Origin of the sequence: Pontixanthobacter aestiaquae, assembly GCF_009827455.1 — a bacterium.
Lineage (GTDB): Bacteria > Pseudomonadota > Alphaproteobacteria > Sphingomonadales > Sphingomonadaceae > Pontixanthobacter > Pontixanthobacter aestiaquae.
This window is the reverse complement of record NZ_WTYZ01000001.1, coordinates 629183-686853: the sequence shown is the minus strand read 5'-3', so window position 1 is coordinate 686853 and position 57671 is coordinate 629183. Positions and strand designations below refer to the sequence as shown.

The window sequence follows — 57671 nt, the reverse complement described above, 5'->3', positions numbered from 1 at the left end:
CAGCACCCAACCGAGCGTGTCCATTACGAAGGGGTCATCGGGTGTCAGCGCAATTGCGCGCCGCGCCAATTGTACCGCTTCGGATGTGTTGCCGGTGTTCAGTTCAGCGATGGCGCCATTGTTCAGCACCAATGCGTTCGCTTCCAAACCCTCCTTGCGCAAGCCGGCATAAATGTCTCGCGCCTGCGCCCATTCGCCTTGACCAATAGCCTTATCAGCCGCTGCCAGGCGCGCGCTTAAGTCGTCTGGCGGGGAAACCCGGCCAAGACGGGCGGCATAGGGGTCGCTACGCCCCAGCTTCTGCGAAAGGCGCGATGCTAGTGCGAGCATTTGCGGATTAGCGACCGCGCGGGATGCGGGAAGCTCGATCACCGACAGCGCTTTTTCCGTCTCGCCAACTGCGAGCAACGCTTGGGCCATCACGGTTGCGCCTTGGACGTGCCCGGGATTGTCACGCAGCAGCGGGCGCAGGAAAGCGATAGACTGTTCATGGCTGCCGCGAAGATGGGCGATTTCACCCATCAACAATTGCGCGGCAGGCACTTTGCGCAATGCGCCCTCGCCAGCCTGCATAATCTGGTGTGCTTTGTCCAAATCACCGCGCACGAAAGCCAGCTTTGCATCGAGGAACATGCCCATCGGGTGATTGGGCGCGGTTTCGCGGAGTGCTTTCAGCGTCTCCGCCGCTTCGTCCAGCTTGCCCAAATCGGCCTGCACCGCAGCCAGCGAAAGACGCGGGCCAAGGATCGAAGAATTGGCCGACACTGCCTGCGAATAATGTGCCTCCGCCGCTGCAAAATCTTCGCGCAGCAGATCGAGACGGCCCGCCAGCATTAGCGCATTCAAGTCTTTGCCATTGGCCTCCAGGGCGCGTGCAGACAGCGCGTTGGCCAGTTCGACCTTGCGCTCGGTGAGCGCCATTTCGCCGCGCAAAGCCAGCAGGCGAACATCATTGGGATGAGCAGCAACCGCATCGTCGGCCTGTGCAAAAGCCTGCTCAGACTGGCCCAGTGCCAGAAGCGCACCGATCCGCACCCATTGGCCAAGCGCAGTCGAGGCATCAGCCTTATCCGCCCACGCAAGCGCTTCATCGGGCTTGTCCTGCAGCAGCATCGCGCGCGACATCAGCGCCGCGCCGAAACCGCTTTCACGCATGGCGGCCGGAACTTGCTCCACCGCAGCTTGCGCCGCGATGCCGTCACCCAGCTCCAACATGATGTCGGCATAGCGAAGGCGTGTCTGATGATCGCCCGGCGTCTCTTCCAGGATCTCTAGCAAATGCACACGGGCAGCGCCCAGATCGCCTTCTGCAAGCGCAGCCTCCACTTCGCTCGCCGGATCGCCAGGCACCCAGCCGCATGACGCGCCACCAAGGGCAAGCGGCACAATTGCGAGCAACAAGAGTAGTTTGTTTTTCATGCCCGCATATTTAGCCGAATCTTCCTAAAGAACGGCTAACTACGTTCGGGCCGAACATGCGGCCGCCCCAATCGAGCGCCACAACAGGAAAGGGCTGATACAGCGAATGCCGCACCAGCCCTTTAGAAGACTATGTGTATACCGCGTTATGCTGCGGCAAGGCTCCGGCGGCGGCGACCGGCCCAAAGGCCAATCAGAGCCAGACCGAACAGAGCAGCACCGCCTGGTGCCGGAACCGGGGTACCCGGAGTCCGGGCCAGATCGAAATTGATATCCCAATGCGGGATTGACCAACCATGAGGGTTCAGAATGTTGAGCCATGCCGAACCGCCGAAATCACCGGTTTTATCATTTGTGCCCGCACCGATTTGTACAGTGGTGTTGCCGGCAAGCGGATCACGCGGATTGACGGTGTATTTCTTGCCGCCGATTGTGATCGTGCCCGAAGCGCTGGAATAAAAGTCCATGGTCGACGGGTTATAAGTGCCGCCACCGGCCTTGTAATCCTGGTTGCCAGTCAAAGCATCTTGGAAGCCCGAGAAGCTGAGATCGAGTTTAGCAACTTTGCCGGAGCCATTGATGGCTGTACCAGTGAAGGTCGCAGTTCCTGCATCGGTGTCTTGCGTGAACTTGGTACCGTCTTGGAAAGAGTAGCGGCGATCGCAACCGCTGCCGACCGAATTAGTCCAGAGGCCGTGCGAACAGCCGCTGTCGGTTGCATCGCTGACGTCGTAGTCGATTGTCGACGCCGAAGCGGCAACTGAAATCATTGCTACCGGTGCTGCCGCAGCAAGTGCGATATTGCGTGTCCAAGAAACCATAATTCTTACCCCATATTCCCCACCGGATAAATGCGGATTTTTCCGCCATATCCTGCAAATAGTGATGTCGAGGTTAAAGCAGGGACGATGCCAGAAATGCGTATCCCAGCATTTCTGCGGCTTATAAAGGTTAACACCAATTCGGAGTTTCGCCAGATGTCAGAAATCCCGACAGTTTTCTGCCTGATTTAATGTCACTCAGGTTCTACCAACGTACGCAGTTGGGTCTTTAGCAATCTCCCGAAATGGCAGACCGGTATCGAACAACCCCGCGGTGCGCGCGGGCTGCCTCCATCAGGATCGGTTCTTGGAGTTCTGCCGGGTCCATGGACGCGGCGAAAAGACTGTATGGTGATGCCGGTAAGCGCCCTGCAGCAGTCCCCCAATTATCTTTTGGAGCGATCCGCGTCCTCAGTTTTCATCGAGTTGGCTTTACAGGCGCGCGATCAGCGTATCGATCTTCGCTCGATCAGCGGGCGATAGGTTGGGTTTCAGACGCTCCATAAGGGCGACCGCATCTGCCTTGCGCCCAGTGCTCGCAAGAACCTGAGCCAAGTGCCAGCTAATCTCGGAATTGTCCGGATTGGCCTCATATGCCCTAGTCAATAGCTTGGCTGCGCGATCAGGTTGTTTACCATTAAGGAACAGGGTCCAACCAAGACTGTCCTGCACAAATGGATCATTCGGAGCAAGACGATAGGCCTTCTCAGCCATGGCCAGAGCTGCGGGAAGATTTTCCAGTTGGAGCTTGACCATGGCAGCATTGTTGAAAACCACCGGATTGTCCATCCCTGGGCGGTTGACCAATTTGGAATAGACCGCATCGGCGGCCCGCCAGTCTTGCCGGGCGAGAGCCTGGTTAGCCTTGTCCAATTCGCTTCTCAACGTACCATCGCTGCGCTGGACGGCAATTTCGAGGTCGCTATCGCTGGGATCGAGTTTTGCCAGAACCTGCTCGATATTGTTCATCTTTTCTGTTTCACCCAGCGCTTCATAGGTTCTGCCAAGAGCGCTTAGCGCTATGGGGTCGGTGGGATTATCGCGTATGTATCGCTCCAGCTTGGTCAGCGCAGTTTCATGCATGCCTCGTTCGGTGGCGATCAACCCTTCCAACCGCATCGCCAGAGGGAGCGACTGAACCCTCATCCTGCTGTTCTGCAAGATTTGATGCGCAAGATCGACATTGCCCTCGAACAATTCGAGCTCAGCCAGCGAAATCAACACCTTTGCATTACCCGGTAGAAGTTGGAGCGAACGCTCGTAGTTTTCGCGGGCCTTGTCCATTTCGCCGGACTGGCGGTAAGTATCGCCCAGCATCGCATAGGTGACCGAGTTGTCCGGTTGTAGTTCAACCGCCCTGGAGAACAGTTTCCTGGCCTCGCTTTCGTTGCCCCGGGCCAATGCAACCCGGCCCGCGAGCAGCATCACACGAACATTGTCGGGCTCGTTCGCGGACAATTGCCTGACCACCGAATGCGCCTGCGCGACCTTGCCGTCGGCCAGCAGTATATTGCCTTTGAGAAGCAGCAGTCTGATATCCTTGGGCGTTTGCCGCAACGCCGCATCAATAGTGTCCATGGCAGCTTCGACACGATCAAGCCCGACTTGGGCAAAGGCCCTTGCCCAAGCCATATTCGCCGAAAACGGCCCGCTGACTTCTTCCGTCAGCTCAAGCACCATCTTGTATTGCCCTTCGAGCAGCCTAGCTTCTGGGATAAGCGATTTCGCTTCGTTCCTTAGCTCGCTATCGTCGGCGATCTGCTCCAGAAAGCGCATCGCTCCGACACCGTCACCGATTTCCAAAAGCACCTTGGCCAGCAATATCCGAGCCGCGCCGTCGTCGGGATTGCCATCAAGATACTGTAGCAGGTGGATACGCGCCCGGCTGAACTCACCGCTTTCATATGCCTCGCGACCTTCGGCCAGGTAGTCAGTCTGCAATTCGCTGCAACCGGCCATGGGTGTCGCCGCGGCGAGACAGGCAATGACCAATACGGGTTTCAACATTATCCGTCGCATGAAAAATCCTTAATGATTCGCCCCTGATTTCTGCCGGAAGCAAGTGGTCAGGCAACGGATGTAAGCCCAAAAGGTAAAGGCTTGGATAAGCCCGCCTCCGGCGCGAAATGACCCGATATTCAGCCAGCCCTGCAACCCGCCGCCAAGCGCCGGAAGGTGACGGATTTTATTACAAATCACTTTGGAAAACAAGTTTGGTTAATATGTAAACCCTTATATTTCAAGGCGTTTTCAAAACTGGCACGATGATTGCTGTTACGTCGGCAGACACTCGGAACTATTTTTGGGCTCTAAGCCGTTTGATAACATGTTTTCGCTATCGGCAGAGTTGCAAGCAAAAGGACAATCTCGGATGAACAAGATCCTGACATCGGCTGCCATGATGGCAGCGCTGGCTATTTCGCAACCGGCCTCGGCGGCGATATATAAATACGAAACCTCGTTCGGCGACGGCCTCTTCGGCAGCGCCGTAGGCACGACCCATATTACCATTGACACGGTCGCTAGAACGGCGACTTTCAAAGGTAGCAATATCGATCTCACGATGACCGGGAACAGTCTCGCCAACTTCAATCCCAACCTGACGAGCAGTGGAAGAACCTACAAGGTTGATACCGCGACAGGTACATTCACTCGGAAGACACCGATTTTTCGCCAAGAACGCACATATACCGCGCAATGGTCGAGCAACCCCAAGCATACCCAGTTCAGCCTGGGAGAGGACAAGTCCTTCTTGTGGATTTACGGCGTTCGTAACGGACGGCTGTTCGATTTCGATACCAAAGGAAAGTGGACGCGCTACACCGGCTCAACGTCTGGTAGCTCCAGCAGCTCCAGCAGCTCGGGTGGCTCGCGTTGCGGTTACTATGGCAGCCGCTATATCTGCTGGCCGACGGGAAGCTCGGGCGGTAGCAGCACCAGCGGCGGCTCGACCACTAGCGGTGGTTCCTCGACGAGCGGCGGCAGCAGCACTAGCGGCGGAAGCACCAGCACTGGCGGCACCCCCGTCCCCGAACCTGGCATGCTCGGCCTATTCGGCCTTGGGCTTGCCGCTATCGGATTCGGGCGCTTAAACCGTCGCCGCCGCAAGGGCGAGTTCAAAGCCGCCTGATACGGGTGAAGACAAACCTGCAGTTAGGAAGGGGCGGCCTCGCGGGTCGTCCCCCATTCATTGCGCCGCCTTCAGCTTGGTAACTTCAATCGTCCGGCTCTTTCGCGCAGCTCAATCTTGAGCAATTTGCCGATATGGCTCCGCGGCATTTCATCGATAGCAAGCAGCGCGGAAAGGCGCTGAGTCTTCCCCAGCCGGGCATTCACAGCGCGGAGCACATCGTCGGGATCCACCCCGTCAAGTACGGCGAAGCCCACCGGCGTTTCGCCCCAGCGATTGCTCGGCACGCCGATTACCGCCGCCTCGACCACACCCGCTTCCCTGAGCAGCTCATTCTCAAGATCGATCGGATAGATGTTGAACCCGCCCGAGATGATCATGTCTTTCGCTCGGCCAACCAGCTCGACGAAACCATCTTCATCGACGCGGCCGATGTCGCCCATGCGCATCCACCACTCGCCGGTGTCGGGGTCGATCCATTGCGCTTCGGAGGTTTTGTCGGGCTGATTCTTATAGCCGCTCATCATCGCCGGACCTCGTCCAACCAGTTCGCCAGCCTCGCCGGGCGGCAGCAAACGGCCATCCTCACCCATCACTTTGACGTCGCTGCCTGGGGCCGGCGTGCCGACCGTATGTAGTTTGTCTGGATGCTCATGCGCATATAGCAGGCACACTACACCGCCTTCTGTCATTGAATATATCTCGATCAAAGCACCCGGCATCCGCTCGAGCACCTCCGCCTTCAGTTCGGCAGAAAACGGCGCGGAGGTGCAATATTTGATCTGCAAACTGGACAGATCGAAACGGTCAAAACTCGGCTCATCCATCAGGCGCTGGTACTGCACCGGCACCAGCATGGTTGTGGTGATCCGGTCACGTTGTGCAATTTCAAGCCAGCGCACGGTGTCGAACTTTTCCATTATTGTAACGGTCCCGCCAGCCAGCAACGCCGACAGAAACGCAACCATCGTGGTGTTTGAATAGAGCGGGGTCGACGTCAACGACCGCACTGTACGCTCACCGCCAAGATAGGACGCCGCCGTCGGCGCGAACTGGCGCCAGCGCATCGTGTGCGAATGGACGATGCCTTTGGGAATACCTGTGGTGCCACTGGAATAGATGATGTTGAAGGGCTCGTCTCCAGTGGGCTCGAAGGAAGCAGGCTTGGTGCCTTTGTCAGTCATCCAATCTTCGAGTTCTTCATCCAAAACTATCCGATTGAAGTCAGGCATAAAGCCATCTCCAAGCTCATTCAGCTTCGCGCGATCAATGAACAAGTGCCGCGCGCCCGAATCCTTTGCCATGCCGTCAAGCTGCAGCGGGCTCGCGCTAGTCGTCAGCGGCGCCGCGACCCCGCCGGCCAGCACAGCTGCCAGATAGACCAGCGCGTAATGGATCGTCGATGTACCTAGGATCGCAACTGATTGCCCCTGTTCCAACCCTGTGGCTTGCAACTGCGCCGCGATCCGGTCGACCCGGTCCATCATCTCTGCCCAAGACAGCTCGCCACCTCCATCGCGCAATGCCGGCTGATCGGGCTGCAATTCCGCCCACGCTTCCAGAATACTGCGATACGTCCCGAACGGTCCGGACAGTTGGGCGAGAATGTCGGTCTTGGTCATGCGCAGACCCTAAACGTGCGGACCCGCCGGTCAATCTTTGGGGCGCATCCAAGCGTAAAGGAAGTCCGGCACCGCATCTCCGTGCCGATTATCAAGCGCGACGAACCAACTATGCACCATGAACCGCCCCGCGCGCTGCTCATCTTCGCCGAGCGTATTATTGTGCCCAAATAGGCCGCTAATGGTATCCCTGATCGGTTTGTAAGCATTCTGAACTTTGCTTTTATCCCACTCAGCGTCGAGCATTTGACTCACTGCAAATTTCTTCAGGTCTTCGGCCTGGGTTTCGCCAATACTGTGATGCTTCAATAGCGCCTCGTACCCGCCGACTCCCTCGCCCCAGAGCTTTCCGTATGCGGCATCAATCGTCTCGCGAACGGGATCGGCATCATCACCCCATAGCCGCGCCAGACCGGGCATATCGCGGTAGGCTGTGTCGGTATCGTCAGCAGTGCGTATTCGAAGCGCAATAATCGAGGATCCGGCCAGTTCGGTTAGGAAATACAGTTCGGCAGAATCGACGCCGTCTTTCTCGACAGCATCGAGGATTGCAGTAACGGCATCCGGCGACAGCTTGATGTCTATGCGGCTCGACGCTGCGTTGCCTTCCGCCAAGGCCAGTGCCATTACGTCTGAACCGACAGTTGCCACATTGTTTCTAAACTCGCCACCACATGCCTGAGCGGGCTGAAAGCAAAGCGCTGCTAGAATAGCCAGCATTGTGAAGAGCTTAGTTTTCAATGACCGATCCTGACCAAGGGTTATATTGCGCGGATATCAATAAGGCTCTGATATAAAAGGCTCGAAGAAATCTCTTGTAAGGACGCGTCAGCACTCAATCACGTTGACGGCCAAGCCGCCTTGGCTTGTCTCTTTATATTTGGTCGACATATCGAGGCCGGTCTGGCGCATCGTTTCGATCACTTGATCCAGCGAGACGATCGACACTTCGTCGCGGTGTAAGGCGAGCCGCGCGGCATTGACCGCTTTCACCGCGCCGATGGCGTTACGCTCAATACACGGCACTTGCACCAGCCCGCCGACCGGGTCGCAGGTCAGGCCGAGATTGTGCTCCATTCCGATTTCCGCAGCGCTGGCGATTTGGGTCGGCGTTCCGCCCCAAAGAGCCGCCAGCCCGCCAGCCGCCATCGAGCAGGCTACGCCGACTTCGCCCTGACAGCCCATCTCGGCGCCCGAAATCGAGGCGCGCTGTTTATAGAGCAACCCAATCGCGCCCGCCGTGAGCAGGAACTTGCGGCGGCTTTCGGTGCAGGCATTGTCCGCGGCATCGAGACAATAGAACCGCATCACTGCGGGTAGTATTCCGGCAGCGCCATTGGTGGGAGCGGTAACGACCTTCCCGCCCGCTGCGTTCTCTTCATTGACAGCCATCGCGAAGCAATTGAGCCAGTCGAACAATTGCTCGCGCTCATTGGATTGCGGATTGGATTGGAGCTTGCCCCAAAGCTCGGGCGCGCGGCGGCGGACTTTGAGGCCGCCGGGTAGAATGCCCGTTTGAGTCAGTCCGCGATCAATGCAGCTATCCATCGCCTGCGCAATCCGGTCGAGGCCAGCCTCGGTTTTCGCACGCGGGCGCATCGCATCTTCATTACACAGGACCAATTCATGAACGCAGAGCTGTTCCACCGCACAAATATCGAGCAGCTCTGCCGCCGAAGTGAACCGGTGCGGCACCGGATTGCCCGCCTTCACACGGTCATCCTTAGCGGGCTTTTCAAGCTGCTGTCTGGTCGCAACAAAACCGCCTCCGGTGGAAAAGTAGCTGCGATCCGATAGCACCACGCCTTTATAGTCATAGGCTACAAGCCGCATTCCATTCGGGTGTAGTTCCGGAATGATATGGCCAGCCAGATCGACATCGGCCTTCGTATCAAACGCAATATCTCGCTCGTCGCCAAGCGACAGAATGCCCTCATTGTCGATCCGCTCCAGTTGCCGCTCTCCCTTGGCCGGATCGTAGGTCTCCGGCTTGTGACCCATCAGGCCGAGGATCGAGGCGCGGGGCGTACCGTGGCCAACTCCCGTAAGCGCTAGCGAACCCTGCAATTCGATGTGGATCTTAGAGACCCGATCAAATTTGCCGCTACGTTTCAACGCGCGGACGAACATGTTCGAAATCCGCATGGGACCAACCGTGTGCGAGCTGGACGGACCAATGCCGATCCGGAAGATGTCGAGTACCGAAAGCATAGCTGCGCCGATGCTCTCTACCTTCCGCTACGTCAAGTGGTTGCAGATGAAACCAATGCGCCAAATTTCAGCCTCACACGGCTCATTTGTGCCAATCTCGAGCGTATCGACGCCGCTCGCGGAGCCGCACAGGTGGATGGTGGATAAATCTGCGCGTTTTGCCCTGATCTGCTTGGGATACGCCTCTGCGCACCCTATATCTGATGTATGAGCGAAACACCCGACACACCAAAGAACCTGCCCCCTGAGAAAGTCGTCCAGCAGGGCGAATATGGGGCCGATTCAATCAAGGTCCTCAAAGGCCTAGACGCGGTCCGCAAACGCCCTGGCATGTATATCGGTGATACCGATGATGGCAGCGGCCTGCACCACATGGTGTTCGAAGTTTCGGATAACGCGATTGACGAGGCGCTGGCCGGGCACTGCGATCTGGTGTTGATCGAACTCAACCCTGATGGCTCGGTATCAGTCGAGGACAATGGCCGCGGCATACCGGTGGGGATGCATAAGGAAGAAGGCGTCTCGGCAGCAGAGGTCATCATGACCCAGCTTCACGCAGGCGGTAAGTTCGACAACACCAATGACGAGAACGCTTATAAAGTCTCGGGCGGATTGCACGGCGTTGGGGTGTCGGTGGTTAACGCCCTGTCCGAATGGCTGGAACTCACGATCTGGCGTGATGGCAAAGAGCACTGGATGCGTTTCGAGCATGGCGAAACGGTTGCGCCATTGATCGAGAAAGGTCCGGCGCCCGATGGCAAGAAGGGCACGCGCGTAACCTTCATGGCAAGCGAGGACACATTCAAGAACGTTACAACGTTTGATTTTGAGAAGCTGGAGCATCGCTATCGCGAGCTCGCCTTCCTTAACTCAGGGGTTCACATTCTGCTACGCGACAAGCGCGGCGAAGAAATGCTGGAACATGATCTGTTTTATGAAGGCGGGATCGGGGCCTTTGTAAATTATCTGGATCGGAACAAACAAGCGCTGATCCCTGACCCGATCGCGATTTCCGCCGAGAAAGACGGTATCGGTATCGAAGTCGCGCTGGAATGGAACGATTCTTATTATGAGAACGTGCTCTGCTTCACCAACAACATCCCGCAGCGCGATGGCGGCACGCACTTGGCTGCATTCCGCGCGGCGCTGACACGGACGCTGAACAATTACGCTTCGAGCTCAGGCCTGATGAAGAAAGAGAAGGTCAGCCTTTCGGGCGAGGATATGCGCGAAGGACTGACAGCTATTGTTTCGGTCAAATTGCCCGATCCGAAATTCTCTTCGCAAACGAAAGACAAGCTGGTCAGCTCCGAAGTTCGTCAGCCGCTCGAAAGCCTGATGGGCGACAAAATGACCGAGTGGCTGGAAGAGAATCCGGCCAATGCGAAAATCATCATTCAGAAGATCATTGATGCTGCGGCAGCGCGTGAAGCGGCGAAGAAAGCCCGCGAATTGACTCGCCGCAAAGGGGCGATGGACATTGCCTCACTGCCCGGCAAACTCGCCGATTGTCAGGAACGCGATCCGGAGAAATCAGAACTGTTCCTGGTGGAGGGTGACTCGGCTGGCGGAAGCGCCAAGCAAGGCCGCGACCGGCATTATCAGGCGATCCTGCCGCTCAAGGGCAAAATCCTGAATGTCGAACGCGCACGGTTTGACCGGATTATCTCATCGAAAGAAGTCGGCACGCTGATCCAGGCGATGGGCACTGGCATCCGCGATGAATTCAACATCGAGAAGCTGCGCTATCACAAAGTCGTTATCATGACCGATGCTGACGTCGATGGTGCGCATATCCGCACATTGCTGCTGACGTTTTTCCATCGGCAAATGCCCGAAATCATCAAAAACGGGCATTTGTTCATCGCGCAGCCGCCTTTGTTCAAAGTGAGCAAGGGCCGCAGCGAAGTCTATCTGAAAGACCAGCCCGCACTTGACCGCTATCTGATCGATGCGGGTCTGCAGGGCCGCTTGATGGAAACCAAAGGCGGCGCTCGGGGCGGCGCAGAATTGGCATCGCTCGTCGAGCACGCATTGCGAATCCGCAATCTGATGGCCTTTGTTCCGGCAAAGTACGACAGCGCTCTGATCGAAGCGATGGCACTGGGCGGCGCGCTTGATCCCGCTCTCAAAACTGCGGACCGCGACGCTGCGTTGACCAATGCCGCGCGGCGTTTGCAGCTGGGCGACAGCGAAGCGAAATGGAGCGCATATATCCGCGATGACGGGACTGTGATCTTCGAACGGCTGTGGCGCGGCGTGACCGATGTCCACGAGATCGAAGCAGCCTTCTTAACCAGCGCGGAAGCACGGCGTCTCCATGCAATCGCCATCGAACATGCCGAATTGTACGAGCAGCCATCGCGCTTGGTGAAAGGCAGTACCGAAGATGCACCGGACGGCGATGCTGACGAGGACGCAAGCGACGGACCTGCCATTGCCGATGATGGCTCCATCACGCGGCCCACCCAATTGCTCGATGCAGTTCTGGCAGCAGGCCGAAAAGGCTTGGCGATCGCGCGCTATAAAGGTCTGGGCGAAATGAATGCGGAACAGCTGTGGGAAACCACGCTTGATCCGGACAACCGCGCATTGCTGCAGGTCAAAGTCGAAGACGCCGACATCACTGACGAAATCTTCACGCGTTTGATGGGTGATGTGGTCGAGCCGCGCCGTGAATTTATTCAGGATAATGCGCTCAATGTCGCCAATCTGGATGTTTAGGACCGCAGGGTAATGGAGCCTGTCGTCCGCGGTTCTCAGGAGGAAAAGGTCGGCCATTTGCTGATCGCGGGCTTGCTGATCACCTTCCTGCCGCAGATACCGCTGGGCAATTATCTGATCTATCCATTCACGATTTTGACAACGTGGTTCCACGAAATGGGCCACGGCCTCACGGCAATGGCGCTGGGTGCCGATTTTCAGAGCCTTGAGATTTACCGCAATGGATCGGGCCTCGCGCAGTCACAATTTGACAGCACGCCATCGGCCGTCACCAGCGCATTGGTCGGCGCGGGCGGACCGCTGGGCCCATCCATATTCGGCTCGCTGCTGATCCTCGCTAGTGCGAAGCTGAAATATGTCCGCCCCGCCCTGATCGCCTTGGCTGCGCTGATCGGTCTATCGACTGTCATCTGGGTCGCCACAATGACCGGCTTTATCGTGCTGCCACTGGTGGCGCTTGCTTTGGTCGGTGTGGCGATGAGAGCAAGCGACCGGATCGCCTTATTCAGCATACAGTTCCTTGGCATTCTCGCTGCGCTCAGCATGTTCCGCGATTGGGATTATCTGTTTTCATATGCCGGGGTCGTCGCGGGGCGGCCCATGTTGTCCGACACCGGTGCGATATCGGAGGCATTGTGGTTACCTTATTGGTTCTGGGCTATCGTGATTATCGCGGTGTCAGGCCTGATGATCGGGGCGAGTTTGAAATACGCATTGGCGGAAGAACACAGCAATCGTTTCATCAGCCGTCGCTAAGTTCGACCAGCGCCGGCAAATAGCCGCAATCACGTAGGGGACCGAGAATGACCGCTAACAAACAACCGGCTGGTTTGGAAAAAGGCGGCTTCGTGCTGTTTCTGGCCCTCGTCACATTGGCTCTGCTGGTCGTGGTGCTACCCTTCGCGCGGCCACTGCTGTGGGCGACGCTGGCCGCGATTACGTTCCAGCCGCTCTACCAATGGCTGCTGCCAAAATGCTTCGGCAGTGACAACAAAGCCGCTGCTGCAACGCTATTGATTATAACCGTCGCGATCATCATTCCGGCGTTTTTCCTGGGTAGCATCGCAGTCGAGGAAATGGTTGCGGTTTTCGTCGCGTTTCGTGATGGTGAGATCGACGTTGCGGCGTGGTTCACACAAATCCACGATGCGCTACCGGCCGGGGTCCAGACTGCGCTCGATTCTGCAGGCTTCGGAAATTTGGAAGGCCTGCTCGGCAAAGCCCAGGATTTCGGCCGTGAAAGCACAGGCGCGATTGCCAGTCAGGCGCTGAGTATCGGGAGTAGCGCATTCGGCTTTGTGCTTGCCTTCGGTGTCGGCCTATATGCGGCCTTCTTCCTGCTGCGCGACGGCCGCGGCATCGGCCAAGCGATCGTCGCAGGACTGCCGATGGAGCGGAGCGTCGCCGACCGGCTGGCTGAAAAATTTCTCTCGATCGTACGCGCAACCATCAAAGGTTCAGTTGTCGTCAGCTTGGTGCAAGGTGCATTGGGTGCGATTACCTTTGTGCTTGTCGGAGTCCCGTCAGCGATGCTGTTTGGCCTATTGATGGCAATCTTTTCGTTACTTCCCGCGCTTGGCCCTGCAATAGTCTGGGGGCCGGTCGCAATTTGGCTGCTCGCGACCGGAGAGATTTGGCAAGGCATCGCCGTGATCGGATCAGGCGTGCTGGTTATCGGCATGGCAGACAATGTGTTACGGCCAATTCTGGTCGGGCGCGACACGGGCATTCCTGATTGGATAATCCTAGTGACAACTTTGGGCGGGATCGGACTTCTTGGCCTGTCCGGCATCGTGGTCGGTCCACTTGTGGCCGGTCTATTCCTGGCGGGCTGGACAATCGCCAAGGAACAGCGCGAAGCGGAGGCAGCCTAACCCCAACATGGCGTATGACGCAATCATTCTTGGCGCGGGTGCCGCCGGGTTGTTCTGCGCAGCGCAGGCGGGACAGCGCGGCAAACATGTGCTGGTTTTGGAGCGTGCGCCGACGCCCGGAAAGAAGATCCTGATCTCGGGAGGCGGGCGGTGCAATTTCACCAATATCGGTGCAGGTCCGGCAAATTACCTCTCCGCCAATCCGCATTTCGCAAAGTCAGCGCTCAGCCAATACACGGCGCGTGATTTCCTCGATCTGATCGAAAGCTACGACATCGCATGGCACGAGAAGACGCTGGGCCAATTGTTCTGCGACCAAAGCGCGCGCCAAATTGTCGCGATGCTGCTCGAGGAATGCGACAAGGCCCAAGAGGCCGGTGGATCAGTCGAAGTTCTGTGCGATCAGGATGTGACTGAAGTCGAGCATACCGATGGCTGCTATCTGGTGACCGCTAACGGCAAGCTACACGGCGCGCATTCGCTGGTGATCGCCACCGGAGGCCCATCGATACCGAAGATGGGCGCGACCGGCTTTGCCTATGATCTGGCGCGCCAGTTTGGCCTGAAAATTGTCGAACCGCGTCCCGCTCTGGTCCCGCTCACCTTGGGCGGCGAAGACGTGCTGTTTCGCGACATTTCCGGTGTATCGGCTGATGTTGAGGCGAAGTCGGACAAAACCACGTTTCGCGAAGCCGCATTGTTTACGCATCGCGGATTATCCGGGCCGTCGATCCTGCAAGTCTCATCCTATTGGCGAAACGGGGGGACAGTCGCGATCAACTTCCTGCCTGATCATTCGGATGGTTGGCTGCTCGGCGCCAAGCGCGACCATCCGCGCAGCAGCCTGAAAGCCATCCTGAAAGAGCATTTGTCCGACCGCTTGGCCACCATCCTGTCGGAAAAGCTGGGCGTGCAAACCGAACTCGGCAATGCTCCCGACAAAGCCTTGCGCGCTGCGGAAGCAAAGCTCGCGCGGTGGGATTTTACCCCTAATGGCAGCGAAGGGTTCGCTAAAGCCGAGGTCACCGCAGGCGGAATTGATACGAGCGAGCTTTCTTCCAAAACAATGGAGGCAAAGAATGTGCCCGGCCTCTACGTAATCGGCGAGGCGGTCGATGTCACCGGCTGGCTGGGCGGGTATAATTTCCAATGGGCATGGGCGAGCGCCCACGCAGCCGCGCGGGCGCTCTAGTCCGCTCCGCTTCCGTCACCTTTTTGGTTCGGTGCTGGCAGTGCCTCCAGAACAGCGCGCATGATCGCAAAACTATTCGGGTGTGCATCATCTTTATTGTAGTTGCGCGCCTGCACCACGATCACGGCATCGTACTCGCGATAGATCGAGATGATATTCCCGCCATTGCCCATCATCATCCAGCTGGGCTCCAGTCCGCGCGGAGATGTGACAGGACTGAACCACCACAGATAGCCGTAATAATTGTAGGGGCCCGTCTGACTATGCGGCTGGAGCATCTGCTTGATCCATTCGCCGCTGACAATTTGTTGACCTCGATATTTGCCTCCATCGAGCACCAATCGCCCGATTTTGAGCAAATCGTCGGCGCGCATCTGGATCTGCCCGCCCGATTGGACTTCGCCCGAGCGCGAACGTGTCCATTTCACATCATCGATCCCTAGCGGCCTGAACACCCGCTCTGCCATGAAATCGTCGAACCGCTGTCCGGACACTTCCTCGACCACTTGGCCGAGCAGGAATACGCCGGCAGTACAGTAGGAGAACCTGCCATAGCCCTTGTCATCTCGGGTATAATCGCCAGCGACTGGGATATTCATCGCAAAGTCGCGCCAAACTTTCGTGCGGTACATCCGCTCTTCATTGCCCGGCGATTTCAGCGTGCTGTCGCTGCAATCAAGCGATGACGACATGGTCAGCAAATCCCGGACAGTTATGTCATTGCGCGGATCATTTGCAGCGCTGCCAAGAAGCGGCCAGACGTTGGTATTGACCGGGAGCTTCCCCTCATCCACCAATATACCCACGGCCAGCGCAGTCAGCGATTTTCCCGCCGAACGGATATCGGTCAGTTGGTCATCGTTCTTCCGGTCAAAGCGCTGCGCATAGACGGTCTCCCCGTTTTGCTCGACCTGCACCGCAACGATCTTGCCCAGTGCCCTGTCGGCTATTTGCTGTTCCAGTTCGGGAAGGCTGATCGCTTGGGCAGCAGCTGTGATTGGTGCGACCAGACCCAGCAACAGACCACTCACTATCGCGCGCATCATATTCCACTCCCAATCATGCATCAGCCAATGCAGCTGATAATCTTAAGCCACGCTGACTGTACCGCGATCTTTGCTCTGTAACGAATGCGCGCTAAGACAGGGTCATGAACCGCTTAATCCTCAGCTCGCTCGCGGCCCTGTCTGTTTCTGCCTGTGCCACTGTCCCCGACGCGCCTGCTCAATTCGCGCAGACTGAACCGGTCACGATCAAGATCATCGGGCTAAACGATTTTCACGGCAATATCGAACCGATCCGCCGCCCTATCGGAGTGATGGACAATGCAGGTCAGACGCAGCGCGTCTACGCTGCCGGGGCGGCTTATCTTGCGACGGCTGTCGAGCAATATCGTTCGCAGTCGGAGTATAGTATCGTCATTGCAGCGGGTGATCTGATCGGCGGCAGTCCGCTGGTATCCTCGATCTTCCTCGATGAGCCCGCCATCGGCGCGATGAACCGCATCGGGCTGGACTTCAATGCGGTCGGCAATCACGAATTTGATCGCGGATGGAAAGAGCTGAAGCGCATCCAAGAAGGCGGCTGCGAACAGAACACCCTGCGCGAACCTTGCGCGGTCGAGAACCCCTATCCAGGCGCCGAATTCCGCTTCCTCGCCGCCAATGTTGTTATGCCCGATGGCGATACGCTGTTCCCGGGCTACGGGATCAAGCGCTTCGATGTCGGCGGACAGGACGTGGCAGTCGGCATTATCGGGCTGACGCTGAAAGACACCCCCACTTTGGTAACACCAAGCGGGGTCGAGGGGCTTACTTTCACCGACGAAGCCAATGCGATCAACGACCTGATCCCCGACTTGCAGAAAGCCGGAGCCGACGCAATTGTCGTGACCATCCACCAAGGGCTCTACACCGAAGTCGGATTTAACAACAAAAGCTGTGACGGAGTATCCGGACCGCTGCTTGACATTCTCGCGCAGCTTGATCCGAAGATCGATGTCGTCGTCTCAGGCCACACCCACAACGCCTATGTCTGCGATTACTCAGCGATTGATCCGAGCCGCGAGTTTCTGGTGACCAGTGCGGGTTATGGCGGATCCATGCTGACCGATATCACGCTGACCGTTGATCCGAATACCGGCGACGTGATGGTAAAAACCGCCGACAACATTGTGGTTCAAAGCGTGGGCACTGACCGCGAAGGCAATGTTGCGACACCAAGCCCCGACTATCAGCAATTCACCGCGAACCCCGAAATTGCCGCCTATGTCGCGCGCTATTCGGAAGCATCACGCGAAGCAGCGCAGCGACCGATCGGCAAAATCTCGGGAGAAGCGAAAGATCCCGGTCCGTCGACCGAAGAAACAGCATTGGGCAATCTGATCGCTGACGCGCAATTATTCGGCACTCTGGAGGCGGGCGCGCAGATCGCTTTCATGAACAATTCTGGGATCCGCACCGGGCTGACGCCAGCCGAGGACGGCACGATCACCTATGGTGAAGCCTATGCGGTCCAACCCTTCGGAAATACGCTGATCACCAAGAGTTTTACCGGCGCGCAATTGCTCGCCCTGCTCGAGCAGCAATTCGATGATGAGGGCTTCGTCCAAACCTTTTCGCCATCCAAAGGCTTTGCGATGACCTATGATATGCGGCGTCCCGTGGGGGCGCGCGTTGTGTCCGTCACGCTGGATGGCGAAGCGATTGATCCCGCTGCAACATATCGCGTCACCATGAACAGCTTTCTTGCCGCTGGCGGCGATAGCTTCACCATTTTCAATGATGGCGCCGATATTGTCACCGGCCCGGTCGATCTGGATGCGATTGAAGCCTATCTGCAGACAGCTGATGTAATGGAGCTACCCGCGCTTGGGCGCGTGACCGAGAACAAGTAGGCTGCCATCTCGTTCGCTTAGGCCAGCTTCAACCCGGCAACCCCGCGCGCGCTGCTTTCCTTGCCCGACAGGCCCGCAAACAACGTGTCGATGATCGCCCCGAGTTTTTCTTCGGTTAGACGCTCGTCGAGCATCATCATTACCTGCGGGGATGTATAGCAGATCACCATCTGGTTGATCAGCGACATCGCCTTGTCGATCTTGAGGTCAGCGAAGAACCCTTCAGCCTGAGCCTGCGCCACCAGAATGCTCATATAATGGTCGGCCAAATCGATGTAACCGCGCACTTGTTCCATCCGCGCGGTACCGAGTTCCACATACAGGGCGAAGGATGCCGGGTCCTTGCGGAAGCGGTCGCGCTCTCGGGCAAAACGGCGAGCGAAGAACTCGAAGAATTTGCGCTGGATCGGTAGATCGGAATCGAGCACCTCCTCCATGATCGCGATATCAGGCGCGTACCAATCTTCCAGAATAGCATCGAAAAGATCGGATTCTTCAGGGAACACTGCATCAATGCGAGAGCGCGACATCTGCGCTTCGGAGGCCAAAGTCGTTTTCCCAACCTCTGCACCACGCCGATCAATCAGCTGCATCGCCATTTGAACCAGACGCTTGCGCTCGCTTTGAAGATCGTTCTGCGTCATCGCGCCTTCCCTGATAGCTGCGTAAGCTGCAATCTATGTAGGATATCGGTGCCCGATCTTAAACCGCTTACCCTGCGGGACGCAAAAATTTTAGGCTTTGGCGTCCTGTATCAACTTTTTCGCCTGCGCCTCAAGCACCTTGTAACGCTCGAAATCCGGCAGTTTAGACCGCATAAAGGCCGCGATTTTAGCGAGGTCTTCGCCGTAATTACCCGTTGGCCAGAACGGATCGCTAAAACCAAGAACATTGCGCTCGTTGCACACCCAGGCCGCAACAATCGGGACTTTCGCGGCCATAGCGATGTTATAGAAACCGGATTTCCAGCTGCCGTCAGTCGTCCGCGATCCCTCGACAGCGATCACCAGCGCCAGTTCATCGCGCTTCGCATACTCCTCCGCGACTTGCTCGACCACATTCATCCGCTTGGTCCGGTCAATCGGGATGCCGCCCATATCGAACATGAAATTACGCATAATGCCTTTGAACAAAGTATGCTTGCCCATGAAATTGGGGCGGACGCCCTCCACCTCAGTCGCACCGGCAAAGAAAACGAAGTCCCAATTGGAGGTATGCGGAGCGCCAGCAATCACATATTTATCGAGATCTTTGGGTAAGCCGCCATCGATTTTCCAGCCCTTGAGATTGTAAATCCAGATGATGATCCGGCGCACAATGCGCGAAAGCAATGATGGTGCGCGATGGTGCGCGCGGGCCGTTGCGTCAGTCATAGTCTCTCCCTGTATGTGCTGACTAGCAGTTACGTTAGGGAAATCGAGAGGGATGCAGCGGTGCTTGTGGATTGCTAAAGAACAAAGCTCGGGAAATAGCTCTCCCCCATAATGACCGCGCTATAGCCAATCGAGACGCCTGCCCACATCGCCAGATACCATTGCCAACCCATTTTTCGCTCACGCGCTATCGCCACGAAGATTGCGATCAGGACGGTACAGACGAGAACGGGAAGCACCCATATAGGCATACCCAGATTGGCGCTGAGCCGCGCTTCGTCATTGGGGCTGGAGAACGAGACGACAGATGCAATCAGCCGCATCACCATCGCGTTGCCGATGACAATCGGGGCCAGCGCTCCAAGCCGTGCCCTTGCCCAATAGGCCAGAACAGCGATAAGAATGGTCACCGCCGGACCAGCCGCAGCGACCAAATTAGCCTCATAGATGGGCGAATATCCGACACCGTGAACCTCCGACACCCGATTGATCGTCATCACCACATTATATCCAAATGCCTTGGCCGTCAGCGCATGACCCAGCTCGTGTAGATATTGCATGGCGATGATGCAGAGGATGAGGGTGGCGGCGGTTTTGATGTGGCGCATCAATCCTCCCCAAGCTCGTCTTGGGGAGGGGGACCGGCCAGCGCAGCTGGGTGGTGGAGGGGTAAAAGCGATCTGGCGAATGTTACTAGAGCCTCAGCGGCAGCATCGGAATCATGCAACACTTCAGAAGCAGGAATTCGCAATGTCTTGATGCCTTGCTCAGCGAACCATGCATCGCGGTTGCTATCGCGATCCGGGTGATCGCCCATGTCATGCGCGATCCCGTCAACCTCAATAGCCAGCCGCGCATCGCTACAATAGAAATCAAGAATATACGCGCCAGACGCATGCTGTCGGCGAAACTTCAGCCCTTGAGGCCTTGTTCGCAATATCTTCCAGAGCAACACTTCGGGGAGTGACATCTTCTGGCGTAGCTTTCGCGCTTTGCCGACTGGTCCGGTTTTCGGGGGTGGCGCGATGTCTTTGAACATTGTGATCCTCCCCTCCACCATGCTTCGCATGGTCCCCCTCCCCGAGCAAGCTCGGGGAGGATTGATCACATCCTAAACACACCGAAGCTTGGACGATCTGCGAACGGTGCTTCTAGCGTCGCGGCAAAGGCCAGACCCAGCACATCGCGTGTCTGTGCCGGATCAATCACGCCGTCATCCCACAGCCGCGCGGTGGCGTAGTATGGGTTACCTTCGTCTTCATATTTCTGGCGGATCGGGGCTTTGAAGGCCTCGGCTTCTTCTTCGGTCCAGCTATCAGCATCGCGGTGGACGGTGGCGAGGACCGATGCGGCTTGCTCACCGCCCATCACGCTGATGCGCGCATTGGGCCAGGTGAACAGGAAACGCGGCGAGTAAGCGCGGCCGGCCATGCCGTAATTGCCCGCGCCGAAGCTGCCGCCGATTACCACCGTGATCTTGGGTACCTGCGCCGTGGCAACCGCTGTCACCAGCTTCGCGCCATGCTTGGCGATGCCTTCCGCCTCATATTTCCCGCCGACCATAAAGCCGGAGATATTCTGCAAGAACAGTAGTGGAATTCCGCGCTGGGCCGCCAGTTCGATAAAGTGCGCGCCCTTCTGCGCGCTTTCCGAAAACAGCACGCCATTGTTGGCGAGGATCGCCACCGGCATGCCCCAAATATGCGCGAAGCCGCACACCAGAGTGCTACCATAATGCGCCTTGAATTCGTGGAACTCGCTGCCGTCGACGATCCGCGCGATTACTTCCTTCACATCGTACGGCGCGCGCACATCGTCGGGGATGATCGAGTAGAGCTCTTCCGCATCGAACTTGGGTAGTCGCGGGTCTTTTAATTCAACCTTGGCGCCTTCATTTGGGCCAAGATGGCTGACAATATCGCGCACAATTGTCAACGCATGTTCGTCATTTTCCGCCAGATGATCGACCACGCCTGATTTCTTGGCGTGTAGATCGCCGCCGCCCAAATCTTCGGCGCTGATTTCTTCACCCGTTGCGGCTTTCACCAGCGGCGGTCCGGCGAGGAAGATCGTGCCTTGCTCACGCACAATTACCGTCTCGTCCGACATGGCGGGAACATAGGCCCCGCCAGCGGTGCAGCTGCCCATCACACAAGCAATCTGCGGAATACCGCGCGCCGACATATTGGCCTGGTTGAAGAAGATGCGGCCAAAGTGGTCGCGGTCCGGAAACACCTCTGCTTGATGCGGCAAATTCGCGCCGCCGCTATCGACTAGATAGACGCAGGGCAAATTGTTCTCCTGCGCAATTTCCTGCGCGCGAAGATGCTTCTTCACCGTCATCGGATAATACGTGCCGCCTTTCACGGTGGCGTCGTTGCAGACGATCATCGCCTGCCGACCCGACACGCGGCCGATCCCCGCGATCATACCCGCAGCGGCAATATCATCCTTGCCATACATGCCATTCGCCGCGAGCTGGCCAATCTCCAGAAACGGCGAACCGGGATCAAGCAGCCGCTCGACGCGGTCGCGCGGGAGCAGTTTGCCGCGCCCAACATGGCGCTCACGGCTACCTTCGGAGCCGCCGAGGGCGGTCTTCGCGACCTTCTCACGCAAATCATCCACCAACCCGCGATTATGCGCTGTATTGGCTTTCGCATCAGGGCTTTCGATATCCAGTTTCGATGTCAGAACGGGTGCGGTCATAGTTTTACTCCGTCATGCTGAACTGGTTTCAGCATCCATTCTTCAACACACGACTTCAGTTCGGTTAGGGCAGATAGATCCTGAAACAAGTTCAGGATGACGATTAGCAAACCGGATAGGCGCATCACCCCGCCGCCCCGATCAGTTCGCGCCCAATGAGCATGCGACGAATCTCGTTCGTGCCTGCTCCAATGTCGAGCAGTTTCGCATCGCGCAGATACCGCTCAACCGGCCAGTCTTTGGTATAGCCAGCGCCGCCCAAGGCCTGCACGGCTTCGGCTGCCACTTTGAAGGCGTTCTCCGACGCCAGCAAAATGCAACCAGCGGCATCGAAGCGCGTTGTCTGCTCGGCATCGCAGCTTTTGGCCACCGCATAGGTATAAGCCCTCGCCGATTGCAGCGCGACATACATATCGGCGACCTTGGCCTGCATCAGTTGGAACGATCCGATAGGCTTACCGAACTGCTTCCGCTCGCGCAGATACGGGATCACTGTATCCAAACACGCCTGCATAATGCCCAGCTGCAATCCGGCCAGAACCACGCGCTCGTAATCGAGCCCGCTCATCAACACACCGACCCCGCCATGGAGCGGGCCCATGACATTTTCTTCGGGCACTTCGCAATCGTCGAACACCAGTTCTGCCGTGGGGGAGCCGCGCATACCCATTTTGTCGATCTTCTGGCCGATGCTGAAACCGGGCATGTCTTTCTCGATCAGGAACGCGGTGATGCCGCGGCTGCCCTGCTCGGGCGCGGTCTTGGCATAGACCACCAACGTATCAGCGCAGGTCGCATTGGTGATCCAGAATTTTGTGCCGTTGAGGACATAGCCGCCTTGTACCGCATCTGCCTTCAGCTTCATCGACACGACGTCAGAACCTGCGCCGGCCTCGCTCATCGCAAGCGACCCGACATGCTCGCCTGAAATTAGCTTAGGCAAATATTTGGCCTTCTGCTCGGGATTGCCCCAGCGGCGGATCTGGTTGACGCACAGATTGGAATGCGCGCCGTAGGACAGGCCCACCGACGCGCTAGCGCGGCTGACTTCCTCAACCGCAATCACATGCTCCAGATAGCCGAGGCCGAGGCCGCCATCTTCCTCATCAACGGTCAGGCCGTGCAGGCCCAACTCGCCCATTTGCGGCCATAGTTCTTTGGGAAACCAGTCTTCGCGGTCCGCTTTCTCTGCGAGAGGCATGATCTGCTCATCGGCAAAGCGGGCGGTGGTATCGCGAATCATTTCCGCTGTTTCACCCAGTTGAAAGTCAAAATCGGGGGTCGCGCGCATAAAAACTCCTTGTTGTAAAAGCGCATAGCCGAGCGCAGCGAAGCCCGCAAACAGGATTAAATCGAATAGAATCAAGGGACGCTCCGCATGTTTTGTCGGTTACGCAAAGTCGTTGATATGGTTCACCTTTCCCCCTAGTGTTGCGCGGGACGCAATGAAGTTGGACACTCTAAAACCTTGGCCAGTTGGGGAGCCGCCGGAGCCTGCAATGTGCGGCGAGGACACTCGTTTGTCCGTGCTATCGGCATATGGGTTGGACGCACTGGAAGACGATCCGGAACTGGCAGAAATTACCAGCTATGTGGCAAAATTGTGCGATGCGCCTGTCGCGCTTGTCAGCCTAGTTGAAAAAGAGCGGCAGCGGTTTCTGGCCCGCGCGGGCTTGGAGGAGCGGGAGACGCCTCGCCCGACCTCGTTTTGCGCGCATGCCATGCTCGAACCCGAGCCGCTGGTTATACCCGATGCACTCAGCGATTCGCGTTTTGAAACCAACCCGCTTGTTACCGGCCATCCGCATATCCGCTTTTACGCCGGTGCGCCGCTGATTTCGCATGAAGGCGCGCCGCTCGGCTCGCTGTGCGTAATCGACACGAAGGCACGGCCAGATGGGCTTAGCGACATCCAGCGCGACGGTTTGCAGGTGCTTGCTTCATCGGTTATGCGCCGGTTGCGCCATCGCCGTGAAAATCTGGAGCAGCGCGCCGAGTTGCAAAAAAGCGAGCGGCGTCTGCGTACGCTGATTGACAGCCTCCCCGACATTGCATTTTCTATCCGCGCGGATGGATCGTTCGACTATGTGAACGCACAATTTGAGGAAATCGTTGGTGTAGAATCACCCAAGCAAGCCGAAGATTGGCGTCCCATCATTCATCCGGATGATCACGAGCCGCTTTTCACCGACTGGTACGACACTTTTGCCAGAGGGGAAGAGTTCGAAGGCGAATTCCGGCTGAAACAGCGTGACGGATCCTATCGCTGGAGCCTGACGCGGGTCATGCCTGTTGCCGGTGACAATGATGAAGGCCCGCGCTGGTTTGGCACGATCACTGATTTCGAAGAGGCCAAGCGGCAGGTAGAAGCGCGCGAATTGCTCGCCAAAGAACTGTCTCACCGGATCAAAAATATTTTCGCGGTCATCGGCGGGCTTGTTCGACTAAAGAGCCGCGAATATCCTGAGGCAAACGCATTTTCGGACGACATCAACGCGACGCTCGATACACTCAATCGCGCGCATTCCTATGTTACGCAGGACCGGTCCGACAAAGGCGACACGCTTCACGGCCTGATCGCAAAACTGCTTGCGCCGTATGGTGATACATCTGGCGGCCGCTTAAGCATGACGGGCAGCGATATGCCGGTCAGCAACCGTTCTACAACTGCATTGGCATTGGTCTTTCATGAGCTGGCGACAAACTCTGCCAAATATGGCGCCTTCTCCGTGGCTGCCGGGTCAGTCGAAATCAGCGTCAAGGAAGCTGATGGGCTGGTGGCAATCCGGTGGCAGGAAGTCGGCGGCCCTGCGCCCAAACAAAACCTTGGGACAGGCTTCGGGTCGCGTTTGGTCGAACGGACTGTCAATGGGCAATTGCGCGGTGAATTGAACCGAGCGTTTGAGGAAAGCGGACTGGTTGCGGCACTGACCGTACCGGTCGATGCGCTTTGACGTAGCAACCGCAGCGCCATAGGGTCGCTGGGTGACTGATGCTTCCTCGCCACCTGCACTGAGCTTTCGCGAGACGCGCAAGATTTTCGCTGATGTTGTGGCGGTAGATTCTATCTCGCTCGATATCGCCGATCACAGCTTTGTGGCTCTCGTTGGCCAATCGGGTTCGGGTAAATCGACTCTCCTCAAGACCATCAACCGGCTGGTTGAACCCGATAGCGGTTCGGTTCTGCTCGAGGGCGAAGATGTGCGCACCGCATTCGCCCCCGAACTGCGGCGGAAAATCGGCTATGTCTTCCAGGGCATCGGCCTGTTCCCCCATCTGAGCGTGGCGGAGAATATCGGCATTGGTCCGAGGATCGCAGGGGCTAAACTGCCATCAGGGCGGATAGCCGAGCTTCTCGAAGGCGTCGATCTCGATGAGAGTTATGCCAGCCGTATGCCGCATGAATTGTCAGGTGGTCAGCGGCAGCGAATCGGAGTGGCGCGCGCATTGGCGGCCGATCCACATGTGTTGCTGATGGACGAACCGTTCGGTGCGCTTGATCCAATAACGCGCGATGCGCTCGGCAACCGTGTCCGTGCTTTGCACGAGCGATTGGGCCTGACCACAGTCATGGTCACCCATGACATGGCCGAGGCACTGCTGCTCGCCGACCGGGTATTGGTCATGGATTCGGGGAATATAGTGGCGGACAATACACCGAAAGAATTACTCGCTGGCGAAGGCGGTGACATTGCGCAAGGACTCGTCTCGGTTCCGCGCGATCAGGCCAAAGCGCTTGCGGCATTGGCGTCATGAGCGAAATCCTCGAAGCCCTTCTCGGCCTGGGCGATAAGCTTGCGGCCCATGTATTGCTCGCCGCATCTGCCCTTGCGTTGGGCATTGCAGTCGCGCTGCCCTTGGCAGTCTGGGTCAGCCGTTCACCAAGGGTCGCCAAAGTCGTTCTGGGCTTTGCCAGCTTGGTACAAACCATTCCCGCATTGGCGCTACTGGCGCTGTTTTTCCCGATATTGCTAAGCCTGAGAGTGATCTTTGGCGAAGGCCTACCTACCCTCGGTTTCTTGCCCGCGTTGCTGGCTCTGGCGCTCTACGCATTGTTGCCAATCCTGCGCAATTCGGTGACGGCGCGCGAGCATATGGCGGCTGGCGTTCTTGAAGCTGCGGACGGCGTCGGGATGACCGGCTGGCAGAAATTGCGGCTGGTCGAAGCACCGCTGGCCGCACCCTACATTATGGCAGGCATCCGCACCGCAGCCGTGTGGACTATCGGCGCTGCGACGCTGTCGACGACCATCGGGCAGCCAAGCCTTGGCGATCCGATATTTGCCGGATTGCAGACCCAGAATTGGGCGCTGGTTCTGGCGGGCTGTATCGCTTCCGCCGGTCTTGCCATCGTCGCCGACACCTTGCTGGGCGCCGTCGAGCGCGGCTTCGCGGAACGCAATCGCTCGCTGGTTTGGGGCGGCGCCGCAATCGCTGTGATTGGTGTGGCATTGTCCGCCTATTCGCTGAGAGCGCAGGACAAAGATGCGATTGTGATCGGTGCCAAGAGTTTCTCCGAGCAATATATTCTAACCCAGCTGATCGGCGCACGATTGGAAGATGCCGGATATGATGTCCAATATCGCGACGGGCTAGGATCTGCCGTAGTCCACAATGCGGTAACCACCAGCCAGATTGACATTTCGATTGATTACACCGGCACCGTCTGGACCAATCAACTCAAGCGGGATGACAATCCCGGGCGCGAGGAAATCTATCAAACAATTGTCGATTGGGAGCGCGAGACCACGGGCACACTTGTGCTTGGTAAGCTCGGCTTTGAAAACGCTTATGCTCTGGCCATGCGACAGGACCGCGCCGCAGAGCTGGGCATCGGTACGATGGAGGATCTGGCCCGACTCTCTCCGCAACTCACGATCGGCGGCGATGTCGAATTTTTTGAGCGCCCCGAATGGATTGCTGTGCGCGATGCCTATGGTTTGAATTTCGCACGGACCCGCAATTTCACTACCACTTTTATGTATGACGCGTTGACCGGAGGCGAGGCGGATGTGATCTCGGCCTATACATCCGACGGACGCGTCGCGGCCGACAAACTGGTTATTATCGACGACAGCAAGGGCGCGTTTCCGTCTTACGATGCGCTGGTGATGATCTCCCCCGAGAGTGCCAAAGATGCGAAACTGGTGTCCACGCTGCAGCCACTAATCGGAGCTATTGATGTGGAGGCGATGCGCGAAGCAAATTTCGCGGTTGACCGTTTGGAGGACAAGAAAAGTCCGCGTGAGGCAGCTCAAAAGCTGGCGGAAACAATCGGCCTTTAGTCTTCAGCGAAGCCCGCTGCGTCGGGCCATTGCGGGCCAGCGAGCCCCATAACTTTGAACAGTTTGCCCATCTGGTCATCCGCGATCAGCCGATCACAAGCGGCGGCAATCTCCTCCGCATATTGCGGTGCGCGCGCAGCAAGGTTTTGCGCGCGGGTCTCAATGCCCAGCGCTCTCAACCAATCGCCCTGAGAAACCGTTCCCAAATGCCGCGCATCGCGGGACATCGCGACATTGGCTAGCGTGGCGAAATCGACATGCGCGGTTAGATCGGCCTCGCCCGGCATCGCAAACGGTTCGACTTTTTGATGCGAACGGACCGCTTGCAAAGTCGATCCAAGCTGCATTGCATCATGGCCATAATCAACGATTAGCGCCACGCCGCCTTGATCGACCAAGCGCCCGGCAATCTCATACATCACAGCCGCTGCACCGGGACAGGTTTCCAGAATGGACCCGTCGGGCGCATCGCGCATCTCCACGGGAACCGCCGAATCCATTGGTTGCGCGCCTGCGACAAACACGAGGTCATCGTCCTGCAAGCCGACTTTCCGTTCGCGCCAGCTACCCCCGCTGCGGACCAATTGGCGGATCGGCAGCGCATCCATAAATTCGTTCGCAACCAACAGCATCGGACCATCCTGCGGCACCGTCGAGAGATCATCGTGCCAGATCGCGCCAGGCACCGTCTTCAGCTGAATATCCTTCAGAGCCTGCGAGGTTTCGACGAAGTGAATGCGCGGTTCAAGCCCGTATTTCCGGGCAGCTCTCAGCGCGTCTTTTGCGAGCGTTCCGCGACCGGGACCGAGCTCGACATAGTGGATATACTCTTCGCGCCCGCTGCGAATCCACACATCGGCGAGCCACAGACCGATGAGCTCGCCGAACATTTGGCTAATCTCGGGCGCAGTAATAAAATCACCGCCTCCATTCTGGCCACGCCCGAGCGGGTCTTTATCGGCGTAATAGCGCGTGTTGCTCTCGCCCATAAAATGAGTGAGCGAAATCGGACCGGTATTGCGGATCAATCGGCGAAAACTGTCCGCTAAACTACCGCTCTGCTGAGGTGCTTGGGGATCCATCAGGCGTCCGAAGGATTAGGAGCCCCGCTGGCAAGAGGAGGTTGCCGCAGCGACCAGATGGTCACGGCCAAACCAAGCAGGATCAGCGGAATGGTCAGCCACTGGCCCATCGACAGGCCCGTATTCATCGCAAACTCGGTAAGATGCGCATCGGGTTGGCGAAAATACTCGGCGATGAAGCGGCCGCCTGCAATACCCATCGTAAACACGCCAACCAGCAGTCCGGGGCGATAGCGCGCCCGCGTTCTCCAGAACATAAAGAGCAGCAAGATCAGCAGGAGCAAGCCTTCCAGAACGGCCTCATAAAGCTGCGATGGATGGCGCGGCGGACCCGCAATCGTCACACCATTTATAACTTCGGGGAAGCTCATTGCCCAAGGAACGTCGGTTTCACGCCCCCACAACTCGCCATTCACGAAATTCGCCAAACGCCCGAGGAACATCCCCATCGGAACCGAGACCGAGACATAATCTGCCACACGCAGAAATTTGAGATTGCCCTGACGGCTGACGAAAAAGATCGCCAGCAACACGCCGAGCAGGCCCCCATGGAAGCTCATCCCGCCATCCCACAGGCGCAGCAGCTTCCAGCTTACAAACCCGTCTCCATCGAAGCTGGTGAAGAGCTCTGGCTGATAGAACATCGCATAACCCAGCCGACCACCCAGAATTACGCCGAGCGTGCCGTAAAAAAACAGGTCATCGGCATGCCGCTGCGCCATCGGCGCGCCGGGCTGTTTTATCATTTTGGACAAATGCCAATAGAAAAACAGAATACCGATCAGATAAGCGAGAGAATAATAGCGCAGCGTGAAGAAGCCGAGATCGATGCCTTCTTTCAGGCCCAGATCGGCCCATTGGATCGCGGGCGCAGTCGCCGATAAAACGGCGCTGGACGCTGCAGCTTCAGACAATAGTGACAGCAAGTGTCTTACCCCCTAAGTAACCCTCGAAGATCAGTTTCCGCGAGAGCAGGTTTCGCGCGGCTTCTGGCATAGGCAGAGTTTGAGGGGAACCCTGCGCTTCGCACAAATAAACACTTGTCGGATGCCGGCAATCAAAAGACGTGAATATCGGAGAGGATAACACCGCACATGCCTACAGAGCTCGACACTGCCCTCAATACTATCATGGATGCCTTGGCCGCTCCTGGCCAACCGTTCGAAACAGTGGATTACGAGGATTTCGGCGTAACCATGCCTGCGTTCAAGAACGCACCGCCCAGCCTGGCGCATTATTTCGCGCATTATTGCAACGAGCATAAAGACCTGACCTTCTTGGTCGACGGCGATATCCGGCTGACCTTTGGCGAAACCTATGCAGCGGCAGTCCATGTCGCAGCGGGTCTGGCACAGAATCACGGCATAAAGAAAGGCGACCGGATCGGTATCGCCGCGCGAAATTCCGCCAACTGGATCATCTCTTACATGGGCATCATTATGGCGGGCGGCTGCGCCACATTGCTCAACGGCTTCTCGACCGGATCTGAATTGGCCGACGCGATCAATCTCGCTGAATGCACGATCGTTCTGGCTGATGATGGCCGCGCACAACGGCTCGAAGGCAATGACCATTGCGCCAAAGTCGTTCTGATCGATCATGATGGCCCGCCATCGAAAGGCCTCGAATCGATCTGGGGAGAAGGTAATACCGCCATGGCTATGCTGGGCGAGCTTGGCCCGGATGATCTCGCGACTATCCTGTATACATCGGGCTCTACCGGCGCATCGAAAGGCGCATACTCCGACCATCGCGGCGTGATGGCTGGTACGATGAGCTATATCGGGCAAAGCGCAATGGCCAAAATCTTGCTGACCCAGCAAGGAAACGAGCCAACAGATCAGCCCTGCGCTTTGATCGCAGTGCCGCTGTTCCACGTGACCGGCGAAGTGCCGCTGTTCCTGCAAAGCTACGGCATTGCGCGCAAGCTGGTGATGATGCCGAAATGGGATGCACTGCATGCGCTGGAGCTGATGGAGGCGGAGAAAGTCAGCTATTTCGTCGGCGTTCCGCTAATGAGTTATGAAATCGCCACGCATCCTGACCGCGACAAGTATGATCTGACCGCATGTAAGAGCTTCGCCGCTGGCGGTGCTCCGCGTCCGACCGACCATGTCACCAAGATCAAAGAAGCATTTCCCGAAGGCTTCCCGCTGTTGGGCTACGGCCTGACCGAAACCAACGGCGTAGGCTGCGGCAACTTCAACGAAAACTACATGGCCAAGCCGGGCAGCACCGGCAAAGCCAGCCGACCGATTGTTGAAATTGCCATTCTGGATGATGATGGCAATCACATGGAGCAAGGCGCAATCGGCGAGGTTTGCTTCCGCACAGTCGCGAACTTTAAAGGCTATTGGCGCAATGAAAAGGCAACCAAAGCGGCCTTCACCGATGACGGATTCTTCCGCACAGGCGATCTCGGCTATCTCGATGAAGACGAATATCTGTTCATCGTAGACCGCAAGAAAGACATCATCATTCGCGGCGGCGAGAACATTACCTGTATCGAAGTCGAGGCCGGCATCTATGCGCATGAAGGCATCGCAGAATGTTCTGTGTTCGGTGTGCCGTGCGAGCGGATGGGAGAAGTTCCAGCGGCGGTCTATCACATGAAAGACGGCCACTCGATGACACCCGAACAAGTCCGCGAGTTCATGCTGGAAAAGCTCGCCCCGTTCAAAGTGCCGTTGCCTGAACATATCTGGCAATCGGACGAGCCGCTACCACGTCTCGGCACTCAGAAGATCGACAAGCGCACCGTCCGCACTATGTTTGCGAGTGACCTTCTCGATTAAACGGCAGGATAGCATTTGAACCAGGTAAAGATCCCCAAACAGCGCCAGATTATCGACCGCAGGGCGCTGGGCGGGGAGATTTCCACCCTCGTCAGAGAGAAGGGTAAGGACGCCCGGCTCGATGTCATCGCGCTGCTGCGCAGCGCACTGGATGACGGGCGAGAGGAACTGGCCAGACGGTTGAAGGAAAAACCAGCCGCGGGGCACGAATGCTCGGGCGGGCAGTCCTTTTTGATCGATCAGATTGTCCGGCTGCTGCACGATCATGTGACCACCGATGTCTATCCATCGGGTAACCGCTCGACCAGCGAACGCCTCGCGATCATGGCCGTCGGCGGTTATGGCCGCGCTGAAATGGCGCCGCATTCGGATGTCGATATCGCTTTTCTCACACCGTCGCGGCGAACGCCCTGGTGCGAGCAAGTGATCGAAGCGATGCTCTATTTCCTGTGGGATCTTGGCCTCAAAGTCGGACAATCGAGCCGCACGCTCGACGAAATGGTCAAGATGGCCAAGGAAGATTTGACCATCCGCACTGCCCTGCTCGAAGGCCGCTATGTGTGGGGCGATCGCAAGCTTTATGACGAAGCCAGCCGCCGCTTTTACAAGGAAGTGGTTCATGGCAGCGAGCGCGAATATGTCTCCGACAAGTTACGAGAGCGCGATGCCCGGCATAAGCGGATGGGGGACAGCCGCTATGTCGTGGAGCCCAATGTCAAGGACGGCAAGGGCGGCCTGCGCGATCTGCACACGCTCTATTGGATCGGCAAATATATCCACAAAGTCCGCAGTGCGGCCGACCTGATCGAAGTCGGCCTGCTGACCAAAGCAGAATACCGGTCCTTCCGCCGCGCAGAGGGCTTTATGTTGGCGGTACGGTGCCATTTGCACATGATAACCGGGCGAACGGAAGACCGTTTGACCTTCGATCTACAGCGCGAAGTCGCATCGCGGATGAACTTCACCGATCGCCCCGGCAAAAGCGCGGTCGAGCGGTTCATGCAGTTCTATTTTATTCAGGCCAAACGCGTCGGCAGCCTGACCGGAGTATTCCTTGCGCATATAGACGATCAATTCGCGCAGCGCCGCGCACGCAAAGGCTTCTTCGCGGGCTTCACCGCAAAATCCCGCACGCTCAAGGGGTACCGCGTTGCGGGCGGCAAGATCGCTGCGCCGACCAAAGACTGGTTTCAGCAAGATCCTGTTCGCCTGATCGAAGTCTTCCAGATTGCCGAGGAAGAAGGACTGGAAATCCATCCGGACACCATGAGGCAGGCGGATCGCGACTCCGGCTTGATCAAAGCGCCGATCCGCAAAGACCCGCGCGCCAATGCGCTATTCCTTGATTTGCTCGCGGGACGAAACGATCCGGAGATGGTGCTCCGCTGGATGAACGAGGCGGGCGTGTTCGGGAAATTTGTGCCCGATTTCGGCAAGGTCAATGCCCAGATGCAGTTCGACATGTATCACCACTACACGGTCGATGAGCATACGATCCGCGCTATTGGTCTGCTGAGCCGGATCGAAAAGGGTGAACTGACCGACGATCATCCCCGCTCTACCAAGCTGATCCACCGGATCAATTCGCGCCGTGCGATCTATGTCGCGGTGCTGCTGCACGATATTGCCAAAGGCCGCGGTGGCGATCACTCTATCCTTGGCGCCGAAGTTGCAATGAAACTGTGCCCGCGCTTTGGATTGGATGAGCAGGAAACGGCGCTGGTTGCGTGGCTGGTGCGCGCGCATTTGCTGATGAGCGCAACGGCGTTCAAGCGCGATTTGACCGATCCGAAAACTATCGAGGATTTTGTGGGCCAAGTGCAGAGTTTGGAACGTCTGCGCAATCTGATGATCCTGACTGCTGTCGATATCCGCGCGGTTGGCCCCGGCACGTGGAACAGCTGGAAAGGCCAACTCCTTGGTGAGCTCTATGACAGCGCGCAAGAGCGGCTGCGTTTGGGCCACGTCAAGCACGGCCGCCAAGACCGCGTCGCAGCGAAGAAAGAGCTGGTGCTTGAAGAACTCGGCAGCAAGAAATCGCTGCTGAGCGAGCAGGATGAGATGTTCACCGATTCTTACTGGATCGCTGAGCCGGAAGACGTCATTGCTCGCAATATTGTTCAATATTCGGTGGCGAGGGAGCGCGAAGAACAGCTTTCAATTCACTGCGAGTTTTATGAGGCACGTGGGGCCACTTTGGTCAGCGTCATCGCAGCTGATCACCCTGGCCTGTTCTACCGCATCGCGGGTGGTATCCATCTCGCCGGGGCCAACATTATCGATGCGCGCATTCATACTACGCGCAACGGCTGGGCAGTCGACAACTTCCTTGTGCAAGATCCGATGGGCAACCCGTTCCACGAAGAACAACAGCTTGCCCGCATTGAGAAGGCCATTGGTGACGCACTGGCCAACCGGATCGAGCTCGCTCCGCAATTGGCAAAGCGTCCGCTTCCGATCAGCCGTTCGAAAGCCTTCAAAGTCCGTCACCGTGTCATTTTCGACAACACAGCATCGAACAAATTCACTGTGATCGAAGTCAATGCCCGCGACCGCCCGGCATTGCTCAACCGGCTCGCGCGGGCCTTGTTCGAGAGTCAGTTGATCGTCCATTCCGCGCATATTACCGCTTATGGAGAGCGCGCTGCCGATACGTTCTACGTCACCGATCTTCTAGGCGAGAAAATCACTTCGCCTGACCGTTTGGAAACTATCGAGAAAGCGCTGCTCGACGCGGCCAGCGACCAACGCCAAGCAGAAATGGAAAACGCTTAGTCGGATTGATGTTGCTTCTCGCAAACGAACGCCTAGAGGGTCCGGCCAACGGTTCAACTCTGGGAGAAAACCATGAATACCCCCCTTACTTTCGCCCGTCATACTTCTCTACGCGCACTGGCTCTTGCTGGCTCAGCGCTTGCGCTTTTGCCGCAAACTGCTCTTGCTCAGAATGCTGAAGAAGAAGAGCAATCGCAAGACAGAGGCAACGCGCTCGACAGCTTCGACGTTATTGTCGTCACCGGCACCAAAACGAAAGACGCCGAGAACGTACAAGATGTGCCCGGCGCGGTGACCGCATTCAACGCGGAAAGCCTCGAAGCGCTGAAAGTGCGCGATGTGCAGTCGCTGACCTATGCCGCACCGAACGTCTCGCTCGACCAGATCGGCACCAGCCGCGGTACAGCAAACTTCTCAATCCGCGGCCTCGGTATCAACTCTTCAATCCCGTCTATTGATCCAACGGTCGGCGTGTTTGTCGATGGTGTCTATCTTGGATTCAACGGCGGTGTTGTGTTCGATCTGTTCGACCTCGACAGCGTCGAAATCCTGCGCGGCCCGCAAGGCGTGCTGTTCGGCCGGAACGTCACCGGCGGTGCAGTTCTGATCAACACCGGCAACCCGACCGAAGAATTCGAAGGCAAATTCCGCGCAGCGGTTGACGGACCATTCGTCGATGGCGGACGCGGCGGTGCAAACTACACTGTCAGCGGTGTGGTTTCAGGCCCGATCGTCGAAGACACTCTGCTGTTCAAAGTCGGCGCGTATTACAACAAGGACGAGGGTTACTTCAACAACCTCTTCAACAACACCAATCACGGTAAAGCCGAAACCAAGATTTTCCGCGGCGCATTGGAAGGCCGCTTCGGCGATCTGACCGTGACCGGTAAGCTCGACTATTTTGAAAGCGACGGCGATGGCCCATCCGGCCAAAACCGCGGTACGTTTGACCGCAACACATTCGATTTCGCAATCGATAATGACGGTTTCTATGCAAACGAAATCTGGACCGGCAGCGTTACTGCCGAACTCGATATCGGCCCCGGTACACTGACCAATGTCTTCGGTTACCGCGAATATTCAGCGCAGACCGATGGCGATATCGATTCGCTTCCGGGCTTCCTGTTCCACTCCTTTACGGAAACCGAGCAAGAGCAGATTTCGAACGAGCTGCGCTATGCGATGAGCTTTGACGGTCTCGAACTGACCGTGGGCGGTTTCTATTTCGACCAGTCGATTGCTTATACTGAAAATCGTGTGCTGCGTCGGGACCTGCCAGTTGCTCAGCAGCCGCCGGTTTTTTACGGCGGTGGCTCTCAGGATCACGAAGTCATTGGTGCCTTTGCCAACGCGCAATTCTATCTCACGGATAACTTGAGCGTTATCGGTGGCATCCGCTGGTCGCGCGAAGAGAAAGAGGCGGGCGTTACTTATGTCCGGCCGCGCCCGGCATGTTCGGTTGTTCAGGGTACCTGCCCTACTTCCGGGACCAACCCGTTCTTCCCAGCCATTGCGCCAACGGCGACTGATCCGGGTCGCCCTGCTGAGAATAACGGCTTCACCGATGCAGATAGCTGGTCCAACTGGTCGCCTAAACTCGGCCTGCAATATGAATTTGCGAACAGCCAGGTCTACGCTCACTGGACACGCGGCTATCGTTCGGGCGGATACAACTTCCGCGTTACCGACGTCCCTGTTTTCGAAAACGTGGTTGTGCCTCTAAATGGAGGTGACTTCTCATTCGACGAAGAGAAGGTTGATAATTACGAAGTGGGCGGAAAATTCCAGACTGACGACCGCTCGTTTACGCTGAATGCAGCCGCTTACATAACCAAGATCAGCGATATGCAACGTGAGATCAACACATCTGCCCCCGGGGCCGGCGTTGTGCAAAACATTCTAAATACCGCTGATGCGACGATCTTCGGTGTCGAAGCAGAAGCACGGATGCGCGTATCGGATGGGCTGCTGTTCACGGCCAATATCGGCCTGATCGATGCCGATTATGACGAAGTGCGCTTCGATATTTCGGGCGACGGTGTGATCGACGGAGCCGATTTGGCTCTGTCGCTTCCGCGTGTACCTGAGATCACTGCAGGCGTTGGCGCGCTTCACGAGCTTGACCTAGGCGATAGCTCGATCGTCAGCCGCGTGAACCTGCAATATCGCGACGAATTCGCATATACCGACAACAATTTCGGCTTCATTCAGGACATCACCAGCCTGGAAGCGAACGTCACTTGGAACACGCCTGTCGAAGGACTCGCCTTGTCGGTCTACGGCAAGAACCTGCTCGACGGCGTGCAAGCTGGCGGTGACACGCAGTTACCATTCGGCACTGGCGCATTCTCGAACGGCGTAAACCGTCCGTTCGATCCATCGCCAGCAGCAGGTACGCTGTCGCCGCTGGCAAAAGGCCGTCAGATCGGCGCGGAGATGACGTTCGAATTCTAACCCGGACGATCACGAAACAATGAAAGGGGCGTTCCGATGGGGCGCCCTTTTTGTTGGGTGTCAGTCTTCTGCGGTCAGTAACAGCAGCGCGATCTTGCGATCGTCGAAGCCGATAAAAGCCCATTCGAGGGTTGCTTGCGATATCGGATTCCAGCCCCACTCCAGCCGATTGGTCAGAATGGTGCGGTTATAGTGCTTAAAGCTGCCGACAAAGTCGCTGTAGCATTGCGCCGCCTTACCTTCGCCCAGCCACTTGGTGGACGAGAACACCATGTTGTTACTGAGCGCATCGCAAAACGCAGCGACCGCAGATCGCGGCTCATCCCTGTCAGCCGCATCATCAAGCATTTCCCAGTTTACGCCGATAGGCGTGAGGCCAAGCGATTCCACCAAACTGTCAGCAATTTCGGTATGTATGCCCGGTGGTGTGTCCCGCATCCGCGCTTCGAACAATACATCGGCTTGGCTTTCCAGCGGTTCACGCCAATCCGCGATAAACCGGTTTAGCTTCTCAAGTTCGGCGCTCATCCGTGGCCGGAACCTCGGGCCCCAAATAATGCAGTGCCAACCCGGATATGCGTCGCGCCTTGCATAATCGCGGTCTCGTAATCGCTGCTCATCCCCATGCTCAATCCAGCTTCAGAGCCGTCCAGACCGTTATCGCGGGCCAGCTTGTCCAGAAACGCAAAAAACGGGGCCGCTTCGATATCGGCAGGCGGAATGCACATCAGGCCAGCAATCGGAATATCGCGCGCGCGAACCGCATCCAGAAACGCCGGCAGCTCACCAATCGGACAGCCACCTTTCTGGTCTTCATCGCCGATATTGACCTGCACAAAGCACGGCACGCGCTTGCCTGCCTTATCCATCGCCTTTGCGAGAGCTTTGAGCAAGCTCGGCCGATCCAGAGAATGGATCACATCGAACAGCGCCACAGCATCGTCCGCTTTGTTAGATTGCAACTGCCCGATCAGATGCAGTTCGGTATCGGGATAGGCCTCTCGCAGCACCGGCCATTTCTCCTGCGCCTCCTGCACACGATTTTCGCCGAATACGCGCTGGCCCTGCTCCAGCAAAGGCTTGATCCGCTCTGCCGGATGCGTTTTGCTGACCGCAATCAAAGTGATTTCGTCCATTTCGCGCCGGGCGATCTTGCACGCTTTCGCGATTGTCTGGCGGACGCCTTCCAAAGGAGTTGCTGCACTATCCATATCGCGCCGCTATAACGTCCGTGTGCCGCAAGACCAGACCTGTCCTGAGCCCAGTCGTAGGGCCCTGCCTGAACAATGGTTGCTCAGCGATGAGCGAAACGATGCAGCGCTCGAAGATGCACTTGCGAAGCTGCCGCATAGATCGGGTTTCATCTTTCGCCATTATCATCTCACAAAAGAGGAGCGGCGTAAGCGCTACGTCGCCCTAGCAGAAGTCGCACGCAAATATGGGCATCTGGTTATTCTCTCGGACTCGCCCGTAAAAGCCAAGCAGTGGAAGGCCAATGGAATTTATGGGGCTGCACAGCGTATGCCCAAAGACGATAAGCTGCTCAAGCTGGTCACCGCGCATGATTGGAAGGAAATCGTCGCAGCCGACCGCGCTGGTGCCGATGCAATCCTGCTCTCGCCCGTTTTTTCGACCCGCTCTCACGCCGAGGCAAAGCCGCTAGGCCCGCTCCGTTTCAGGATACTCGCCAGAAAGGCGAAGGCACCTGTGATCGCGCTGGGGGGAATGACCAAAGAGAACGCAAGGCGTCTCAATTGGGCGCGTTGGGCGGCCATTGATGGGCTCTCGTAAAATCAAGTGGGCATCAGGCCTGGCGCCTATCGGGCAGATTTCGGATTCGGTTCGTCGATCAGTTTCTTGACGCGCGAGTCCCGGAGAGTCCATGGTGCCCACAGACGGATCATTAGGGGTACATTATGGCCAGCCGCGCCATCGGAAAATCGCAAAAAGCAGATTGGCGCGCCGCGTGGCGGCGTTCAATGCGCCGCGCCGCGCAGATGTTTGGTGCCGTGGTACTTACCGGGACGATGGTGTTCTTGGCTTTGTCGCTGGCCAGTTACACCCAAACCGACCCGAGTCTCTCAACCGCTGCTGCCGCAAATCAGGTCAGCAACTGGATGGGCACGAGCGGTGCATGGGCTGCTGAACGCATTTTGTTCCTGTTCGGCTTGCCTTCAATCCTGCTCCTGCCACTTCTGTATATTTTTGCCCGGAAACTGTGGCGCGATGTGGAAGAAGAGGATGTCGATACCGAAACCCGCTGGTGGGCTCCGGTTGGGATGTTGCTTGTTTCAATCGCTTTGTTCTCGACGCTGTTTTCGCTTTGGTTTGACGGCGATCGCTGGACGTTTCCGGCCTCGACGGGGGGCATTACCGGCCTATTGGGCGTGGGTGCTTTGGAAGCCATCGGCGCTCGCGTGTCTGAAACCGCAGGCGGATGGATCAACCTGGGCTTCACGCCGTTCGCGCTGGCAGGAGCGGTACTATTGGCGACACGTGTATTCGCGATTGATTGGGCGCGGCTACTGACGCTGCCGAACTTTCTCAAGCGCGCTCCAGCGCTCGGCGATATCGAAATTCCGGCGATCCCCAAGCGCAAGAAGGCAAAGGCAGTGAAGGAAGAGGACGAGGACGAGCCGCTTATCGATGCTTCGCCGCGCCGCGCCCCAAAGATTACCGATCCGACCAAGCCACCTAAAAAGGCGCAGCTCGCAAAAGCCAAGCAGGGTGATATGTTTGCAGATTACGCTCTGCCGAGCCTCGATTTGCTGGCCGAGCCGCCGAAAGATAATGCGCCCAAGCTCGACAAGCTCGCGCTTGAACGCAATGCGCGCCTGCTCGAAACCGTGCTTGATGATTTCAACGTAAAAGGCGAGATCACCGCCGTACGCACCGGTCCTGTTGTCACCATGTACGAGTTGGAGCCTGCACCGGGTATCAAAGCCGCCCGGGTCATTGGTCTCGCCGAAGATATTGCGCGTAACATGTCCGCAATCAGTGCCCGCGTTTCACCCATCCCGGGCAAAACCGTAATGGGTATCGAACTGCCCAATGCCGACCGGCAGATGGTTGTCCTGAAAGAACTGGCGGCCTGCGAAGATTTCGCGGATGCCGAAGGCGCGCTACCGATCATTTTGGGCAAAGATATTGCAGGCGAACCGATGGTTGCCGACCTTGCCGCCATGCCGCACCTGCTGGTCGCAGGTACTACCGGCTCGGGTAAATCGGTTGGGCTGAACTGTATTCTGCTAAGCCTGCTATACCGCTTCACCCCCGCGGAGTGCCGCCTGATCCTGATCGACCCCAAGGTGCTCGAGTTGAGTGTTTATGAGGACGTGCCGCATCTGCTGAGCCCAGTTGTCACGGAACCGCATAAATCGGTGCGCGCGCTAAAATGGGCGGTCGAAGAAATGGAACGCCGTTACCGGATGATGAGCAGCGTCAATTCGCGCAACATCGCCGGGTTCAACGATAAAGTTCGCACCGCGATTGCCAAGGGGAAACCGCTGGGCCGCCGTGTGCAGACGGGTTTCGATCCGGAGACGGGTGAGGAAATTTACGAGGAAGAGCAGCTTGATTACGAGCCATTGCCGCAGATCGTGCTGATCGTGGACGAACTGGCTGATTTGATGGTCACCGTCGGTAAGGAAATCGAAGTCCTGATCCAGCGTCTCAGCCAGAAATCGCGCGCGGCCGGTATTCACTTGATTATGGCGACACAGCGTCCTTCGGTTGACGTTATCACCGGCGTGATCAAGGCCAACTTGCCCACGCGGATCAGCTTCAAAGTCACCAGCCGGATCGACAGCCGCACCATTCTGGGTGAGCAAGGCAGTGAGCAACTGCTGGGTAAGGGCGATATGCTCTACAAGCCGAACAGCGGCGCGATGGTGCGTGTGCATTGCCCGTTCGTATCCGATGAAGAAGTCGAGGCGGTCGCCGATCACTGGCGCGCGCAGGGCAAGCCTGAGTATGTCGATGCAGTAACCGAAGAGCCTGAAGATGGCGGCGGCCTATCTTTCGAAGACGAGTTTACCGCCAGCGATGACCCGGCTGAGCGCAAATATCGCCAAGCCTGCCAGATTGTGATCGAAAACCAGAAGGCGTCGGGCAGTTGGCTGCAGCGCCAGATGGGGGTGGGATACAACACCGCAGCAAAATGGATCGAACGGATGGAAAGCGAAGGGCTGGTCGGCCCGGCAAACCATGTCGGTCGCCGCGAAATCTTCCGCGATCAGGACGGGAACCCGCTTTAGTCAGCGAGCTCGGCCAAGCGTTCGCGCACAGCCAACAGGTCATTCCGGAACAGCTGCTCCTGCTGCGCGCGCGCGTCGCCATCGAGGCGGAGCAAATAGGATGGATGCGCGGTGATCCATAACTCGCTGCCATCATTCAGCATGACCGGCTTGCCGCGAACTGTGTTGATGCTGACGGTCTTGCCAAGCATCGCCCGCGCGGCACTCGCTCCTAACGCCAGTATCAGTTTTGGCTTTACCACTTCGCGCTCGGCCTCGACCCACCAGCGGCAGGTATCGACTTCCTTAGCGGTTGGCGTTTGGTGAATGCGGCGCTTGCCCCGCCGGACATATTTGAAATGTTTCACCGCGTTGGTGATATAAGCGCGGTCGCGTGCGATGCCCGCTTGGCCTAGATGCAGATCAAGCAGTTGACCCGCTGGCCCGACAAAAGGACGGCCTGTCTGGTCTTCCTGATGGCCAGGCTGTTCACCCACAATCATAAGCGGAGCATCGCGCGGTCCCTCACCCATCACTGCCTGATTGGCCAGCTCACCGATCCCGCAATTGCGACATGCTTGAACCGCGCGCTCCATAGCTTCCAACGTTTCTGGACGCGCCTCGTGCTCCATCGCTCCGGCATCGACCATTTGTGCTTCTCGTGATTGGGCGCCTGCAATCAGCTCAGGAATCAACTCTGCCTCGGGCATATTCTTCCAATATTTCTTGGGCATCTCGCTCATCATCGCGCCGACTTTAAGCCGAGCGGGATTGAAGATTGAGGCGTAGTACTTGCGCCAGAGGTCTTCGGTCGGATCGCCATCGGGCGCGTCGCTGCGCTGTGCGGGCGGGCTTTCACGGACAGTCTTGCCGTCCCAGTGAATGCAGCCTTTCGGCGTCAGTATCGACCAGTGCATATTGGCAAAGCGCCGTTTGAAGAATCCGGCATTGGCGCGGACGATATGATGGTCCGGCTCAAACCAAGCGACGAAATGCTCTGCGCCGTCCTCGTGCAGCACTTCGCGGAAGCGGACAAAAGCGTGCATTTTGTGGCTATCGCGCCGGACACTCTTAGCCAGATCCTCGATCCGGCGGACATCGCTATCGGCCTTGTCCTCCATAATCCGCGGATGGGACTGTAGCCGCCACAGCAACCGGTAAAGCAGCGCAAACCGCTCGGGGTCGCTGTGCAAAATCGCATTTTGCGCAACCGACACGAAGCGCTTGCTCGCGCGGGTTTGCGGCGCATCATCCTGCGGTGTGGGCAGCTCCTCCGATTCTGGAGCACTGGCAGAGAAAAGATCACCGGACCCGCCGGGTTCACTCCAGATCACGCGCTCCGGTGCGATGCCACAGCGTACCAATCGCCTCGCTTGATCGCGCCAAAAATCGAAGTCATCGGCTCGGGGCATCGTGACGGAAAAGTGCCGCTGGTCCGAAACGGATTGCAGCGCACTCATGCTGCGAACAGCTCCAATTGTTCCTGCTTGGGCGCGAGCATTTTGCGCAGATCGGCGCGGTCGGTCAGCGCGGTCGGACGCCAATCGGCGGCACAGATAAAGGGTCGCACTTTTGCAATGGACACAGTCAGCTTGCCAACCTCATCCAGCCGCAAAGTCCGGTGACGCCGTGCAGCAATAATCCGGTTCACCGCAGTCACGCCCAACCCCGGAACGCGCAGCAATTGCTCACGCGGGGCCCGGTTGACATCCAGCGGGAACACTGACCGAAATTTTAGCGCCCATGCCAGCTTAGGATCTATATCGAGCGGTAAATTGCCATCCTTACCCATGGCCTGCTGAACGTCTCTCACCTGATAGCCGTAGAACCGCATAAGCCAGTCGGATTGATAGAGCCGGTGTTCACGGATCAAGGGCGGGCGTTTGAGCGGCAGAACCGCACTGGCGTCGGGTATCGGACTGAATGCCGAGTAATAAACCCGCCGCAAGCCAAAGCCCCCATAGAGCTTGCTCGCCCGTCCGACGATATCGGAATCGCTCGCCGCATCCGCGCCGATGATCATCTGTGTGGATTGGCCGGCGGGGGCAAAACGCGGCGCATGTTTGAAGCGCTTCTTGGCGTCTTTCGCCTCGATGATATCCGATTTGACCTTACCCATTGCGCCTTCGATCTGGCTAGCGTCCTTGTCGGGCGCTAGCCGCGTCAGGCCCTTACGCGTCGGCAGCTCTACATTGATCGACACACGGTCCGCATAAAGTCCTGCTTGGTGGACCAATTCGGGGTCAGCCTCCGGAATGGTCTTGAGATGGATGTAGCCGCGAAAATCGCATTCCTCGCGCAAAATACGCGCCGCCTCCACCATTTGCTCCATAGTGAAGTTAGAGCTCTTGATAATGCCTGAGGACAGGAACAGCCCCTCGATATAATTCCGCTTATAGAAGCTGATCGTCAGATCGGCGACTTCTTGCGGCGTGAAACGCGCGCGGCGGACATTGCTACTTTTGCGGTTAATGCAATAGTGACAATCGAAAATGCAGTGGTTGGTCAGCAATATCTTGAGCAGCGAGATACACCGCCCATCAGGCGCATAGGCGTGGCAAATGCCCATCCCCTCGGTCGAGCCAATACCTTTCCCACCGAGAGAGTTTTTCTTCGCCGTCCCCGATGATGCGCAGGAGGCGTCATATTTGGCCGCATCGGCCAGAATGCCCAGTTTCTCGATTGTTGATAGCGGACCCATAAGTTCACTATATGTTCTGCCCTGCAAAAAGGGAAGAACTTTCAAACAGTAAAGGCCCCGCCAACAGGCGAGGCCTTTCTGTGAGTGTCATTTATCGGTGGGCCAAACCCGCCAGAGACTGTCTGCTTACTTCAGATCGTCAGCCGTCAGAGTCATGAACTCGGTGGTCTTTTTGACGTTCTCGGCGCGAACATCGTCAGGCGATGCAACTAGGCCGATTTTGGCAAGCGGGCCGTCTTTGTCCCAGCTCTTCGCCCATTCTGCGAGATACAGGTCGAGTGCCGGGATTTGGCCGACATGCTGCTTTTTCACATACATATAGAGCGGACGCGCACCAGGATAGGCGAAGCTGGCGATATTGTCATAGGTCGGGTCGCTGCCGTTCATCGGCAGGCCTTGAACCTTGTCTGCATTCTCTTCGAGATAAGAGAAGCCGAACACGCCGATAGCTTTATCATTGCCACCGATTTTCTGGACGATGAGATTGTCATTTTCGCCTTGGTCAACAAATTTTCCGTCACCTCGCACTTCGGTGCAAATTTGGTCGTAACGGTCTTCGTCGCTTTCTTTCAGAGCTTGCATCTCTGGGTTGGTCTTACAGCCAGCTTCCAGGACCAGCTCTTTCAGCGCATCGCGCGTGCCGGAAGTTGAAGGCGGACCATAGACGAGGATAGGCTCAGCCGGCAGCGATGGATCAACATCGGCCCAAGTTTCAGCTGTTTGCTCACCACCAAAAGGCGCCTTAGCGAGAGCCCTATACACGATTTCCGGTGTCAGGTTCATAGTGATGCCGCCTTGCGCCGATGCAAAAGCGATACCATCGAGGCCAACTTGAATTTCAACAACATCGGTCACGCCGTTTTCCATGCACGTCGCGAATTCGGATGCTTTCATGCGGCGCGATGCATTCACAACGTCGGGCGTATCATTGCCAACGCCAGCGCAGAATTGCTTAATCCCGCCGCCGCTGCCGTTCGATTCAATCAACGGGCCAGTCATGCCTTCATTGTTGAGTGCTGCATTTTCAGCGACAACTTTGGCGAACGGGAACACTGTCGAAGAGCCCACTACGTGGACAGGTTCAACAGCCGCCTCGGAACAAGCGCCGAGCGCCAGAGCCGACACTGCGGCGAGCGAAAATTTGGAAATCATACGCATAATACTAATCCCTGTGAGAACATGTTGCGTCAGCGCCTATCGGCACTGTGTGACGCGAATATGACAAGTTAGAAGTCGATCTGAGCGCGAACTCCGACCACGTCGACACCATAGGATGTGTCGCCGCCCGCAGCGGGGAATACGGCCTGATCATATTCAAGCCGGCCATAATTTGCGAGGAACAGGACCCAGTCGGTCGGTTTCCAGATCAGTGACAAGAAGAAGCCGTCCTGCGTTCCGCCAATGACACCGTTGTCGGACAGATCGAGCCGGTCGTAACGGGCGTTGATCTGGACCGATCCGGTTCCGCCTTCACCCACTGGATTGGTGGGCTTTGTACGGTCAAATTTCCCGCCCTTATACCCGCGCGTATCACCTTTAGTAAGGAAGTACCCAACTTCGGCATAACCACCAAAGAATGTCGGATCGGCCAGCGCCATAGGCCGGTTAACCTGGCGCCAATAACCCTCAGCCGCAGCGTGGAATGGCCCGGAAATGAAAGCACCTTCGACGCCGTATGAAAATTCGCTATCGGCAGCGAAATTGCCCGTGTTAATGAAGCGCTCGCCTGTAAACGCGACCAGTGGCCGCTGGCGGTAGCGAACCGTCGAACCCGGATCGACTTCGCGGTAATTAACGGTAGCACCCAAGTGCAGCTGGCTGTCACCAATCTTTGGCATGTAGACGACGCGGCCATTGGCGCTCCATGCGTCGTTAGATAGCCGGTCCATATTGTCCGTGAACACACCGCCTTGCAGCAACACATCGCCCGAACCGTATTGGACACCGACACCAACGCGGCGAATGAAGTTAAACGCATCGGTGTACGCGGCCCGCTCAATGAAAGTGGTATGCAGCGAACTGGTCAGCTCTTCCAGCGACTGGAAATTGTTAAACTGGCCGACCATTATCTCGAGGTCACCGGCTTCGTAGGAGATAATCGCATCGGTGACCGCAAGATCGCTATTCGCGACATCAATCTCGAACTTATAACCGAAACCGCCTGGCATATCACCAGCAATGCCCAAGCGTGCACGGCGGATATCATTACCGAAACCATCATCGCGTCCGGTTGAATCAGGTGCGTTTACAATGCCTGCATCATATTGCAGTCGGCCGCGCGGCTTGAAGCTCCAACCGCCTGTGCCGGAAATTTCAGGAGCGCCTTTCCAAGTCACTTCCGTATCAGGTTTCGGTGCTGGTGCCACTGGCGGAAGGGGGTCAAGTGGAGGCGGTGTCGCGACCTTTACCGATACCGCTTCGATGGTGTTTTCAGCTTCTTCAAGTTCGCCTTCCAGCGTTTCGATCCGTTTCGCCATAGCCGCCATTTCGGCGCGCATTGCTGCAAGCTCTTCCTGAACGCTCGGCGCATCTTGCGCCAAAGCCGGTTGTGCCCAACCGCACGCGAAAGCGAATGCAAGCGCAGATCCAGTTGCCCGAGCGCGTAGTGTCATCACAGTCACCTTTACAATTGTGTGAAACTTTCCTGACGCCCGTATGTCGATTTTGTGACAGTTTGGAGACTGTGGAAAAATCGATGCCCGATGAAACCATCGAACAAACGACAACATCTCTTGTCCCGATCTCGTTTCAGTCGTAACTATCCCGTATATTCAGGAGACATCCCCATGCGTATCGGCTGCCCGTCAGAGATCAAGAATCACGAATATCGCGTCGGACTGACGCCGGAGAGCGCGCGCGAATTGGGCGTCAACGGTCATGAAGTGTGGATCCAGAGCGGCGCCGGCATGGGAATCGGGGCAACCGATGAGGAATATCGCGACGCAGGCTGCAAGATAGTCGATGGCCCCGATCCGATCTTCGCCGAATGCGAAATGGTTGTGAAGGTCAAGGAGCCGCAAGCGGACGAACGCGCGAAACTGCGCGAAGGCCAGATTCTCTACACCTACTTGCACCTCGCGCCAGACCCGGGGCAAACCGCTGACCTGGTGAAATCGGGCGTTACCGCGATCGCCTATGAGACGGTGACGGGTAGTGGCGGAATTCTGCCATTGCTCAAACCGATGAGCCAAGTCGCAGGTCGGATGAGCATTCAGGCAGGCGCAAATGCCTTGCAAAAAGAGCATGGCGGACGCGGCGTATTGATCGGCGGCGTCCCGGGAGTTCTGCCCGGCAAAGTGGTCGTCATCGGCGGCGGTGTTGTTGGCTTCAACGCCGCGCAAATGGCGGTGGGCCTTGGCGGTGATGTCGAAATACTCGACCGCGATCCTGAAGTGCTGGAGAAAGTCGGCACTTTCTTCGAAGCCCGCGCCAGCACACGCTTTTCGAACAAGACCAATCTGGAAGATGCCGTGCGTCACGCCGATCTGGTCATTGGCGCAGTCCTGATTCCGGGAGCTGCCGCACCAAAGCTGATCAGCCGCGAATTGCTGAAAGAAATGAAGCCGGGAGCAGTTCTGGTTGATGTTGCCATTGACCAAGGCGGGTGCTTTGAGACTTCCAAAGCCACCACCCATGCCGAGCCAACCTACACCGTCGATGGTATCGTGCACTATTGCGTGGCCAATATGCCCGGCGCGGTTGCCCGCACCAGCACTTACGCGTTGAACAATGTGACTCTCCCGCATGCGCTGCGAATGGCGCGGGACGGCTGGAAGGAGGCCATGCGCCGCGATCCGCATCTTGCCGAGGGGCTCAATGTCCATGCTGGCAAGGTGACATATCAAGCGGTGGCCGAAGAACTGGGCTATGACTTCACCCCACCAGCGGATATTATTGCGTAAGAACAACAGGATATAGGGTTTACGAGATGTAAACGCGATCGCGCTATCCATGCTCGGTGAGAAATATATTCGCCGGTTGCCTGATGATGGCCTTTTGCGCAGTGTTGACCTGTATCAGCCCGGCATATGCTGGCGAACGGCATGACAATACCAATTACGCCCCCAACTGTTCTGCAGTGGCCTCCGCCACAGCGGATGCTGTGGAAGTCATCGCCGATCCGCAGCTTTGGAATTGCTCCGGCGCAGATTACGCCAGCGGGCAACAAGTCACCTATCTGCGCTTTGACGCCAGCGACTGGCAGGGCAGTCTGACGCCGGTAAATTTCTTTACCCGGATCAGCCGTTTCCAATCGATCACTCTCTATGCCTATGATGCCGATGGCTGGGTCGACAGCATCGCCTATCGGCCAGAGGATGCGCGCCCGATCGCCGCAGGACCGGTCTTCACTCTAGAGCTGCCAGAAATCGGACCGGAGACCACCGAAGTGATCGCTCGGATCGAAGGTCCACATAGCGTCACGATGCTTTCCGAAGCGCGTCTCTCCACCACCGCTGATGGAGCCGAATGGACTCAAATCGACGTCATGCTGTTGGTGCTGATCGTCGGCATACTGATCTCGCCGCTGATCTTTGATCTCAGCTTCTACATCGTGCTGCGCGAACGGTTCGTGATGATCCACGCGGGCATGGTCGCAACAATGATCGGTTACGTCATGTTTGCTGGCGGCGTGATCACGATTTTTGCCGATGTGTCAGTAACGACAATGGCCATTCTTGGCCCATTCCTATGGGCGGTGGGCGTCGCACTCGGCGCCTTCTTCATGGTCGAGTTTCTCGAAGAGGATGCAATACCGCCTTCGATGCGCAACCTTATGCGATGGTGCGGCTGGTGGGTGCTGCTGGTACCTGGTTTCTTCTCGCTGCAACTCAAGGCAACACAATCATTCGATGACACTGCCTATTTCGTGGCCTTTATTCCAGTCATCGCTGTCTATACCGCCTGTTTATTGATCGCGCTGATCCGGGGCAGCCGCAGCGCTAAATTTCTTGCCGGGGCGTGGCTCCCGATCATCTTTGCCGCGACCGACCGGTTGCTGCGCGGAATGGATATCTACACCGGACCGTCGACGCTCGATCAGTTGCTCTATCTGGCGCTTGGCGCAGAAGTGGTGATTATCGCCATTGGTGTCGCGGACCGGTTCTTAGCCATGCGGGTCGAGCGTGACAGAGCAATTATCCAGACTGACCTGCTTAAGAAAACCGCAGAACGTGATCCATTAACAAACCTGTTCAACCGCCGGATGATTGATCGCCGCTTTGCCAAGCTGAAGCAGGACGGCTTCAATACGATTGCTCTGATCGATCTGGACCGGTTTAAAGAGATAAACGACCAGTTCGGCCATGCAACAGGCGACGCTGCACTCAAAGCGACAGCCGATGCGTTACGCAGCGAGCCGGGACGCGATATGATCGCTTTGCGGATGGGGGGCGAAGAATTCATGCTGATCGCGCGCGGTAAGGACGCGAGGCAGCGGCTAGAGCGTATTCGCCAGGCAATCCCTGCACGGATTGCCCATGATGTTCCTGGTCTTGATCGGACAGTCACGGCGAGCATGGGCATGATTGAAATCCGTCCATCCGGCTTGGAACAAGCGACTTTGGACGACCTATACCACCGCGCTGACACACTATTGTACGAAGCAAAGCAAAACGGTCGCAACCGCACTATGCACGAACGCCTCACCATGTTCGCCGGCAAGCCCGAGGAAGAGGAAGAGGATGAGGAAGCCGCCTAGGCTTTACCGGCACGCCACTTACGATAATTCTTGGCACGCCGCGCGGTGTGCCATTGGTCAGCCAGCATCGCGCGGATTGGCGAGATATTCGGGTTTACAGGCTTGCCCGCAGCCATCCGCCCCATTTGTGCCTTGGTAATCGCCATCGTTGCGAGCCCCTTTAGCGAGGTATTCGACCAATTTGGTGAAGGCATCTCGAATTCGAGCGATCGCCCTTCCTTCCAATCATTGGGCAGGTTTGGATTGAACGCCATCGCGCGGGCAATGCCGAGCATCTCGACGCCAAAACCAACGGCATCATTCTGCATCGCATCTTCGGCGGTTGATCGCTTGGTAATCCCGCCAGTGACCATGATCGGCATGTCAGCGACTTTGGCGATATCGCGCGCGAACTGGATGAAATACGCCTCGCGCTTGCCTGTTGAGTTGTCCGGCTCAGCACCAGTCTCCGAACCGGTCATAGCTGGGCTTTCATAAGAACCGCCCGACAGCTCGACAAAGTCGACACCGTGGCCGTTGAGCCATTCGACAACTTGCCGCGCCTCCTCGAATTCGAAGCCGCCTTTCTGGAAATCGGCCGAGTTGAGTTTAACCGCTACGCCAAAGGACAGCTTCACGGCTTTGCGCACCCGCTCGACAATCGAGAGAAGGAAGCGCGCACGGTTCTCCAAGCTGCCTCCCCATTGATCGGTGCGCTGATTGGTGAGCGGCGAGAGGAACTGGCTGGAGAGATATCCATGCGCGGAGTGGATTTGCACGCCGTCAAAACCCGCTGCCTCTGCTTGCAGCGCAGTATCAACGAAGCGTTGGATAATCGCCTCGATCTCAGATTCCTGAAGCGCGCGGGGCTCGGCAAACAAAGACGACAGCTTGCCCAGATCGAGCGCCTTATCCGAGGGCGAAACCGCTTCCTCGCCCAAATTCTTATACATCTGGCGGCCCGTGTGATTAATCTGCATCCACATCTGCGCGCTGCCGGATTTGCCGATATCCGCCCAGCGTTTGAACGGCGCAAGATCGGTGCCCTTTTCCAGCACTACACCGCCCGGTCCTGTGAGCGAGGACGGTGCGACCATCACATTGCCAGTCAGGATCATCCCGACCCCGCCCTTGGCCCATGCATCATACAGTGCGAAGAGGCTCGTCCCCGGATATTGCCCGGGTTGCTCGGCCAGATTCTCCTCCATCGCTGCTTTACACAAGCGGTTGGAAACTGTGCTGCCGTTGGGCAATGCCAATGGCTGGAAAATTGCGGATTCAGTCATCAGATTCACTCTTGTTCGAGAAGAAACGGTGCGATCACTTCGGGCCGGATTCGGGCGAGGCGCTGCGTTTCGCGGTGGAGCATCGCCCAATTGGTCAGGGCGGATACGATGATCTTGCCCTCGGCGTTGCGGAAATCAACCCGGCGCCCTGATTGCGCCCCTTTGGCGGGTCCCGGAATCCACGTCTCGCCGGTCACGCTTTCGCCCTGGGCAATGTTGCCGCGATAATCGATTTCGTGCCGGATCACGAGCCAGATGAACTCGGCTGCATGCGCGGGATCGGCCACAGCCTCCCAATGCGCCGTCGCCATATCCTGCACCCACTGGACCCACACCGCATTATTAACGTGACCCATCACATCGATGTGCTCGGGGCCCCCGGTGAAAGTTTTCTGGAAAGGGCCGCTCATAACTGATGCCATGGAATAAATGGAACAACGTAAATTGGAAGCAGGACCAGCAACCAGTTGTTCCATCGAATCAAACCGCTCCAACACCAGCATATGGCACCGACCACGGATAGCGGCGTAAAAAGTCCGATAAATCGTAGGTCATTCGAAAATGGGGCAAGCAACGCGATTGGCAAAGCGCAGAGCACCGCCACCGATGTCGCGATTCCATACAGCCGGCCCCAAGCTTTCTTCACTCATCAATCCCGTGATGACTCAGAATGAAAGCAAATTCCTCCGCCGCTTCGTACAGCGATGTGAACCGGCCCGATTTTCCGCCATGGCCAGCGCCCATATTCGTCTTGAGCAGCAGCTCATTATCGTCCGTCTTGGTGTCGCGCAATTTGGCGACCCATTTGGCCGGCTCCCAATAGGTAACGCGCGGATCGTTGAGGCCAGCCGTGACCAGCATCGGCGGGTATTCCTGCGCCACCACCTGATCGTAAGGACTGTAGCTGAGGATGTAAGCGAAGGACCGCTTGCTTTCGATTGGGTTGCCCCATTCAGGCCACTCGCCCGGAGTTAACGGCAGGCTGGTATCGAGCATCGTATTCAGCACATCGACAAACGGCACATCCGCCACCACGGCTTTCCAAAGCTTCGGATCGGTGTTGACCACTACGCCCATCAGCTCGCCGCCAGCCGAACCGCCCGACGCGCTGATCTCGCCTTCGCGGGTATAGCCCTTGGCGGCCAGGCCCTTCGCCACGTCGACAAAATCAGTATAGGTGTTCCACCGCTCGTTCATCTTGCCTTGAAGATACCAATTGCGGCCCAGATCATCACCGCCGCGAATATGTGCGATGGCGTAAGCAACCCCTCGATCGAGCAGGCTGAGGCGTGAAGACGAGAAGCCCGGAGGCACCGCATAGCCATAGGCACCGTAGGCGTAGAGATGCAGCGGTGCGGCCTCCCCATCTGTGGCCATTCCGCGATCCTTGCGCATCACCACGCTGACCGGAACTTTCGTACCGTCGCGCGCGGTCACGTATTCGCGCACCGTCGTATAGAGCGAGGCGTCATAACCGCTCGGGATTTCCTGCTGCTTGAGCAACTCCAGCTTCGCATCCGCAAGATGATAGTCATAGACAGAGTCAGGCGTGACCATACTTTCATAGGTAAGCCGCAGCTTGCTCACATCATATTCGGGATTGTTGGAAAGGCCTGCCGAATAGCTTGCTTCAGGAAATGCCACCGGCGTGATCTGGGAAGCGTCATCATACGAACGCACTTGCACTTGATCGAGGCCGCTCAAACGCCCTTCGGTCACGTAGAAATCCTTGAACAGATCGAAATCGGTCAGATAGAATTCATCCGATCCCGCAATCTGCGTAGTCCATTCTCCCGGCGCTTCGATTGATGCAGTAGCCAAGCGGAAGTTCACATGATCGTCGTTGGTATGGATATAGATCGTGCCGTCACGCACATCGACGCTGTACTCGACGCCTTTCTCACGCGGCTTGACCAATATTTGTTCGCCGGTCGGATCATCGGTCCGGACCAAACGCACTTCGCTTGTTTCATTGTCGCCAGTGGCGATGATCAACCAGTCTTCTTGCGCAGACAGGCCCGCACCAACACGGAAACCTTCGTCCTTCTCGCGGAAAATCTCGACATCATCAGCAACGTCAGTGCCAATTTTGTGAAGGCGGACATTATCGACGCGCCATTTGTCATTGGCCTTTCCGTAAGCGATCATTGTGTCATTTGCGACCCAAGTCAGGCCCGAGAGTGTCTCGGGAATCGCGTCACTCAGCAATTCGCCCGTTTCGATATTCTTGATTTTGGCGAGGTACCGCTCGGACCCGTTATCATCGAAAGAATAGGCAAGGAACTGCCCGCTATCGCTGATGGAAAATGCCCCAAGACGGAAATAGTCTTTCCCGTCGGCCAGTTCGTTTTCGTTGAGCAGCAGCTCTTTGTCACCACCCGCCGCAGGCTTGCGGTACCATAGGCGGTATTCTTTGCCCTCTTCGAATTCGGTCCAGTAAACCCAATCACCATCCTTTTGCGGAACCGAGGAATCGTCCTCTTTCACGCGGCCTTTGAGCTCTTCAAACAGCGTATCCACCAGCTCCTTGCGCGGCTCCATCTGCTGTTCGAACCAGGCATTCTCTGCCTTCACGTAATCGAGCACGTCCTCATCATCGATCGTGGGATAGGATTGATCCTTCAGCCAGTGATACGGATCCGAGATAGTGATGCCGTGATGGGTAAATGTGTGCTCGCGCTTTTCAGCAACGGGCGGAGCAGTCAATTTGGGCTTGGTCAAACTGGTTTCCTCTTTCGGAGCGGCATCCTGCGCCAGAACTGGAGCGGCCAATACCACTGCGGCGAGTGAAATGGCGGTGCTCGATATCAATTTCTGCGCAAACTTCATGGCGGATGTCCCTGTTGAAATGGTGATGCATCTGGTAATGGGTTCAGGTGAAACTATGTCGACTGACGTAGCGCGACAAGCAATGATTGCAATTCAGGACCGTTTATATGTTGATGCAAACCCATGAAGCCCGCCTCTCCGCCCTGCGCGAGGAACTGAAGCGCCGCGAGTTGGACGGCTTTATTGTGCCCATTTCTGACGAACATATGTCCGAATATGTCGGGTCCTATGCACAACGGATTGGCTGGCTGACGGGCTTCGGGGGGTCAGCGGGCAGCGCGATTGTGCTGCAGCATAAGGCCGCGATGTTTGTTGACGGGCGTTACACCATTCAGGTGCGCGATCAGGTTGATGGCAATCTGTACGAGTATCAATCGACGCTGGAAACCGACCACGCCAAATGGCTGATCGCCAATTGCGAGCAAGGCATGCGGATCGGCTATGATGCGTGGCTGCATTCGCGTGGTTGGGCCAGCGCCCTGTTGGCTGCACTCGGGAAGAAGGGCGTCGAGCTGGTCGCCACCGATGGCAATCCGATTGACGCCGTGTGGGACGATCAGCCTGCGCCGTCCCCTGAGCCTGCTACAGTTCATCCTGAAGAATTTGCCGGTAAATCCTCCGCCGAAAAGCGCGCGGAGATCGCCGATTGGCTGAAGGCCGAAGAGCTTGATTCGGCAGTGATCTCTGCGCTCGATTCAGTCGCGTGGCTGCTCAATATTCGCGGCGCGGATGTCGATCGCACACCCGTCGCGCTATCCTATCTGATCGCGCATTCGGACGGAACCGCCGAGCTGTTTATCGCGCCCGAGAAAGTCACGCCCGAACTGGAACAGCATCTTGGCAATGCGGTTACGATCCGTGATCGCGCAGAATTTACCAGCGGTCTCAAAAATATGGCGGGTAAGACCGTGGCGGTTGATCCCGACTTCGGTGTTGCGGCGATCTATCAAGCGCTGGAAGAAGGCGGCGCGACAACGGTTGCTATGCGCGATCCGGCGATCATGCCCAAAGCGATCAAGAATTCCGTCGAACAGCAGGGACACCGCGATGCACAAGCGCGCGATGGCGCGGCGGTAACGAAGTTCCTCCACTGGCTCTCGCACGCACCATCCAAGGGCGGCCAAACCGAACTTAGCGCGGTCGCAAAGCTCCGCGAGTTCCGTGACGAAACCGGCGTTCTCAAAGACCAGAGTTTCGATACAATTTCTGCATCCGGCCCCAATGGCGCTTTGTGTCATTACCGCGTTGATGAAGACAGCAATCGCGATATCGAACCGGGCAGCGTGTTCCTGTGCGATTCCGGCGGGCAATATCTCGACGGGACGACCGATATCACGCGTACCGTATGGATCGCCGGCGACGGTGAGAACGCCGAGCCGAATGCCGAAGTGCGTGACAGGTACACACGGGTTCTCAAAGGCCATATCCAGATTGCCCGCGTGATTTTTCCCCAAGGCACAAATGGCGGTCAATTGGATGCACTTGCACGGCAATATCTCTGGGAAGCGGGCGTCGATTATGCCCACGGTACCGGACACGGTGTGGGCAGCTTCCTCGCCGTGCATGAAGGCCCGCAGCGGATTGCCAAACCTTCGGGTGGTCAACCGGGAACCTCGCAGGAATTGTTCGCTGGCATGATCCTCTCGAACGAACCCGGCTATTACAAAGCAGGCGAATTCGGCATCCGGATCGAGAATTTGGTGCTCGTTAAAGAGCAGGAGATCGACGGCATGGAAGGCATTTATCTTGGCTTTGAAAACCTGACCTGGGTTCCAATGGCGCGCAATATGCTCGACATGTCGCTCCTGACGACAGAAGAAAAACAGTGGTGGAATGACTATCACGCGACCACGCGCGAAATCCTTGCACCGCAATTGGAAGGCGATGTGCTGGCGTGGCTGGAGGATGCCTGCAAGCCTATCTGACCGGCTCCCTCTCAGACCTCTTGTGACTCAGTGTATGTTCTACTAATGTTCTGCCATTACGAGTCGCAAATGGAGGAACACGATGCTTGGATATGTAACGCTGGGAACCAATGATCTCGCGAGGGCGGCGAATTTCTACGACGCTATCGCTAAGGAAATGGGTGTCGGGCGGATGATGGAATTCGACACCTTTATCGCGTGGGGCAAAATGGGCGGAGCGCCCGGAATCGCCGCGACCAAGCCTTTCGATGAGCAGCCTGCGACTGTCGGTAATGGCACCATGGTTGCACTGCAAGTCGACAGCACGGACAAGGTTCAAGCAGTGTATGACATAGCGCTCGCCAATGGTGGCGCCGACGAAGGCGCACCCGGCCCACGCGGCGATGACGGGTTCTATGCAGGTTACTTCCGCGATCCGGACGGCAATAAGCTAAATGTGTTTACGATGACTTCCTGAAGTCCCCGAGGGGCTGAACGAGAATAAGATCTATCTGCATCTTGGGGCCTCTGCAGAGGCCCAGCCCCCGTTCACCGGTACGCCGATTACGGGGGCGAAAGTCGCGAGCGATGGCGAAGCGGTGTTCATCACAGCCGGTGAAGGGACCGAGCACCGCCAGCGATAAGAGCAGTCTGCAGGCGATTTCGCGTAGATGAACGCGGTTTCAAACCTGCGACAATCTGCGACAATTCATGTTTGTATTGGGATAATGCTGCGACAATCAGGCTCTAGAAGGGTATCACGAGTTGCGGCGATGCTATTCAGTCTTCCCCCTCCCAAACTGGGTGTCGTCGCAGCTCAATCAAAACTGATTGGAGAATATGAAATGCCCAAACTGAACACAAAAATTACATTAGGTCTATCAGCTGCAGCGCTAGCGCTGGGAGGCGGCACTGCTTTTGCTGCGCATCACAAAGGGGGCCACGGTCCCGATGCAGATGGCGACAAAATCATCACCGAAGCCGAACATAATGCCCACGCAGCAAAGATGTTCGAGCGGATGGACGCGAATGGCGACGGTGTGATTAACACTGATGACCGCACGGCCAAGCGCGCAGAACGTTTTGCGAAAGCCGATACCGATGGCGACGGCGAACTGACGCAAGCGGAAATGACCGCAGCACGCGAAGCACGCCAGACCGAACGCGCTGAAAAACGTACAAATCGCGGCGCAGAGCGCTTTGCCAAACTCGACGCCAACAATAGCGGCGGTGTCTCGCTAGCCGAAATGGATGCGGCACGCGAAGCCCGCCAAGCCAAACGCGCCGAGCGTGGCGGAGAGCGGATGGAACGGCGCGGCAAGCGTGGCGGCGGCAATATGAAACGCGGTGGACGCGCAATGACGATGCTCAAGCAAGCCGACACCAATGGCGACAACGCAGTAAGTCGCACCGAATTCGACGCAGCCATGGCAGAACGCTTTGCCAAGGCCGATGCGAACAACGACGGCGCGATCTCGCAAGAGGAACGCGAGACCGCCCGGCAAGCAATGCGGGCTGAACGCGGTGAACGTGGCGGCGCACGTGGCGAACGGCGCGGTCAGCGCCAACAGACGAATTAAGGTCTGATGGCGATGGCGTTTGAACGCCAAAATGAAAAGCAGCCCCTTGGCCAATTGGGCGCGGTATCAGCATTATGACTGAAACCGCGCCTACTCAATTATTGGTCGTCGATGACGAAGCCAGTCTGCGCGAACCGGTTGCCGAGTACCTCACTCGCCAAGGGTTCGAAGTGCGTGAGGCGGAGAGCGCCGCGGCAGCGCGCAGCACCTTACTCGATTTCACACCCGATCTGGTTCTGCTCGACATCATGATGCCGGGCGAAGACGGATTGTCGCTATGCCGGCACCTGATCGAAGCGCGCGAATTGCCGGTGATCCTACTGACCGCCCAAGGCGAGCCAACCGACCGCATTATCGGCCTCGAAATTGGCGCGGATGACTATGTCGTCAAACCGTTCGAGCCCCGCGAATTGGTCGCCCGCATTCGCTCTGTCTTACGCCGCGCCGGTCGGCAAAGCGTGGAACCGGAAATGGATGCAATGTATGAATTCGAAGGCTGGCGGCTCGACCCTCTTAAGCGCAGGCTAATTGATCCAGAAGATGCGTTGATCTCCATCTCAACCGCTGAATTCCGCCTGCTGCGCGCTTTCCTTGATCATCCGCGTCAGGTTCTCGACCGTGACCGCTTGCTCGACATGGTGCAAGGACGTGAAGCGCATCTATTTGATCGCGCAGTCGACAATCAAGTCAGCCGTTTGCGCCGCAAAATAGAACAAGACAGCCGCAATCCCGAACTGATCCAGACTGTGCGTGGCGGGGGTTACAGACTCGCTGCAGATGTCCGCCGTATAGCCGCGAAGCGAGACTGATCGATGCGGTTCTGGCCCAAAAGCCTGCTTGGCCAGATGCTGTTGGCCGTCGCTGCCGCGCTCCTCGTGGCGCAGACTATTTCTGCTGCACTCCTGTGGCGTGCCGCCGAGAATAGGCGCGAAGAAGTCGCGCTGAATGCTGCGGCTTTCCGGATCGTAACAGAACGCGACCGGGTTTGGAGAAGAGACGGCGAAGGCCGTGCAGAGAATCGCGCACAACGCGGGAGACCTGGCGGCGAGAGCCGTGGGGATCGCCGGCGCCGCATGATTGAGGATGGCCGACCGGAA

At 57.2% G+C, this 57671-nt stretch carries 46 protein-coding genes (2 of these 46 running past the window's edge); 22 read left to right on the top strand and 24 right to left on the bottom strand.

All coding sequences use genetic code 11. The features are described 5' to 3' along the window. From GRI35_RS03120 to GRI35_RS03110, 3 genes are all read right to left on the bottom strand, one after another. On the bottom strand, positions 1 to 1419 hold the 5' portion of the coding sequence (locus GRI35_RS03120; protein WP_160612791.1) for a tetratricopeptide repeat protein. 213 nt of this gene lie to the left of the window's left edge; 1419 of the gene's 1632 nt are visible here — the first part of the coding sequence; the start codon lies at positions 1417 to 1419; its stop codon lies off the left edge, out of view. Between the two features lie 146 nt (positions 1420 to 1565). After that, a complete protein-coding gene (locus GRI35_RS03115; protein WP_160612789.1) occupies positions 1566 to 2240 on the bottom strand; it encodes a PEP-CTERM sorting domain-containing protein in 675 nt (224 codons plus the stop codon). A gap of 432 nt (positions 2241 to 2672) precedes the next feature. Next, positions 2673 to 4247 carry a tetratricopeptide repeat protein gene (locus GRI35_RS03110; RefSeq protein ID WP_160612787.1) on the bottom strand — a complete coding sequence of 525 codons (1575 nt, stop codon included), beginning with the start codon at positions 4245 to 4247 and terminating at the stop codon, positions 2673 to 2675. A gap of 364 nt (positions 4248 to 4611) precedes the next feature. On the opposite strand from GRI35_RS03110, the gene GRI35_RS03105 reads away from it, so the two are divergent. Then, positions 4612 to 5370: a PEP-CTERM sorting domain-containing protein gene (locus GRI35_RS03105; RefSeq protein ID WP_235900116.1), complete on the top strand. Its 759-nt coding sequence runs from the start codon at positions 4612 to 4614 to the stop codon at positions 5368 to 5370. Between the two features lie 71 nt (positions 5371 to 5441). Here GRI35_RS03105 and GRI35_RS03100 read toward each other — a convergent pair whose 3' ends face one another. From GRI35_RS03100 to GRI35_RS03090, 3 genes are all read right to left on the bottom strand, one after another. Then, on the bottom strand, positions 5442 to 6992 hold the full coding sequence (locus GRI35_RS03100) for a class I adenylate-forming enzyme family protein (RefSeq protein ID WP_160612785.1): 1551 nt from the start codon (positions 6990 to 6992) through the stop codon (positions 5442 to 5444). 30 nt (positions 6993 to 7022) lie between these two features. Beyond that, positions 7023 to 7619, bottom strand: a complete 597-nt coding sequence (locus GRI35_RS03095; RefSeq protein ID WP_160612783.1) for a hypothetical protein — start codon at positions 7617 to 7619, stop codon at positions 7023 to 7025. A 201-nt stretch (positions 7620 to 7820) separates the two neighbouring features. Further along, the gene (locus tag GRI35_RS03090) at positions 7821 to 9203 is read right to left on the bottom strand and encodes an L-serine ammonia-lyase (RefSeq protein WP_160612781.1); all 1383 of its coding nucleotides are present in this window, start codon (positions 9201 to 9203) and stop codon (positions 7821 to 7823) included. Between GRI35_RS03090 and GRI35_RS13675 the strand changes: the two genes are divergently transcribed. The 5 genes from GRI35_RS13675 to GRI35_RS03070 are packed head-to-tail and all read left to right on the top strand — an operon-like array spanning position 9150 to position 14993. Beyond that, positions 9150 to 9350 (top strand): hypothetical protein, encoded by a 201-nt coding sequence (locus GRI35_RS13675; protein ID WP_202390678.1) that lies wholly within the window; start codon positions 9150 to 9152, stop codon positions 9348 to 9350. The two genes, GRI35_RS03090 and GRI35_RS13675, sit on opposite strands and share 54 nt — an antisense overlap. A 60-nt stretch (positions 9351 to 9410) precedes the next feature. Continuing rightward, a complete protein-coding gene (gene gyrB / locus GRI35_RS03085; protein ID WP_160612779.1) occupies positions 9411 to 11927 on the top strand; it encodes a DNA topoisomerase (ATP-hydrolyzing) subunit B in 2517 nt (838 codons plus the stop codon). A 12-nt stretch (positions 11928 to 11939) separates the two neighbouring features. Further along, entirely contained in the window at positions 11940 to 12683 is a 744-nt protein-coding gene (locus GRI35_RS03080; RefSeq protein WP_160612777.1) for a M50 family metallopeptidase, read from the top strand. Between the two features lie 47 nt (positions 12684 to 12730). Then, positions 12731 to 13801, top strand: coding sequence for an AI-2E family transporter (locus tag GRI35_RS03075; RefSeq protein ID WP_160612775.1), 1071 nt, complete (start codon positions 12731 to 12733; stop codon positions 13799 to 13801). 7 nt (positions 13802 to 13808) lie between these two features. Further along, a complete protein-coding gene (locus GRI35_RS03070) occupies positions 13809 to 14993 on the top strand; it encodes a BaiN/RdsA family NAD(P)/FAD-dependent oxidoreductase (protein ID WP_160612773.1) in 1185 nt (394 codons plus the stop codon). Here the strand turns inward: GRI35_RS03070 and GRI35_RS03065 are convergent. Next, positions 14990 to 16039, bottom strand: coding sequence for a serine hydrolase domain-containing protein (locus tag GRI35_RS03065; protein ID WP_160612771.1), 1050 nt, complete (start codon positions 16037 to 16039; stop codon positions 14990 to 14992). The two genes, GRI35_RS03070 and GRI35_RS03065, sit on opposite strands and share 4 nt — an antisense overlap. Positions 16040 to 16143: 104 nt before the next feature. Here GRI35_RS03065 and GRI35_RS03060 point away from each other — a divergent pair, with 104 nt between their 5' ends. Continuing rightward, positions 16144 to 17889, top strand: a complete 1746-nt coding sequence (locus tag GRI35_RS03060) for a bifunctional metallophosphatase/5'-nucleotidase (protein WP_160612769.1) — start codon at positions 16144 to 16146, stop codon at positions 17887 to 17889. 17 nt (positions 17890 to 17906) lie between these two features. On the opposite strand, the gene GRI35_RS03055 is transcribed toward GRI35_RS03060, so the two are convergent. The 6 genes from GRI35_RS03055 to GRI35_RS03030 form a co-directional block, all read right to left on the bottom strand. After that, positions 17907 to 18533 carry a TetR/AcrR family transcriptional regulator gene (locus tag GRI35_RS03055; protein ID WP_160612767.1) on the bottom strand — a complete coding sequence of 209 codons (627 nt, stop codon included), beginning with the start codon at positions 18531 to 18533 and terminating at the stop codon, positions 17907 to 17909. 90 nt (positions 18534 to 18623) lie between these two features. Further along, positions 18624 to 19262 carry a 1-acyl-sn-glycerol-3-phosphate acyltransferase gene (locus tag GRI35_RS03050; RefSeq protein ID WP_160612765.1) on the bottom strand — a complete coding sequence of 213 codons (639 nt, stop codon included), beginning with the start codon at positions 19260 to 19262 and terminating at the stop codon, positions 18624 to 18626. Positions 19263 to 19336: 74 nt separating this feature from the next. Beyond that, a complete protein-coding gene (locus GRI35_RS03045) occupies positions 19337 to 19870 on the bottom strand; it encodes a zinc metalloprotease (protein WP_160612763.1) in 534 nt (177 codons plus the stop codon). Next, on the bottom strand, positions 19870 to 20301 hold the full coding sequence (locus GRI35_RS03040; protein WP_235900115.1) for an endonuclease domain-containing protein: 432 nt from the start codon (positions 20299 to 20301) through the stop codon (positions 19870 to 19872). Before GRI35_RS03040 ends, GRI35_RS03045 begins: the two co-directional genes overlap by 1 nt. Positions 20302 to 20366: 65 nt before the next feature. Next, positions 20367 to 21971, bottom strand: a complete 1605-nt coding sequence (locus GRI35_RS03035; protein ID WP_160612759.1) for a carboxyl transferase domain-containing protein — start codon at positions 21969 to 21971, stop codon at positions 20367 to 20369. Positions 21972 to 22095: 124 nt separating this feature from the next. Then, on the bottom strand, positions 22096 to 23262 hold the full coding sequence (locus GRI35_RS03030; protein WP_160612758.1) for an isovaleryl-CoA dehydrogenase: 1167 nt from the start codon (positions 23260 to 23262) through the stop codon (positions 22096 to 22098). Between the two features lie 154 nt (positions 23263 to 23416). On the opposite strand from GRI35_RS03030, the gene GRI35_RS03025 reads away from it, so the two are divergent. From GRI35_RS03025 to GRI35_RS03015, 3 genes are read left to right on the top strand one after another with little or no spacing between them, the layout of a single operon-like run. After that, positions 23417 to 24925 (top strand): PAS domain-containing protein, encoded by a 1509-nt coding sequence (locus GRI35_RS03025; protein WP_160612756.1) that lies wholly within the window; start codon positions 23417 to 23419, stop codon positions 24923 to 24925. Between the two features lie 31 nt (positions 24926 to 24956). After that, complete coding sequence (locus GRI35_RS03020) at positions 24957 to 25727, top strand: ATP-binding cassette domain-containing protein (protein ID WP_160612754.1); 771 nt, start codon at positions 24957 to 24959, stop codon at positions 25725 to 25727. Then, entirely contained in the window at positions 25724 to 27256 is a 1533-nt protein-coding gene (locus GRI35_RS03015) for an ABC transporter permease/substrate-binding protein (RefSeq protein ID WP_160612752.1), read from the top strand. Before GRI35_RS03020 ends, GRI35_RS03015 begins: the two co-directional genes overlap by 4 nt. Here the strand turns inward: GRI35_RS03015 and GRI35_RS03010 are convergent. Together GRI35_RS03010 and lgt are read right to left on the bottom strand one after the other, a co-directional pair. After that, entirely contained in the window at positions 27253 to 28338 is a 1086-nt protein-coding gene (locus GRI35_RS03010; protein WP_160612750.1) for a class I SAM-dependent methyltransferase, read from the bottom strand. The two genes, GRI35_RS03015 and GRI35_RS03010, sit on opposite strands and share 4 nt — an antisense overlap. Next, positions 28338 to 29261, bottom strand: a complete 924-nt coding sequence (lgt, locus tag GRI35_RS03005) for a prolipoprotein diacylglyceryl transferase (protein ID WP_160614722.1) — start codon at positions 29259 to 29261, stop codon at positions 28338 to 28340. Before lgt ends, GRI35_RS03010 begins: the two co-directional genes overlap by 1 nt. Positions 29262 to 29432: 171 nt before the next feature. Between lgt and GRI35_RS03000 the strand changes: the two genes are divergently transcribed. The 3 genes from GRI35_RS03000 to GRI35_RS02990 all read left to right on the top strand — a co-directional run bounded on the left by GRI35_RS03000 (position 29433) and on the right by GRI35_RS02990 (position 36362). Beyond that, a complete protein-coding gene (locus GRI35_RS03000) occupies positions 29433 to 31133 on the top strand; it encodes a class I adenylate-forming enzyme family protein (RefSeq protein ID WP_160612748.1) in 1701 nt (566 codons plus the stop codon). Between the two features lie 15 nt (positions 31134 to 31148). After that, positions 31149 to 33908, top strand: coding sequence for a [protein-PII] uridylyltransferase (locus GRI35_RS02995; RefSeq protein ID WP_160612746.1), 2760 nt, complete (start codon positions 31149 to 31151; stop codon positions 33906 to 33908). A gap of 72 nt (positions 33909 to 33980) precedes the next feature. Then, on the top strand, positions 33981 to 36362 hold the full coding sequence (locus GRI35_RS02990) for a TonB-dependent receptor (RefSeq protein WP_160612744.1): 2382 nt from the start codon (positions 33981 to 33983) through the stop codon (positions 36360 to 36362). A gap of 60 nt (positions 36363 to 36422) precedes the next feature. Here GRI35_RS02990 and GRI35_RS02985 read toward each other — a convergent pair whose 3' ends face one another. Beyond that, complete coding sequence (locus GRI35_RS02985; RefSeq protein ID WP_160612742.1) at positions 36423 to 36890, bottom strand: hypothetical protein; 468 nt, start codon at positions 36888 to 36890, stop codon at positions 36423 to 36425. Further along, positions 36887 to 37573: a YggS family pyridoxal phosphate-dependent enzyme gene (locus tag GRI35_RS02980; RefSeq protein ID WP_160612740.1), complete on the bottom strand. Its 687-nt coding sequence runs from the start codon at positions 37571 to 37573 to the stop codon at positions 36887 to 36889. The genes GRI35_RS02985 and GRI35_RS02980 overlap by 4 nt, the downstream gene beginning before the upstream one ends. 79 nt (positions 37574 to 37652) lie before the next feature. Between GRI35_RS02980 and GRI35_RS02975 the strand changes: the two genes are divergently transcribed. Then, a complete protein-coding gene (locus tag GRI35_RS02975; RefSeq protein ID WP_235900114.1) occupies positions 37653 to 38153 on the top strand; it encodes a thiamine phosphate synthase in 501 nt (166 codons plus the stop codon). Positions 38154 to 38278: 125 nt separating this feature from the next. Continuing rightward, on the top strand, positions 38279 to 40618 hold the full coding sequence (locus GRI35_RS02970; RefSeq protein ID WP_160612738.1) for a DNA translocase FtsK: 2340 nt from the start codon (positions 38279 to 38281) through the stop codon (positions 40616 to 40618). Here GRI35_RS02970 and GRI35_RS02965 read toward each other — a convergent pair. From GRI35_RS02965 to GRI35_RS02950, 4 genes are all read right to left on the bottom strand, one after another. Next, positions 40615 to 42057, bottom strand: coding sequence for a UdgX family uracil-DNA binding protein (locus GRI35_RS02965; RefSeq protein ID WP_160612736.1), 1443 nt, complete (start codon positions 42055 to 42057; stop codon positions 40615 to 40617). The genes GRI35_RS02970 and GRI35_RS02965 overlap by 4 nt on opposite strands. Continuing rightward, the gene (locus GRI35_RS02960) at positions 42054 to 43298 is read right to left on the bottom strand and encodes a putative DNA modification/repair radical SAM protein (RefSeq protein WP_160612734.1); all 1245 of its coding nucleotides are present in this window, start codon (positions 43296 to 43298) and stop codon (positions 42054 to 42056) included. Before GRI35_RS02960 ends, GRI35_RS02965 begins: the two co-directional genes overlap by 4 nt. A 126-nt stretch (positions 43299 to 43424) precedes the next feature. Continuing rightward, positions 43425 to 44456 (bottom strand): substrate-binding domain-containing protein, encoded by a 1032-nt coding sequence (locus GRI35_RS02955; RefSeq protein ID WP_160612732.1) that lies wholly within the window; start codon positions 44454 to 44456, stop codon positions 43425 to 43427. A 68-nt stretch (positions 44457 to 44524) separates the two neighbouring features. After that, positions 44525 to 45910: an OprO/OprP family phosphate-selective porin gene (locus tag GRI35_RS02950; RefSeq protein WP_160612730.1), complete on the bottom strand. Its 1386-nt coding sequence runs from the start codon at positions 45908 to 45910 to the stop codon at positions 44525 to 44527. 174 nt (positions 45911 to 46084) lie between these two features. Here GRI35_RS02950 and ald point away from each other — a divergent pair, with 174 nt between their 5' ends. Further along, on the top strand, positions 46085 to 47200 hold the full coding sequence (ald, locus tag GRI35_RS02945; RefSeq protein WP_160612728.1) for an alanine dehydrogenase: 1116 nt from the start codon (positions 46085 to 46087) through the stop codon (positions 47198 to 47200). 56 nt (positions 47201 to 47256) lie between these two features. After that, the gene (locus GRI35_RS02940) at positions 47257 to 48996 is read left to right on the top strand and encodes a diguanylate cyclase domain-containing protein (protein WP_328598422.1); all 1740 of its coding nucleotides are present in this window, start codon (positions 47257 to 47259) and stop codon (positions 48994 to 48996) included. Here the strand turns inward: GRI35_RS02940 and GRI35_RS02935 are convergent. The 3 genes from GRI35_RS02935 to GRI35_RS02925 all read right to left on the bottom strand — a co-directional run bounded on the left by GRI35_RS02935 (position 48993) and on the right by GRI35_RS02925 (position 53090). Further along, the gene (locus tag GRI35_RS02935) at positions 48993 to 50261 is read right to left on the bottom strand and encodes an NADH:flavin oxidoreductase/NADH oxidase family protein (protein ID WP_160612724.1); all 1269 of its coding nucleotides are present in this window, start codon (positions 50259 to 50261) and stop codon (positions 48993 to 48995) included. The two genes, GRI35_RS02940 and GRI35_RS02935, sit on opposite strands and share 4 nt — an antisense overlap. A 5-nt stretch (positions 50262 to 50266) precedes the next feature. Then, complete coding sequence (locus GRI35_RS02930) at positions 50267 to 50671, bottom strand: acyl-CoA thioesterase (protein WP_160612722.1); 405 nt, start codon at positions 50669 to 50671, stop codon at positions 50267 to 50269. A 232-nt stretch (positions 50672 to 50903) separates the two neighbouring features. Then, positions 50904 to 53090, bottom strand: a complete 2187-nt coding sequence (locus GRI35_RS02925; RefSeq protein WP_160612720.1) for a S9 family peptidase — start codon at positions 53088 to 53090, stop codon at positions 50904 to 50906. A 107-nt stretch (positions 53091 to 53197) separates the two neighbouring features. Between GRI35_RS02925 and GRI35_RS02920 the strand changes: the two genes are divergently transcribed. From GRI35_RS02920 to GRI35_RS02900, 5 genes are all read left to right on the top strand, one after another. Continuing rightward, entirely contained in the window at positions 53198 to 55015 is a 1818-nt protein-coding gene (locus tag GRI35_RS02920; protein WP_160612718.1) for an aminopeptidase P family protein, read from the top strand. An 82-nt stretch (positions 55016 to 55097) separates the two neighbouring features. Beyond that, the gene (locus tag GRI35_RS02915; RefSeq protein ID WP_160612716.1) at positions 55098 to 55472 is read left to right on the top strand and encodes a VOC family protein; all 375 of its coding nucleotides are present in this window, start codon (positions 55098 to 55100) and stop codon (positions 55470 to 55472) included. Positions 55473 to 55839: 367 nt separating this feature from the next. Next, positions 55840 to 56574, top strand: a complete 735-nt coding sequence (locus GRI35_RS02910; protein WP_235900113.1) for a hypothetical protein — start codon at positions 55840 to 55842, stop codon at positions 56572 to 56574. A gap of 74 nt (positions 56575 to 56648) precedes the next feature. Continuing rightward, on the top strand, positions 56649 to 57383 hold the full coding sequence (locus GRI35_RS02905) for a response regulator (protein ID WP_160612714.1): 735 nt from the start codon (positions 56649 to 56651) through the stop codon (positions 57381 to 57383). A gap of 3 nt (positions 57384 to 57386) precedes the next feature. Further along, positions 57387 to 57671, top strand: the beginning of a protein-coding gene (locus GRI35_RS02900) for a sensor histidine kinase (RefSeq protein ID WP_160612712.1). 1161 nt of this gene lie beyond the right edge of the window; only the first 285 of its 1446 coding nucleotides appear in the window; the start codon lies at positions 57387 to 57389; its stop codon lies beyond the right edge, outside the window.

What these genes read in the sequence shown, in the direction of transcription:
- GRI35_RS03115 (WP_160612789.1), bottom strand. Translation starts at nt 2,240, where the DNA reads ATGGTTTCTTGGACACGCAATATCGCACTTGCTGCGGCAGCACCGGTA.
- GRI35_RS03110 (WP_160612787.1), bottom strand. Translation starts at nt 4,247, where the DNA reads ATGTTGAAACCCGTATTGGTCATTGCCTGTCTCGCCGCGGCGACACCC.
- GRI35_RS03105 (WP_235900116.1), top strand. Translation starts at nt 4,612, where the DNA reads ATGAACAAGATCCTGACATCGGCTGCCATGATGGCAGCGCTGGCTATT.
- GRI35_RS03100 (WP_160612785.1), bottom strand. Translation starts at nt 6,992, where the DNA reads ATGACCAAGACCGACATTCTCGCCCAACTGTCCGGACCGTTCGGGACG.
- GRI35_RS03095 (WP_160612783.1), bottom strand. Translation starts at nt 7,619, where the DNA reads ATGGCACTGGCCTTGGCGGAAGGCAACGCAGCGTCGAGCCGCATAGAC.
- GRI35_RS03090 (WP_160612781.1), bottom strand. Translation starts at nt 9,203, where the DNA reads ATGCTTTCGGTACTCGACATCTTCCGGATCGGCATTGGTCCGTCCAGC.
- gyrB (WP_160612779.1), top strand. Translation starts at nt 9,411, where the DNA reads ATGAGCGAAACACCCGACACACCAAAGAACCTGCCCCCTGAGAAAGTC.
- GRI35_RS03080 (WP_160612777.1), top strand. Translation starts at nt 11,940, where the DNA reads ATGGAGCCTGTCGTCCGCGGTTCTCAGGAGGAAAAGGTCGGCCATTTG.
- GRI35_RS03075 (WP_160612775.1), top strand. Translation starts at nt 12,731, where the DNA reads ATGACCGCTAACAAACAACCGGCTGGTTTGGAAAAAGGCGGCTTCGTG.
- GRI35_RS03070 (WP_160612773.1), top strand. Translation starts at nt 13,809, where the DNA reads ATGGCGTATGACGCAATCATTCTTGGCGCGGGTGCCGCCGGGTTGTTC.
- GRI35_RS03065 (WP_160612771.1), bottom strand. Translation starts at nt 16,039, where the DNA reads ATGATGCGCGCGATAGTGAGTGGTCTGTTGCTGGGTCTGGTCGCACCA.
- GRI35_RS03060 (WP_160612769.1), top strand. Translation starts at nt 16,144, where the DNA reads ATGAACCGCTTAATCCTCAGCTCGCTCGCGGCCCTGTCTGTTTCTGCC.
- GRI35_RS03055 (WP_160612767.1), bottom strand. Translation starts at nt 18,533, where the DNA reads ATGACGCAGAACGATCTTCAAAGCGAGCGCAAGCGTCTGGTTCAAATG.
- GRI35_RS03050 (WP_160612765.1), bottom strand. Translation starts at nt 19,262, where the DNA reads ATGACTGACGCAACGGCCCGCGCGCACCATCGCGCACCATCATTGCTT.
- GRI35_RS03045 (WP_160612763.1), bottom strand. Translation starts at nt 19,870, where the DNA reads ATGCGCCACATCAAAACCGCCGCCACCCTCATCCTCTGCATCATCGCC.
- GRI35_RS03040 (WP_235900115.1), bottom strand. Translation starts at nt 20,301, where the DNA reads ATGTTCAAAGACATCGCGCCACCCCCGAAAACCGGACCAGTCGGCAAA.
- GRI35_RS03035 (WP_160612759.1), bottom strand. Translation starts at nt 21,971, where the DNA reads ATGACCGCACCCGTTCTGACATCGAAACTGGATATCGAAAGCCCTGAT.
- GRI35_RS03030 (WP_160612758.1), bottom strand. Translation starts at nt 23,262, where the DNA reads ATGCGCGCGACCCCCGATTTTGACTTTCAACTGGGTGAAACAGCGGAA.
- GRI35_RS03025 (WP_160612756.1), top strand. Translation starts at nt 23,417, where the DNA reads ATGAAGTTGGACACTCTAAAACCTTGGCCAGTTGGGGAGCCGCCGGAG.
- GRI35_RS03015 (WP_160612752.1), top strand. Translation starts at nt 25,724, where the DNA reads ATGAGCGAAATCCTCGAAGCCCTTCTCGGCCTGGGCGATAAGCTTGCG.
- GRI35_RS03010 (WP_160612750.1), bottom strand. Translation starts at nt 28,338, where the DNA reads ATGGATCCCCAAGCACCTCAGCAGAGCGGTAGTTTAGCGGACAGTTTT.
- GRI35_RS03000 (WP_160612748.1), top strand. Translation starts at nt 29,433, where the DNA reads ATGCCTACAGAGCTCGACACTGCCCTCAATACTATCATGGATGCCTTG.
- GRI35_RS02990 (WP_160612744.1), top strand. Translation starts at nt 33,981, where the DNA reads ATGAATACCCCCCTTACTTTCGCCCGTCATACTTCTCTACGCGCACTG.
- GRI35_RS02985 (WP_160612742.1), bottom strand. Translation starts at nt 36,890, where the DNA reads ATGAGCGCCGAACTTGAGAAGCTAAACCGGTTTATCGCGGATTGGCGT.
- GRI35_RS02980 (WP_160612740.1), bottom strand. Translation starts at nt 37,573, where the DNA reads ATGGATAGTGCAGCAACTCCTTTGGAAGGCGTCCGCCAGACAATCGCG.
- GRI35_RS02970 (WP_160612738.1), top strand. Translation starts at nt 38,279, where the DNA reads ATGGCCAGCCGCGCCATCGGAAAATCGCAAAAAGCAGATTGGCGCGCC.
- GRI35_RS02965 (WP_160612736.1), bottom strand. Translation starts at nt 42,057, where the DNA reads ATGAGTGCGCTGCAATCCGTTTCGGACCAGCGGCACTTTTCCGTCACG.
- GRI35_RS02960 (WP_160612734.1), bottom strand. Translation starts at nt 43,298, where the DNA reads ATGGGTCCGCTATCAACAATCGAGAAACTGGGCATTCTGGCCGATGCG.
- GRI35_RS02955 (WP_160612732.1), bottom strand. Translation starts at nt 44,456, where the DNA reads ATGCGTATGATTTCCAAATTTTCGCTCGCCGCAGTGTCGGCTCTGGCG.
- GRI35_RS02950 (WP_160612730.1), bottom strand. Translation starts at nt 45,910, where the DNA reads ATGACACTACGCGCTCGGGCAACTGGATCTGCGCTTGCATTCGCTTTC.
- ald (WP_160612728.1), top strand. Translation starts at nt 46,085, where the DNA reads ATGCGTATCGGCTGCCCGTCAGAGATCAAGAATCACGAATATCGCGTC.
- GRI35_RS02935 (WP_160612724.1), bottom strand. Translation starts at nt 50,261, where the DNA reads ATGACTGAATCCGCAATTTTCCAGCCATTGGCATTGCCCAACGGCAGC.
- GRI35_RS02930 (WP_160612722.1), bottom strand. Translation starts at nt 50,671, where the DNA reads ATGAGCGGCCCTTTCCAGAAAACTTTCACCGGGGGCCCCGAGCACATC.
- GRI35_RS02925 (WP_160612720.1), bottom strand. Translation starts at nt 53,090, where the DNA reads ATGAAGTTTGCGCAGAAATTGATATCGAGCACCGCCATTTCACTCGCC.
- GRI35_RS02920 (WP_160612718.1), top strand. Translation starts at nt 53,198, where the DNA reads ATGTTGATGCAAACCCATGAAGCCCGCCTCTCCGCCCTGCGCGAGGAA.
- GRI35_RS02915 (WP_160612716.1), top strand. Translation starts at nt 55,098, where the DNA reads ATGCTTGGATATGTAACGCTGGGAACCAATGATCTCGCGAGGGCGGCG.
- GRI35_RS02910 (WP_235900113.1), top strand. Translation starts at nt 55,840, where the DNA reads ATGCCCAAACTGAACACAAAAATTACATTAGGTCTATCAGCTGCAGCG.
- GRI35_RS02905 (WP_160612714.1), top strand. Translation starts at nt 56,649, where the DNA reads ATGACTGAAACCGCGCCTACTCAATTATTGGTCGTCGATGACGAAGCC.